This window comes from Cyclobacterium sp. L-R (assembly GCF_056859355.1).
In genome coordinates this window covers 230,685-287,042 of record NZ_JBSXOH010000073.1, presented here as the reverse complement: position 1 = coordinate 287,042, position 56,358 = coordinate 230,685, and the positions used below count along the sequence as shown (strand labels likewise).

General features: G+C 38.2%; 58 protein-coding genes (2 of these 58 running past the window's edge). 29 read left to right on the top strand and 29 right to left on the bottom strand.

Annotation, left to right across the window (positions count from 1 at the left end; genetic code table 11):
* The 9 genes from AC13EX_RS13415 to AC13EX_RS13375 all read right to left on the bottom strand — a co-directional run.
* Nucleotides 1-375 carry the 5' portion of a DinB family protein gene (locus AC13EX_RS13415; protein WP_482893065.1) on the bottom strand. It extends 138 nt beyond the left edge of the window, so the window shows 375 of its 513 coding nt (coding positions 1-375); it begins with the start codon at nt 373-375; its stop codon lies beyond the left edge, outside the window.
* Between the two features lie 96 nt (nt 376-471).
* Nucleotides 472-1,506: a hypothetical protein gene (locus AC13EX_RS13410; protein WP_482893064.1), complete on the bottom strand. Its 1,035-nt coding sequence runs from the start codon at nt 1,504-1,506 to the stop codon at nt 472-474.
* A 5-nt stretch (nt 1,507-1,511) separates the two neighbouring features.
* Complete coding sequence (locus AC13EX_RS13405; protein ID WP_482893063.1) at nt 1,512-2,597, bottom strand: BamA/TamA family outer membrane protein; 1,086 nt, start codon at nt 2,595-2,597, stop codon at nt 1,512-1,514.
* A gap of 11 nt (nt 2,598-2,608) precedes the next feature.
* Nucleotides 2,609-3,148, bottom strand: a complete 540-nt coding sequence (locus AC13EX_RS13400) for a YceI family protein (protein WP_482893062.1) — start codon at nt 3,146-3,148, stop codon at nt 2,609-2,611.
* Nucleotides 3,149-3,299: 151 nt separating this feature from the next.
* Nucleotides 3,300-4,013, bottom strand: coding sequence for a hypothetical protein (locus AC13EX_RS13395; RefSeq protein ID WP_482893061.1), 714 nt, complete (start codon nt 4,011-4,013; stop codon nt 3,300-3,302).
* A 163-nt stretch (nt 4,014-4,176) separates the two neighbouring features.
* The gene (locus AC13EX_RS13390; protein ID WP_482893060.1) at nt 4,177-4,917 is read right to left on the bottom strand and encodes a flavodoxin family protein; all 741 of its coding nucleotides are present in this window, start codon (nt 4,915-4,917) and stop codon (nt 4,177-4,179) included.
* A 143-nt stretch (nt 4,918-5,060) separates the two neighbouring features.
* Complete coding sequence (locus AC13EX_RS13385; protein WP_482893059.1) at nt 5,061-5,312, bottom strand: hypothetical protein; 252 nt, start codon at nt 5,310-5,312, stop codon at nt 5,061-5,063.
* 23 nt (nt 5,313-5,335) lie between these two features.
* On the bottom strand, nt 5,336-5,923 hold the full coding sequence (locus AC13EX_RS13380; RefSeq protein ID WP_482893058.1) for a sigma-70 family RNA polymerase sigma factor: 588 nt from the start codon (nt 5,921-5,923) through the stop codon (nt 5,336-5,338).
* Nucleotides 5,924-6,147: 224 nt separating this feature from the next.
* Nucleotides 6,148-6,567, bottom strand: a complete 420-nt coding sequence (locus AC13EX_RS13375) for an META domain-containing protein (protein WP_482893057.1) — start codon at nt 6,565-6,567, stop codon at nt 6,148-6,150.
* Nucleotides 6,568-7,309: 742 nt separating this feature from the next.
* On the opposite strand from AC13EX_RS13375, the gene AC13EX_RS13370 reads away from it, so the two are divergent.
* Complete coding sequence (locus AC13EX_RS13370; RefSeq protein ID WP_339714422.1) at nt 7,310-8,068, top strand: SDR family NAD(P)-dependent oxidoreductase; 759 nt, start codon at nt 7,310-7,312, stop codon at nt 8,066-8,068.
* Here AC13EX_RS13370 and AC13EX_RS13365 read toward each other — a convergent pair.
* From AC13EX_RS13365 to dxs, 3 genes are all read right to left on the bottom strand, one after another.
* Nucleotides 8,065-8,835 carry an alpha/beta fold hydrolase gene (locus tag AC13EX_RS13365; RefSeq protein ID WP_482893056.1) on the bottom strand — a complete coding sequence of 257 codons (771 nt, stop codon included), beginning with the start codon at nt 8,833-8,835 and terminating at the stop codon, nt 8,065-8,067. The two genes, AC13EX_RS13370 and AC13EX_RS13365, sit on opposite strands and share 4 nt — an antisense overlap.
* On the bottom strand, nt 8,828-9,982 hold the full coding sequence (locus AC13EX_RS13360; RefSeq protein WP_482893055.1) for a glycoside hydrolase family 5 protein: 1,155 nt from the start codon (nt 9,980-9,982) through the stop codon (nt 8,828-8,830). Before AC13EX_RS13360 ends, AC13EX_RS13365 begins: the two co-directional genes overlap by 8 nt.
* Nucleotides 9,983-10,090: 108 nt before the next feature.
* Nucleotides 10,091-12,016 (bottom strand): 1-deoxy-D-xylulose-5-phosphate synthase, encoded by a 1,926-nt coding sequence (gene dxs, locus AC13EX_RS13355; protein ID WP_048641400.1) that lies wholly within the window; start codon nt 12,014-12,016, stop codon nt 10,091-10,093.
* 183 nt (nt 12,017-12,199) lie between these two features.
* On the opposite strand from dxs, the gene AC13EX_RS13350 reads away from it, so the two are divergent.
* On the top strand, nt 12,200-12,955 hold the full coding sequence (locus AC13EX_RS13350) for a segregation and condensation protein A (protein ID WP_482893054.1): 756 nt from the start codon (nt 12,200-12,202) through the stop codon (nt 12,953-12,955).
* The gene (locus tag AC13EX_RS13345; RefSeq protein WP_048641402.1) at nt 12,952-14,004 is read left to right on the top strand and encodes a lysylphosphatidylglycerol synthase transmembrane domain-containing protein; all 1,053 of its coding nucleotides are present in this window, start codon (nt 12,952-12,954) and stop codon (nt 14,002-14,004) included. Before AC13EX_RS13350 ends, AC13EX_RS13345 begins: the two co-directional genes overlap by 4 nt.
* 463 nt (nt 14,005-14,467) lie before the next feature.
* On the opposite strand, the gene AC13EX_RS13340 is transcribed toward AC13EX_RS13345, so the two are convergent.
* On the bottom strand, nt 14,468-14,890 hold the full coding sequence (locus tag AC13EX_RS13340) for a nucleoside-diphosphate kinase (RefSeq protein WP_048641403.1): 423 nt from the start codon (nt 14,888-14,890) through the stop codon (nt 14,468-14,470).
* Nucleotides 14,891-15,071: 181 nt separating this feature from the next.
* Between AC13EX_RS13340 and AC13EX_RS13335 the strand changes: the two genes are divergently transcribed.
* Genes AC13EX_RS13335 through AC13EX_RS13320 form a run of 4 tightly spaced genes read left to right on the top strand, consistent with a single transcriptional unit; the run spans nt 15,072 to nt 18,202 of the window.
* Nucleotides 15,072-16,121: a DHH family phosphoesterase gene (locus AC13EX_RS13335; RefSeq protein ID WP_048641404.1), complete on the top strand. Its 1,050-nt coding sequence runs from the start codon at nt 15,072-15,074 to the stop codon at nt 16,119-16,121.
* On the top strand, nt 16,105-17,034 hold the full coding sequence (locus AC13EX_RS13330) for an FKBP-type peptidyl-prolyl cis-trans isomerase (protein ID WP_048641405.1): 930 nt from the start codon (nt 16,105-16,107) through the stop codon (nt 17,032-17,034). Before AC13EX_RS13335 ends, AC13EX_RS13330 begins: the two co-directional genes overlap by 17 nt.
* A 42-nt stretch (nt 17,035-17,076) precedes the next feature.
* A complete protein-coding gene (locus AC13EX_RS13325) occupies nt 17,077-17,622 on the top strand; it encodes an FKBP-type peptidyl-prolyl cis-trans isomerase (RefSeq protein ID WP_482893053.1) in 546 nt (181 codons plus the stop codon).
* A 19-nt stretch (nt 17,623-17,641) separates the two neighbouring features.
* Nucleotides 17,642-18,202 (top strand): FKBP-type peptidyl-prolyl cis-trans isomerase, encoded by a 561-nt coding sequence (locus AC13EX_RS13320; protein ID WP_048641407.1) that lies wholly within the window; start codon nt 17,642-17,644, stop codon nt 18,200-18,202.
* 85 nt (nt 18,203-18,287) lie between these two features.
* Here the strand turns inward: AC13EX_RS13320 and guaB are convergent, their stop codons facing one another.
* From guaB to AC13EX_RS13305, 3 genes are all read right to left on the bottom strand, one after another.
* Entirely contained in the window at nt 18,288-19,766 is a 1,479-nt protein-coding gene (gene guaB / locus AC13EX_RS13315; RefSeq protein WP_048641408.1) for an IMP dehydrogenase, read from the bottom strand.
* Between the two features lie 131 nt (nt 19,767-19,897).
* A complete protein-coding gene (locus AC13EX_RS13310) occupies nt 19,898-20,566 on the bottom strand; it encodes a hypothetical protein (RefSeq protein ID WP_482893052.1) in 669 nt (222 codons plus the stop codon).
* Nucleotides 20,563-21,768: an RsmB/NOP family class I SAM-dependent RNA methyltransferase gene (locus tag AC13EX_RS13305; protein WP_482893051.1), complete on the bottom strand. Its 1,206-nt coding sequence runs from the start codon at nt 21,766-21,768 to the stop codon at nt 20,563-20,565. Before AC13EX_RS13305 ends, AC13EX_RS13310 begins: the two co-directional genes overlap by 4 nt.
* A gap of 109 nt (nt 21,769-21,877) precedes the next feature.
* On the opposite strand from AC13EX_RS13305, the gene AC13EX_RS13300 reads away from it, so the two are divergent.
* From AC13EX_RS13300 to prmC, 3 genes are read left to right on the top strand one after another with little or no spacing between them, the layout of a single operon-like run.
* Nucleotides 21,878-22,162: a hypothetical protein gene (locus tag AC13EX_RS13300; protein ID WP_048641411.1), complete on the top strand. Its 285-nt coding sequence runs from the start codon at nt 21,878-21,880 to the stop codon at nt 22,160-22,162.
* Nucleotides 22,162-22,539, top strand: coding sequence for a magnesium citrate secondary transporter (locus AC13EX_RS13295; RefSeq protein ID WP_482893050.1), 378 nt, complete (start codon nt 22,162-22,164; stop codon nt 22,537-22,539). The genes AC13EX_RS13300 and AC13EX_RS13295 overlap by 1 nt, the downstream gene beginning before the upstream one ends.
* Nucleotides 22,536-23,396 carry a peptide chain release factor N(5)-glutamine methyltransferase gene (prmC, locus tag AC13EX_RS13290; protein WP_482893049.1) on the top strand — a complete coding sequence of 287 codons (861 nt, stop codon included), beginning with the start codon at nt 22,536-22,538 and terminating at the stop codon, nt 23,394-23,396. Before AC13EX_RS13295 ends, prmC begins: the two co-directional genes overlap by 4 nt.
* On the opposite strand, the gene AC13EX_RS13285 is transcribed toward prmC, so the two are convergent.
* Complete coding sequence (locus AC13EX_RS13285; protein WP_482893048.1) at nt 23,370-23,978, bottom strand: thiamine pyrophosphokinase; 609 nt, start codon at nt 23,976-23,978, stop codon at nt 23,370-23,372. The genes prmC and AC13EX_RS13285 overlap by 27 nt on opposite strands.
* Nucleotides 23,979-24,357: 379 nt before the next feature.
* Between AC13EX_RS13285 and AC13EX_RS13280 the strand changes: the two genes are divergently transcribed.
* Genes AC13EX_RS13280 through AC13EX_RS13270 form a run of 3 tightly spaced genes read left to right on the top strand, consistent with a single transcriptional unit; the run spans nt 24,358 to nt 27,590 of the window.
* Nucleotides 24,358-24,870: a 3-hydroxyanthranilate 3,4-dioxygenase gene (locus tag AC13EX_RS13280; protein WP_482893047.1), complete on the top strand. Its 513-nt coding sequence runs from the start codon at nt 24,358-24,360 to the stop codon at nt 24,868-24,870.
* Between the two features lie 59 nt (nt 24,871-24,929).
* A complete protein-coding gene (kynU, locus tag AC13EX_RS13275) occupies nt 24,930-26,210 on the top strand; it encodes a kynureninase (protein ID WP_482893046.1) in 1,281 nt (426 codons plus the stop codon).
* A gap of 27 nt (nt 26,211-26,237) precedes the next feature.
* Nucleotides 26,238-27,590 (top strand): FAD-dependent oxidoreductase, encoded by a 1,353-nt coding sequence (locus tag AC13EX_RS13270; RefSeq protein ID WP_048641417.1) that lies wholly within the window; start codon nt 26,238-26,240, stop codon nt 27,588-27,590.
* Nucleotides 27,591-27,656: 66 nt separating this feature from the next.
* Here the strand turns inward: AC13EX_RS13270 and AC13EX_RS13265 are convergent, their stop codons facing one another.
* Nucleotides 27,657-28,616, bottom strand: coding sequence for a 1-aminocyclopropane-1-carboxylate deaminase/D-cysteine desulfhydrase (locus AC13EX_RS13265; protein WP_482893045.1), 960 nt, complete (start codon nt 28,614-28,616; stop codon nt 27,657-27,659).
* Nucleotides 28,617-28,632: 16 nt separating this feature from the next.
* On the opposite strand from AC13EX_RS13265, the gene AC13EX_RS13260 reads away from it, so the two are divergent.
* Together AC13EX_RS13260 and AC13EX_RS13255 are read left to right on the top strand one after the other, a co-directional pair.
* Nucleotides 28,633-29,667, top strand: a complete 1,035-nt coding sequence (locus tag AC13EX_RS13260; RefSeq protein ID WP_482893044.1) for an RluA family pseudouridine synthase — start codon at nt 28,633-28,635, stop codon at nt 29,665-29,667.
* A gap of 486 nt (nt 29,668-30,153) precedes the next feature.
* Entirely contained in the window at nt 30,154-34,479 is a 4,326-nt protein-coding gene (locus tag AC13EX_RS13255) for a hypothetical protein (protein WP_482893043.1), read from the top strand.
* 162 nt (nt 34,480-34,641) lie between these two features.
* On the opposite strand, the gene AC13EX_RS13250 is transcribed toward AC13EX_RS13255, so the two are convergent.
* Complete coding sequence (locus tag AC13EX_RS13250) at nt 34,642-35,214, bottom strand: hypothetical protein (RefSeq protein WP_482893042.1); 573 nt, start codon at nt 35,212-35,214, stop codon at nt 34,642-34,644.
* Nucleotides 35,215-35,591: 377 nt separating this feature from the next.
* Here AC13EX_RS13250 and AC13EX_RS13245 point away from each other — a divergent pair, with 377 nt between their 5' ends.
* The 5 genes from AC13EX_RS13245 to AC13EX_RS13225 all read left to right on the top strand — a co-directional run bounded on the left by AC13EX_RS13245 (nt 35,592) and on the right by AC13EX_RS13225 (nt 39,909).
* A complete protein-coding gene (locus AC13EX_RS13245; RefSeq protein ID WP_482893041.1) occupies nt 35,592-36,620 on the top strand; it encodes a phenylalanine--tRNA ligase subunit alpha in 1,029 nt (342 codons plus the stop codon).
* Between the two features lie 111 nt (nt 36,621-36,731).
* Complete coding sequence (locus AC13EX_RS13240) at nt 36,732-37,571, top strand: FkbM family methyltransferase (protein WP_482893040.1); 840 nt, start codon at nt 36,732-36,734, stop codon at nt 37,569-37,571.
* Nucleotides 37,571-38,350 (top strand): glycosyltransferase family 2 protein, encoded by a 780-nt coding sequence (locus AC13EX_RS13235; protein ID WP_482893039.1) that lies wholly within the window; start codon nt 37,571-37,573, stop codon nt 38,348-38,350. Before AC13EX_RS13240 ends, AC13EX_RS13235 begins: the two co-directional genes overlap by 1 nt.
* 197 nt (nt 38,351-38,547) lie before the next feature.
* Nucleotides 38,548-38,922, top strand: a complete 375-nt coding sequence (locus AC13EX_RS13230; protein WP_482893038.1) for a hypothetical protein — start codon at nt 38,548-38,550, stop codon at nt 38,920-38,922.
* Between the two features lie 420 nt (nt 38,923-39,342).
* Nucleotides 39,343-39,909 (top strand): DUF3244 domain-containing protein, encoded by a 567-nt coding sequence (locus AC13EX_RS13225; protein ID WP_482893037.1) that lies wholly within the window; start codon nt 39,343-39,345, stop codon nt 39,907-39,909.
* 242 nt (nt 39,910-40,151) lie between these two features.
* Here AC13EX_RS13225 and AC13EX_RS13220 read toward each other — a convergent pair whose 3' ends face one another.
* The 3 genes from AC13EX_RS13220 to AC13EX_RS13210 all read right to left on the bottom strand — a co-directional run bounded on the left by AC13EX_RS13220 (nt 40,152) and on the right by AC13EX_RS13210 (nt 42,109).
* Nucleotides 40,152-40,619 carry a TlpA family protein disulfide reductase gene (locus AC13EX_RS13220; RefSeq protein WP_339714357.1) on the bottom strand — a complete coding sequence of 156 codons (468 nt, stop codon included), beginning with the start codon at nt 40,617-40,619 and terminating at the stop codon, nt 40,152-40,154.
* Nucleotides 40,620-40,645: 26 nt separating this feature from the next.
* Nucleotides 40,646-41,482, bottom strand: a complete 837-nt coding sequence (locus AC13EX_RS13215) for a sugar phosphate isomerase/epimerase family protein (protein WP_482893036.1) — start codon at nt 41,480-41,482, stop codon at nt 40,646-40,648.
* Between the two features lie 261 nt (nt 41,483-41,743).
* Nucleotides 41,744-42,109, bottom strand: coding sequence for a hypothetical protein (locus tag AC13EX_RS13210; RefSeq protein ID WP_482893035.1), 366 nt, complete (start codon nt 42,107-42,109; stop codon nt 41,744-41,746).
* Between the two features lie 216 nt (nt 42,110-42,325).
* Between AC13EX_RS13210 and AC13EX_RS13205 the strand changes: the two genes are divergently transcribed.
* The 3 genes from AC13EX_RS13205 (at nt 42,326) to AC13EX_RS13195 (ending at nt 47,240) form a co-directional block, all read left to right on the top strand.
* Complete coding sequence (locus AC13EX_RS13205; protein WP_482893032.1) at nt 42,326-44,788, top strand: bifunctional UDP-N-acetylmuramoyl-tripeptide:D-alanyl-D-alanine ligase/alanine racemase; 2,463 nt, start codon at nt 42,326-42,328, stop codon at nt 44,786-44,788.
* Between the two features lie 93 nt (nt 44,789-44,881).
* On the top strand, nt 44,882-45,532 hold the full coding sequence (locus AC13EX_RS13200) for a hypothetical protein (RefSeq protein ID WP_482893031.1): 651 nt from the start codon (nt 44,882-44,884) through the stop codon (nt 45,530-45,532).
* A gap of 7 nt (nt 45,533-45,539) precedes the next feature.
* Complete coding sequence (locus AC13EX_RS13195; protein ID WP_482893030.1) at nt 45,540-47,240, top strand: capsule assembly Wzi family protein; 1,701 nt, start codon at nt 45,540-45,542, stop codon at nt 47,238-47,240.
* A 154-nt stretch (nt 47,241-47,394) separates the two neighbouring features.
* Here AC13EX_RS13195 and AC13EX_RS13190 read toward each other — a convergent pair whose 3' ends face one another.
* Entirely contained in the window at nt 47,395-48,291 is an 897-nt protein-coding gene (locus AC13EX_RS13190) for a M28 family peptidase (RefSeq protein ID WP_482893029.1), read from the bottom strand.
* A gap of 89 nt (nt 48,292-48,380) precedes the next feature.
* Between AC13EX_RS13190 and AC13EX_RS13185 the strand changes: the two genes are divergently transcribed.
* Nucleotides 48,381-49,355: an NTPase gene (locus AC13EX_RS13185; RefSeq protein ID WP_482893028.1), complete on the top strand. Its 975-nt coding sequence runs from the start codon at nt 48,381-48,383 to the stop codon at nt 49,353-49,355.
* Between the two features lie 189 nt (nt 49,356-49,544).
* Here AC13EX_RS13185 and AC13EX_RS13180 read toward each other — a convergent pair whose 3' ends face one another.
* The 4 genes from AC13EX_RS13180 to AC13EX_RS13165 all read right to left on the bottom strand — a co-directional run bounded on the left by AC13EX_RS13180 (nt 49,545) and on the right by AC13EX_RS13165 (nt 51,492).
* Nucleotides 49,545-49,805: a DUF6952 family protein gene (locus tag AC13EX_RS13180; RefSeq protein ID WP_482893027.1), complete on the bottom strand. Its 261-nt coding sequence runs from the start codon at nt 49,803-49,805 to the stop codon at nt 49,545-49,547.
* Nucleotides 49,786-50,100 (bottom strand): thioredoxin family protein, encoded by a 315-nt coding sequence (locus AC13EX_RS13175; RefSeq protein WP_048641432.1) that lies wholly within the window; start codon nt 50,098-50,100, stop codon nt 49,786-49,788. Before AC13EX_RS13175 ends, AC13EX_RS13180 begins: the two co-directional genes overlap by 20 nt.
* 85 nt (nt 50,101-50,185) lie before the next feature.
* On the bottom strand, nt 50,186-50,755 hold the full coding sequence (gene yjjX, locus AC13EX_RS13170; protein WP_048641433.1) for an inosine/xanthosine triphosphatase: 570 nt from the start codon (nt 50,753-50,755) through the stop codon (nt 50,186-50,188).
* 29 nt (nt 50,756-50,784) lie between these two features.
* Nucleotides 50,785-51,492, bottom strand: a complete 708-nt coding sequence (locus AC13EX_RS13165) for a YebC/PmpR family DNA-binding transcriptional regulator (protein WP_048641434.1) — start codon at nt 51,490-51,492, stop codon at nt 50,785-50,787.
* A gap of 173 nt (nt 51,493-51,665) precedes the next feature.
* On the opposite strand from AC13EX_RS13165, the gene AC13EX_RS13160 reads away from it, so the two are divergent.
* The 4 genes from AC13EX_RS13160 to AC13EX_RS13145 all read left to right on the top strand — a co-directional run bounded on the left by AC13EX_RS13160 (nt 51,666) and on the right by AC13EX_RS13145 (nt 54,553).
* Nucleotides 51,666-52,988 carry an NAD(P)/FAD-dependent oxidoreductase gene (locus AC13EX_RS13160; RefSeq protein ID WP_482893026.1) on the top strand — a complete coding sequence of 441 codons (1,323 nt, stop codon included), beginning with the start codon at nt 51,666-51,668 and terminating at the stop codon, nt 52,986-52,988.
* Nucleotides 52,989-53,085: 97 nt separating this feature from the next.
* Nucleotides 53,086-53,457, top strand: a complete 372-nt coding sequence (locus AC13EX_RS13155; RefSeq protein WP_482893025.1) for a hypothetical protein — start codon at nt 53,086-53,088, stop codon at nt 53,455-53,457.
* A gap of 161 nt (nt 53,458-53,618) precedes the next feature.
* The gene (locus AC13EX_RS13150) at nt 53,619-54,230 is read left to right on the top strand and encodes a TIGR04282 family arsenosugar biosynthesis glycosyltransferase (protein WP_048641437.1); all 612 of its coding nucleotides are present in this window, start codon (nt 53,619-53,621) and stop codon (nt 54,228-54,230) included.
* A gap of 17 nt (nt 54,231-54,247) precedes the next feature.
* The gene (locus AC13EX_RS13145) at nt 54,248-54,553 is read left to right on the top strand and encodes a GyrI-like domain-containing protein (protein WP_482893024.1); all 306 of its coding nucleotides are present in this window, start codon (nt 54,248-54,250) and stop codon (nt 54,551-54,553) included.
* A gap of 18 nt (nt 54,554-54,571) precedes the next feature.
* Here AC13EX_RS13145 and AC13EX_RS13140 read toward each other — a convergent pair whose 3' ends face one another.
* Nucleotides 54,572-55,072 (bottom strand): hypothetical protein, encoded by a 501-nt coding sequence (locus AC13EX_RS13140; protein WP_482893023.1) that lies wholly within the window; start codon nt 55,070-55,072, stop codon nt 54,572-54,574.
* A gap of 194 nt (nt 55,073-55,266) precedes the next feature.
* On the opposite strand from AC13EX_RS13140, the gene AC13EX_RS13135 reads away from it, so the two are divergent.
* Complete coding sequence (locus AC13EX_RS13135) at nt 55,267-55,557, top strand: hypothetical protein (protein ID WP_482893022.1); 291 nt, start codon at nt 55,267-55,269, stop codon at nt 55,555-55,557.
* A gap of 194 nt (nt 55,558-55,751) precedes the next feature.
* On the opposite strand, the gene AC13EX_RS13130 is transcribed toward AC13EX_RS13135, so the two are convergent.
* On the bottom strand, nt 55,752-56,358 hold the 3' portion of the coding sequence (locus tag AC13EX_RS13130; RefSeq protein WP_482893021.1) for a PepSY-associated TM helix domain-containing protein. 635 nt of this gene lie beyond the right edge of the window; only the last 607 of its 1,242 coding nucleotides appear in the window; the start codon falls outside the window, past its right edge; the stop codon is at nt 55,752-55,754.

Here is a 56,358-nt window from a genome sequence, read left to right as displayed (position 1 = left end):
ATAAGCAAGTTCTCTCCGGTAAGATGATGGGATAATGCAATCATGGTCATCCTCTAGGGAAAAGTTAGCTACCAGGTCTGCTTTACCTACAACCCTTTCTTCATTCAAAAAATCGATCAATTTATTAATGGTAAGAATTGCCTGTTGGGCATCTTGCTCTATTGACTTATCTCGCTCTCTTTTGTCGTAATTAATCTGAGTAAGTTGTAGGTAAAAAGACTCACTAAGGCAAGTATAAAACTCAATGATATGACGAATATGTTGGCCTATAGAAGATCCTGATAACAACTCAGATTTATAGTTGTATTGCTGCGGGGACAAACTTTCCAATAGTAAGGAAAGTTGATTTAGATTCTGTTTACATTCAGCTTGCATGATTCTTTATTTGGGTGATATAATACTTGTTAATACTTAAAGGAAAACGTCTATCACTACAAAATCAGACGTGAGACATCAACCGTCCTGACAATTTCAGGCAATCTTTTTAATTTTTCTCCATCTATTGTAATGGTCCAAGGCTTCTTTTATTGAACCAGTAGATGAGGCTAGATGCTTATTTTCCCTGCTGATTTGATAGATAATACCCCAATGTTTCAAAAGCGTTTTAATCCCATCAAATAACTTGGCGTTGGGATCATAAATATGAGCAGGCTCCGCATTGACACCATTGATTTCCAATATTTTTATCCCTTTCCCCTGAATAAAATCCTCCATTGAAGGTGCTTTCAAGTCCACCCTCCCATAGAAAAAGGTACCCAATTGGTGACTGGTTTTGTCAAAAAACCGAATCAGTTCAGGGTTAGCAAGGTGTGATCCATCTAGAAATTTCGTTCCTCTATTATGGTTCCCTATAGGTTCAAGTAGCTTTTCTTCACCAAAAGCCAATACTTCTTCCGGATTCAAACGTCCATCTTTGAACAATCCTTTACTAACCAGTCGACCTCTTGGAATTTCATTTACCAAGTCTTTAAGGTTAGATTTACCGTCTCCAATTACCGTCAAAAAATCCTTCAGTACAATGGAGGGAATTTTTCCTGAATTTTCACTTGGCAGCCTATAATAAAACACCCCCGCTTCACAAGAACTTTGAATAAACTCCTGTAAGAGCACATCTGACTTACTTTCCTGCAGGTAAAGGCCTAGTTGTGAACCATCTCTTATTAACTTGACCGCTGTACCTCTCTCCCCTCTGTCAGGCTTTGCTATAATGGGAAAATCAATGTTTTGTGTTTCCAGTGCTTTGAGGGCTGTATCCAATGAAGCACCGGATTGAAGAAATACTGTTTTGGGTATTAAATTTTCCGGTAATTTTTTAAGTTGACGGTATTTGCTACAATTGTAAAGCCCTCCCATCTCCATATCGGGATTGGCAAGGGTGAAAAAAAAAAGCGACCTTGCCCTTAAAGAAAGTAGGAAAAAATAAAATACAACAGGCGAATAGACCAACCAAGTTGGCCAATATTCCCAGTGGGTCAATTTGATGAAGAAGTTACTCTTATAGCTCATGTTTTTCAAAATGCTTCAGCAAAATAAATATAGAAACCCTTGGAGTCAGAAGTAAAGCTGTAATCCAGCCTTACATTTGTTCTATCATTTTTGCTTATCCGAAACCTAAGGCCTCCACCAGCAGCCAGGTGTATTTGATTGAATAAATCCTCTCTTAAAGTATTGTATACTCTCCCTGCGGAGCCAAAAACTGCAAAGCCAAACCTTCCTATGACATGCTGCCGGTATTCGGTTTGCAAAACGGCCAAATGCCTATCTCTAAACCTTCCTTGGTAATACCCCCGGTGAAAGAAAGGCCCACCCAAGGTTGGCAATACCCGAAAAGGTACATCTCCATAAGACAGTTGCGCCAATAGCTGATTGGCCCAGGTAATCTTTTCAGAAATCGGCCAATAATGCCTAAAATCAAAGCTTGCCATACCAAAATTAAAAGCAGCTTCTGCGGTTTTCCCTAGTCCAATCAAAGGGGTGATTTCTATAAAACTTCCTGATGAAGGAGATAAAATATGATCCCTTCGATCCCACATTAAAGAAGGGCCAAAACTTAAATAACTGTAGCCTCCTCTTCCATTTTCTGTTACTATATCATCAAAGACAGGTTCAGTGTCTGAAAACTCAGGATGCAACCTTTGCCCTTGAAGTGCCAAGCCAAAATAAGTATTCCTTTTTATTTTTTTATAACTTTTGCTCTTTATTGATAAGGCTTTAAATTCATATAGTGCCCTAAAGTCCTCATTGGTGTCATTCCCTAAGCCATAATAGTATTCAGGGAATTTGCGGTAATCGATGCTTCCATTCAAGAAATATTGATCATCTGCCGTATATACCTGCCACGGAAGGGTAAACAAGTATTGCATATTTTGCGTGAAGGTGATAAAGAGTCGCAGATTCGACTTTCTCAAGCTGTTCCTTGCATAAAAACTGTAAAAGGCAAAACCCTCTACTGCTATCCGCGTTTCTGGCGTGAAATAAGCCAAGGGCAAGGCCTTGAAAACAGTACTGTCCTCTTTGGCCTGCCTTGCTCTCACTTCAGAAAAGGAAGCGAATAAACACAGCGTAATTAAACATGGTTTAATCCAGTTGGACACCATTTTTTTATGCTTTATTTCACAATTAAAAGATCCAAATAGACCTCATCTGACATAACCCAACTGCTTCCACCAACTTCATAATCTCTCCTATCGAGTTCACCTTTGATTGCAAATTGTATCGCTGAACCTGCTGGTGACAAGGCCACTTCTAAAGTTATAGGAAGCGTTTTGCCTTTTATGGTAAGATCCCCAAGTACTTTAAGCCCGCTCTCACCTACAGCCGTTACCTTTGTGGACTGAAACTTAATGGTTGGATATTTATCTACATGAAAATATTCCTCCTTCTTTAAATGATTGTCTCTTTTGTTAATTCCAGTGTCAATGGAATTTGTTTGAATTTCAGCGCTAAAGCTGCTTTTTTCAGGCTGAGACTTATTGTATTCCACCGTGGTTTTAAAGGACTTGAAAGTTCCCTCCACATTTAATCCTAGATTTCTAATATTGAATTTGATATAGGACTCTTCTAACTTATTCTCTGTATTGGAGACATTGTTTACCAGATCTGGAGACATTACCCAATAAAACAAAAGGACTAAAATGGAAGCTTTCATGATGTTTAAATTTGTAACCCGTATTTTTCAATAAAATTTCCCAATCCAATTGGGAAGTGTTGGAATCTCCAAACAGCTATGAAGTGACTGATTTCAGGGTGATTTCAGCAAGCAATTGATTGTCTATTGAATAGTTTGGGTTTGATGAAATTTACTTAAAAGGATTATAAGAAACAGCTACGAAAAACAACATGGCTTTATTCCTGAATCTGTCATTTTCATAGCTCAAGTTTTGTTCCGTCGTGTATTCCGAAAACGTCAAATCCGCCCCAGCCCTCAGCCATGTTTTTGTGGACACCGCATAAGCCACATAAAACTCCGATTTGAGTTGGCCAAGATCATTGTCGCCTCCCAATAGGGCGTTAAAGGAAGTTGGGCTAGCTGAAAGGCTCTGAGGAAATTGCCCCGTATTTTCGGAACTGATAAACATGGCATCTTTTTCACCCCCAAAGCCAAGTCCCAAGGCATCGATATTAAAACCAGCCTTGAATTTTGGATGAAACTGGTATTGGATATTAATCATGGCATTTAAGGCCATGGTATTGGCTTTACTCATAGACAGCGTGTCAATTGTAGCATCATCACCAGTCAGGTCAGCTGGGGCAGTGATATAATCGAGCTCCTTACCACTGAATCCTGAAAAACGAATACCATAACCCAACCTTAATTTTTTAGAAGAAAACAACCCATAGTTTTTATTCCATGAGAGGGAATAGCTTGTTTGACTGTTTTCTCCAAAGCCTACTGCCAAATCAAAACTTTGGTCTGTTTTAGGAATAGGCGTTTGCTGAGCATGCACACAGGTGATTGCTAAAAAAAAGGTGGCTATAAATAAGTAAAATTTTAGTAAATGTAGATTTCCCATAACGATTGTATTTAATATTCTTAATTAATTTTACGGCCTTTAAATAACTCAAATGATGAAGGCCTTTAACCCGAAATATGCAATAGACATTCTATTACATAATCCGGGTTTAACGGTTTGAATAATTCTATTTTCCTCCCATAGGGAAGGAATTCCTATATGTTTACCTGTATTCAGGATTAGGATGGTCTTTATTTTCTCGGTTATCCCACTTGTCCCTTTGGTTGCCATAGGCAGGAATACCGTTTTTAAGCATATTGGCCATATGCATTAAATTCCAAGTCATAAATGTGGTGTTGCGGTTGGTGAAGTCATTTTCTATTCCTCCAGAATTTTTGTCCAAATAAGAAGGACCTGGCCCTGCCTCACCTATCCATCCAGCATCAGCCTGAGGAGAAATTACATAACCAAGGTGTTGCAGACTGTACAAAAGATTCATGGCGCAATGTTTGATTCCATCTTCATTTCCAGTAATCAGACAACCTCCGGTTTTTCCATAATAATTATATTGCCCCTGCTTGTTCATTTCTCCTGAAAACCCATACAATCTTTCTATTACAAGCGTGGCTATAGAAGATTTCTCTCCCAACCAAATGGGACTTCCTATCACTAAAATATCTGCCGCCATTACTTTTTCCTGAATTGCAGGCCAATCGTCCCTATCCCAGCCATGTTCCTTCATGTCAGGATATACACCAAAAGCAATCTGATGATCTACAGGACGAATTATATCAGTAGAAATACCATTTGCTCGCATAATGGCATCACTCATTTTTATCAAGCCCTCCGTGTGAGATGTCTCGGGGGATTTTTTAAGGGTACAATTTAGAAAGACCGCCTTTAATGCTGAAAAATCATAAGGGTTCTCTTTATTCAAGCTCTTCTGAAAAGTACTAAGTTCCATAACTAGGTCTATTTGGTTAGTAATTTGATTGAAATTTAATATTCAGAGAAAAAAGAAATAGGCATTACCCTTCTCATCAATTGAATTTCAGTGATCTAACCAAATAGACGTGGATAAGTTAATGGCCTGACAAAAAAATTAAATTATTTACGATTTATTTTTTGCAGAATATCTGATTTGATTTTTGGAGGTAGCGTTTTGGAGAGCGCACCTTCCTTGACCCATTTCTCCAAGGCCTTGTTCATGGTTTTACTTTGACTCTCATATGCACTGCAAACCTTACAAAGTTTTAAATGCACCCCAAGTCTTAGCTTTTGTGTAAAAGTCAGCGGACTGACCATCTGCTTTTCTATTAAGAAAGTAGCTTCCTTACATGAAAGAAGCAATTGACTCATTATTTTCTCCAACACCATCCCTATTAATTATTTTTTACAAACCAGTTGACTTCCAAACATTTCTTTAGAAGTAACTTGCCTCTGTGTAATACTTGCCAATAATTAGACTCCGTGATTTCTAGTTCCTGACAGATCTCCACGGATTCTTTTTGTAGAAGGTATTTTGAAAGAATTGCTAGGCGCCATTTGTTAGGGAGATCTTCAATACAGATCTCCATAACCCTATTAAAAGCCGGATCGTCAAGCAAATGGCTTTCCTTTGTCCAGGCTTCTTCCAAACCATTGGCCTTCCAGTTGTCTGCACCATTAAAAAATGAATCGGTAAATTGAGAGGCAGTATCATCCTGATTGTTTTGTATCTTGGATAACTTCCGGTAATGATCAATAATTTTATTGTTTAAAATTTTTAATAACCATGTTTTGGGACTGCTTCTACCTTCAAATTTCTCATAATTTTTAACCGCCGCCATAAATACCTCCTGAACCAAGTCTTCAGCGGTTTCATTACTACTGGTTTTATGATATGCCCAGCTATAGAGGTAATCGCTGAATGAATGAACCCATTCACTGATGACTTTTTGCTTGGACTGGGAATTTGTCTTTTCTTCCATGGTGACAAATGATTCAGGTATAATAGAGGGGTTTCCAACAGTTCCACTTATGCAATGATTATTCATCCACAGTACAGCAGGTAACTAATAGAACTCTATCATTACTGATGTTTTCAGATATAAAATTTTATTTGGGTGAATACTCGTTGACATGAACAAACCTATTACCAATTTTAACTAAAAAATACTTGTTCTTGTTTCAGAACATTTCTCAATAGGCAAATTTAATTTTCAGGAATAAAACTCAATAGTTCACTAGCCCCATCCATTAAAACCAGTTTATCTTTAACTACTTTAAAATTCTTCACCATGGAAAGGGCTTTTAAAAAATCGCTTTCTCCAGTGCCGGGACATGCCTTTTTAGTCATGGCTCCAGGATTCAAGGATAAACTCTTTCCTTCAAGGGTAAAATCTCCTGAAAAATTATTACAGCCTGTAAAACCGCTAAGTTTGCCACCATCCATAAAACTCAATAAAGGAACAGCATCAGCAAACTTCCCTACATCAAGGGATTTACCCATCATGCCAGCTAGTTTCCATTTATTCCCCATAAGCAAACTAAGCGGATTGAAATTGTTTAGCGAACTACAAGCAGTAAAACTAAAGAGTAAAATAAAAGTAAATAAAATTTTAAACTGTCTCATATTCATTAGCGTTTTGAGTTTTACAATAATAATTTAGACATTAATAGAAGGTATATCAAATAATTAACCTATTAAATTCAACAGGAGAAATGTAATTTACCCTATTAAACTTATTCTTTTTCTCCTTACTCAAACTTAAAAAAAGTCGGAGTACTGGATTATGGGCTTATCACGGTAACCCGGAGAGAGTTATATTAGTTTAAAATAGCGAAATTTTTAACGAGAAAAAGGTAAAAAAAGCTTCTTTTTCAACCTATCCGGCTTAGACCAAATTGTAAAAGCTCAAGCTTTCGCACTTTAGAATTTTAATTCCAGATCATAAATATTACAAAATTTCTCCTTCTTATAAAGCTAAAATCAGGCCTTACAATTTATTTTATTAAAAAGCAAAACCTGCCAAACGTATAGGAGATGATTTATAAAGCCTAACAGTTAAACCCGGATTATGTAATAGGATTTCTCCGCCCTGACAAGGTCAGGGGTGATGCTTGTCCCGTGTTTACGGGAAGTGTTGCAATCGCAAGAAAATCAGGCTGTTTGGAGATTTTAACATAGCACCGCTTTGGTGAAATTGAAAACAGCAACGAAGTGGCTGATTTTGAAGCGATTTCAGCACCTAATAGATTGTCTATTGCATATTTCGGGTTAAAGCGGATATCTTTTAATATTAATCCCAACAATGCAAAGTATTTGGCGACACTTTCTTAATTTTAGAAGCGCAAAAACCCCAAAAATTATTTCAATGACTGAATCAAGATATAATAACAGAGTAGCAGTAATTACCGGAGCTGCAGACGGAATTGGTAAAGGTATAGCCAAAAAACTGGCAGATGAAGGAGCAAGTATAGCACTTTGGGACTTCAATGAGGAAAAACTACTGGCCTTAGAAAAGGAATGGCAAAAGGATGGATTGCCAGTCAAAGCGTTCGTTGTAGATATTTCCGATGAGACTGCAGTTCAGGAAGCCTATAAGGAATCAGTAGACCATTTTGGTAAACTTGACATTTTGGTCAATTCCGCTGGAATAGTAGGGCCCACACAAATAAAAATTACAGATTATTCTACAGAGGATTTTGATAAAATTTGCAATGTAAATTTAAAAGGTTCTTTTCTAACTGCTAAGTACGCCCTTAAGTACATGGAAAAAGCGCAATACGGTAGAATTCTACTTATTGCCTCTATCGCTGGTAAAGAAGGAAACCCTAATATGGTAGGTTATTCCACTACTAAAGCAGGCGTAATTGGACTTGTCAAAGCACTTGGTAAAGAGTATGCCACTTCAGGAATTACAGTGAATGGACTGGCTCCGGCTGTTATTCTAACGGCAATGAACAAGGATACTGATCCTGCACAATTGGAATATATGGCATCCAAAATTCCTATGCAACGTCTGGGTACTGTGGATGAGGCAGCCTCCATTGCAAGTTGGATCCTATCCGAGGAAGCAAGCTTCAATACAGGATTTATATTTGACTTATCCGGCGGTAGAGCTACCTATTAATTAGGTAGGCTTTCCATAAAGGTGAGGATAGCTTTTTGTGTTTTTTGGGCCTGTTCATACATCCCCATGTGTCCGCAATTTGTCAATTGATAAAATTGATCTACTGCTTGCTTATGGCTGAGGCTATCTATTATCGGTACAGCGGTATCCTCATTTCCACAAATCATCAAAGTAGGCTTTTGAAATTCTGAAAGCGTCTTCATGTGGTCTTTACGGTTCCTCATGGCTTGCAGATAAGCTATGATACTTGTCATTGGTAACTGGCTGGCATAGTGAATTAGGGAGGCAATGGCCTCCCTACAGCTTCCCCTGTTTTCTTTGCGAAATAGTAAAGGCAATGAGGATTGAATAAAGGTACTCACTCCATGCTTATTAATAAATTCTATTGTTTTAACACGATTGAACTTTTTCTCATCACTATCTGGATAAGCTGTAGAATGAAACAATCCCAAACCACTCAGATCAAGTTTATTGAGACAGGCCATTTCTAGTGCCAAATAGCCCCCCAAAGAATGCCCTATTAATACAGCATCTCCTATATTATTGGCCAACATCCAATCGGCAAGAACTATGCCTATTTCCTTAATGGTAAACTGGTCAGAAACTGCTGGACTATCTCCAAATCCAGGTAAATCCGGACACCACACTTCACAGATTTCAGATAGAGGCTCTGCGAAGTTTTTCCACATTTCTTTTGTTTCACAAAAGCCAGGTAGCAAAACCAGTGCTTTGCCAGATCCTTCCTTCCAATAGGATATATCAGGCATTTTTCATCAAAAGGTTTAACAGTTTTCTATCTAATTTCTCTCCATACCAATCCTCATAGGCAATGTCTGTTCTTCCAGAGTTGAGCACTCCGAAAGTCCCTGAAAATTCCCACAATCCAAACCCAATCCCATTCTCCTCCAATATATCTAAAATATCACCAAACCAGGCTAAAAAGACCTCATGCGGGGTTTTATTATAACAGCCCAACTCACCACAATGCACCCCTACTCCTTGCTCTAGCAAGGCTATCCAAGGGGCATAATGTTTTTCCAGATCCTCTTTTTGATACATCCGTTCATTGTGCATTCCTGGCCAGCTAGGAGTAGGCAGGCTATCCGGATCCTTAAACACCCATGAAGCTTTATGATGTGAAATATGCATGGGGAAATAACCTCTACAACTCTGATGCAAATCAAGATCTGCAAATTCAGGAATGGCTGTACCGCCTCCGCCATTGCCATCAGCGATGACCAATCTTTTATTGTTTATCCCCTTGATGGTTTTTAAGGCTACTTCGGCTACTTTTCTGTATTCAGCAATGGGAACAGCCCCTCCAGGGGAGTGTTGGTCGTTTGGGTCCAGCCTTTTAAAAGGCTCATTGACCAAATCAAAACTCAATTTTTTAGAAGAGATATTTTTATACCGCTTGGACCACATTTCCCAATGGGCACAAAAAGCATCTAAGGCTTCTTGGTCTTCCCATAAATTGTAGGGCTCTTTAAAACCTGCATTGATACAGAAGCCTGGCGCCCTATGTAAATTCAAACTCACATGTAAATTTTGATTGTGGCAGTTGGTTAATATTTCGTCAATTTCATCGAGCACCCTGTTATTAAATTGTAGCACCTCATCGGGCCGTATGGGTTTGCTTCGGTCAAAATCCAGATAACTGGGATAGGAAATAGGAATTCGGACAAAATCAAAACCCCAATCCGACATGTACTTATAATAATCAGGTTTTGTTTTGCGCCCATTTTCAGGATCAGGATTAAAAAAATCCAATAAATTGAATCCTCTCCATTTGGGAAGTTTGTTTTTTTTCTTTTTGAGCGATGGACTAAAAGAAGTCTGATTCAAAGAAAGGGCCATGGATGCTGCCGTAGCTTTCTTTAAAAAGTCCCTTCTTGGAATTAAAATTTCGGACATTAGAGTAGCGGATTAAGTTACCAAACCTACCAAACAATACAGTTATCCAATTTAAAAAAATAATTGAGGAAATCGGCCCGATTTCCTCAATAAAAAGAAGGGATATTATTAAATTTTAATTTTATCAGCAACATTTAGGTTCATCATATCCTTAACAGTCTGAAGGATACCAGAAGGATCGAATCCACATTCATGATGCAGTTCCATTTGCTCTCCATGCTCAATTACCTCATCAGGAATCCCCAATCGTTTTACCTTAGCTTGGTAGTCATGATCCATCATCCACTCCAGAACAGCACTTCCAAATCCGCCCATCAGGCAACCATCTTCAACGGTAATGACTTTGTCAAATTTACCAAAGACTTCATGCAGTAAAGATTCGTCAAGAGGTTTGACAAATCGCATGTCATAATGCGCTACACTAAGACCTAGTTCTTTAAATTTGTCTTTGTTTTCAAGGGCATAATTGCCAATGTGTCCAATACTCAAAATGGCAATGTCTTTACCTTCTGTGATTATTCTGCCTTGTCCTGTAGGTATTTTTCTTAATGGTTTTCTCCAATCAGGCATTACACCTTGACCTCTTGGATACCTAATGGCATAAGGGGCATTGTGCTCAGCACCAGAATACATCATATTTCTCAACTCCTCCTCATTCATAGGCGCACTTACTACAAGATTGGGCACACAACGAAGGTAGGCCAAATCATAAGCCCCATGATGAGTTGGTCCATCAGCTCCGGCAAATCCAGCACGGTCTAAACAAAAAACCACTGGAAGATCTTGCAAACAGACATCATGAATCACTTGATCATAAGCCCTTTGCATAAAGGTACTGTATATGTTACAAAAAGGCACCAATCCCTGAGTCGCTAAACCCGCAGAGAAAGTAACAGCATGTTGTTCTGCAATTCCTACATCAAAGGACCTATCAGGAAATGCCTTCATCATTATATTCATTGAAGATCCTGAAGGCATAGCCGGAGTCACTCCAACGATTTTTTTATCTTTTTCCGCCAGCTCTACAAGGGTATGCCCAAAAACATCCTGGTACTTTGGTGCTTGAGGGCTGGTAGGTATTTTCTTAGCTATCTCTCCGGTAATTTTATCAAATTTGCCAGGTGCATGCCATTTGGTTTGGTCTTTTTCTGCAGGGGCATATCCTTTTCCTTTTACTGTTATACAGTGTAGGATTTTTGGCCCAGGAATGTCTTTAAGATCATTGAGCACCTCTACGAGATGATTTACATCATGGCCGTCAACAGGACCAAAATACCGTAGATTTAAAGATTCAAATAGATTGCTTTGCTTTAGCAAGGCAGACTTGATGGCTCCTTCAACTTTGGAAACCACATCCTGAGCACTAAAGCCAAATTTGCTGATTTTACCGAGTAAATTCCAAACCTCATCTTTAACCTTATTATAGGTATGCGAGGTAGTGATGTCTGTAAGGTAATCTTTCAATGCACCCACATTTGGATCTATGGACATGCAATTGTCATTGAGAATAATTATCAGATTGCTATCAGAAACCCCAGCGTGATTCATTGCTTCAAAGGCCATACCACCTGTCATGGCGCCATCACCTATTACAGCAACATGCTGTCTATGGGTTTCGCCTTTATACTTTGATGCCATGGCCATTCCAAGAGCTGCGGAAATAGAAGTACTCGAATGTCCAACCCCAAAAGCATCAAAGGGACTTTCTTTTCTTTTGGGAAATCCAGACAAACCTTTGTAAAGCCTGTTGGTATGAAAATCATTTCTTCGGCCAGTTAGGATTTTATGTCCATAGGCTTGATGACCCACATCCCAGATCAATTGATCGTCAGGTGTATTAAGCACATAATGCAAAGCTACAGTAAGTTCTACAACGCCTAAACCAGCCCCAAAATGACCTCCATAAACAGAAACATGGTCAATGATGAATTGTCTCAATTCATCACAGATTTGAACCAAACGGTCTTTACTGAGGTTTTTAAGGTCTTCCGGTTGATGGATTCCTCTGAGTAATTCTCCAGGTTCTATTTGCATATGCTAATCATCTTTGTAAAAATCTATAACCTTTCCAAAGGTTATAATGTTTAATATTACCAATAATTATTCAGGCCTCCATGCCTTTATGGAAATTATTGACTTGCCTATTGATTTAACGAGATATGTGATATCTTTGAACACAATAAGAAATACAAAAATAACAAAAAATAATCTTATCCAGTGAGTTTCGAAATCAAATTACCTTTATTCGAAGGGCCATTTGACCTAATGCTGTTTTTCATAGAACGTGATGAACTGGATATTTATGATATTCCCATTTCAAAAATTACCAATGACTTCTTGGATTATATCCATCACTTGGAAAAAATGGAAATAGAAGTAGCAAGTGAATTTATCCTTTTCGCTGCTACTCTTATGAAAGTCAAATCCAAAATGCTTCTCCCTAGACCTGAATTTAATGAAGATGGCGAAGAGATAGATCCAAGGGAAGATTTGATAAAGCATTTATTGGAATATAAAAAGTACAAATCAGTCGTGGGTGAACTTGCCAATATGGAAGGTGAAAGGATGTCCAAGTTCGCCAGAGGAAATGTTGTGGAAGAGCTTCGGCAAATCAATCAAATAGATCAAGTAGATGCCGAACTTCAAGACCTTGACCTTTACCGATTGTTAAAGGTATACCAAAAGGTATTAACTAAATATGCTCACACCAAGGATGACACAAAACATACTGTGATCCAATATCCATATTCTATAGAACAACAAAAATCATTGGTTTTAGACCGGCTGGATGAAAATCCCAAAATTCCCTTCTCAGACTTTATCGTCTTAAATCCCGACAAAATTTTTATTATTTATACTTTTTTAGCCATTTTGGAGCTCCTTCAGCTTGCCTTGGTCACAATAAAAATCGGGGAAGGATTTAATAACTTTTGGGTAGAACGATTAGAAGCTATACCTGTAGAAAACTTATGAAATTAGACAATAGGGAGATTTTTAAAACCTTAAACCCAAATAAGGTTTGGGTTCCTGTGTTGATAGGAATCGGAATAGTATTTGCAATGTTTTACATGGACCCAACAGTAAATGCGCAAACATTAAAAGGGGTTTTTGACGCTTCTTTATGGTCGATTTTTGTTGCCGTAATTTTTATTTTTCTACGAGATGCGGGCTATGTATTCAGAATCCGGGAAGTAACGAATAAACACCTTAGTTGGTCCAGGGCCATCTATGTGATCATTTTATGGGAATTTGCTTCTGCCGTCACCCCTTCCATTGTGGGTGGTACTGCTGTGGCTGTATTTATATTGAACAAAGAAGGAATACCATTAGGAAAAGCATTAGCATTTACCATGCTCACAGCCATTATGGATAATTTGTTTTTCGTAATAGGGGCACCCATCATACTGTATCTGGCACAGGGCTATATTTTCCCTGAAAGCAGAATGCTCGAGATGAGGTTAGGCTCCAGCCTGGAGTACCTTTTTTGGGGAAGTTATTCCTTGTACACCATCTATTCCGTACTAATGGCCTTGGCATTGTTTTACCGTCCCAGGGTTTTCAAATGGATAATGCTTAGATTATTCTCCATCAAATGGTTAAGAAAATGGAAATACCAAGCCAATAATTATGGGGATCAGATCATCGAAGCGAGTAAGGAGCTCAAGGGCAAAAACACCAGGTATTGGCTTATCATCATCCTTACCACCGTGTTCATTTGGTCTTCAAGGTACTTGATGCTCAACGCTCTGATATCCGCATTTGAAACCCTTTCATTGTTTGAACATGTAGTAATTTTTGCAAGACAGATTATCATGTGGATTGTAATGATGATCAGTCCTACCCCTGGTAGTAGCGGAACGGCTGAGTTTTTCTTCACGCAATTTTTCAATGAATTCCTAACTGGTTATACTTTTGTAACCAGTATTCTTTGGAGGTTATTTTCTTATTATCCTTACTTGCTCCTTGGTGCTATATTTCTACCAAAATGGGTTAGACAGGTTTTCTTTAAGAGAAAAAAATAATGAAATGATTTTAAGATGTTGTTGCGGTATATAGGCAACAATATCTTAAAATCGTATTAGTAGGTTTTTATTGGACCATATACTTATTTACTAAAATAAGTTGGTCGGCAGTTTGCACAAAGATTCATCAAAGCTTTTTAATGTACCAGATTTCAATCCTGATCAATTGTCTATTTCCACTTTCAGGGCAAACAAAATAAAAATTTCCTCATAATTATTTAATCCGATTTACAGCTTCAATAATGCAGGGTGTAAAACAAAAATTATGCGTATTGGAAAGGATAAAAGGGTCAATATATAGTACCTGCTTTTTGCTTTGAATTTGCCTTTATTCAGGTTTGTGGATAATAATTAGGCCTTTCCTCTAAAAAATACAGGCCTTTTCAAATAAATAAAAAAAAGAAATGTTAAAATATCCTAAATTTTTCTATCCCTCTCAAATTTGAGAGGGATAGAAAAATGATTAATCAATTCTTTCGAAAGCGTTAAAAAAGAAGCCTCCTTCAATTTGAGCATTCTCATCTGAGTCGGAACCATGCACAGCATTTGCTTCGATAGATGTAGCATATAATTTTCTAATGGTACCCTCTTCTGCATCAGCAGGGTTGGTCGCACCTATTAGTTTTCTGAAATCTACAATTGCATTTTCCTTTTCAAGGATTGCCGCAATAATAGGTCCTGAAGACATATACTTGCATAAATCAGCGTAAAAAGGCCTTTCTTGATGAACTTTGTAAAACTCCCCAGCAAGCTTAGCATCAAGCCTGGTTGTTTTCAATGCAATAATTTTGAAACCTGCCTCTTCGATCATTTTTAAGATTGCTCCTGAATTGCCTGCACCGAAGGCATCAGGCTTGATCATGGTGAACGTTCTATTGGTAGCCATAAAATTTTATTAGGATTATTAGTTATGGTTGTAAAATTAATCCTTTTAAGTTAAAGTCCGAAAGTTAAAAGGAGATAATAAATAAAGTCTATATTTCGATAAAATTGGAATTGGGAATTTCAGAAAATTATATGGAACTTTGTCATCTGTGTTTTTTAAATACGGTACTCAATTATTACACATGCAGAATATAGATCTATTTAAAGAACAGATTTCTTCAGCTTCGTCCAAAAAGATCATCATCACCACCCATCATAAACCTGACGCAGATGCTCTTGGATCTTCATTAGCATTAGCTGGCTATTTATTAAAGAAAGGTCATCAGGTAAATGTGATAACTCCTTCTGATTATCCTGTATTCCTTCATTGGATGAAAGGAAATGATGAGGTAATAAATTATGAAGATCCTGGACAGGTTGAAAAAGCTGAGAAATTGATTAACGAGGCAGAGATTATTTTCTGCCTGGACTTCTCTTGTCTTAGCAGACTTCAGACAATGGAAGAAGTGGTTCGTCAATCTAAAGCTTTTAAAGTCAATATTGACCACCACCAAGAGCCTGAGGACTTCGCTGACTTCAGTTTTTGTAGTACTGATGCGGCAGCCACTTGCGAGTTATTGTATGACTTGATGGTAAAAGTGGGTGACAGAAATCTGATTGACAAGGATATCGCAGAATGCCTATATTCTGGAATAATGACAGATACAGGTGGTTTCAGACATCCTAATACCACTAAAAATGTTCATCTGGTAACGGCTGAGTTAATAGACCTTGGAGCTGATAACTCCAAGATTGCTCGGCTTATTTATGATACTTATTCAGTTAATAGACTGAAATTCTTAGGTTTTGCGCTTACGCGGAGGTTGACTATTTTACCTGAGCTCAACACTGCCTTTTTTGCTGTAAGCAAGAAAGACCTGAGGAAATATCAATCTCAAACTGGAGACACCGAGGGGCTTGTAAATTATGCACTTTCTTTGGATGGAATTAAAATTGCAGCCTTATTTACAGAGAGAAAAGATGGGGTTAAAATCTCCTTTCGCTCTGCAGAGGATGTATCAGTGAACAAGTTTGCTGCAAAATACTTCAGTGGAGGAGGCCATAAAAATGCCTCGGGAGGAATCTCTCAAGCACCTTTGGAAGAAACCATTGAAAGGTTTAAAGAATTAGTAAAAGAAAACAAACAAATCTTATTTAATCAATTAGAATTAGTCGATGAAAAAAATCAATAATTTAGTTTTTGGTGCCCTAGCTTTGGCATCCAGCTCGCTATTGTATTCTTGTGAGAAGACAGAAACAACTTCTGACGGAATAGAGTACCGTTATGTAACACAAGGAGACAAAGAAACCAAAGATGGCGAATTTGTCGTTTACCACTTTACAGCCAAAACTGGTAGCGATTCCTTGTTCATCTCCAGTTATGACCAACCAATGCCTCCTTATTTGCAGCATATAGATACTGCAACAGCCAGAACAGGTGTTGATGAGATTTTCCTAAACTTGAACAATGGCGATAGTATCGTCATTACTTCTACTGCTGAAAAAATATTTACTCCTGAAGGTGTGCCTCCATTTTTAAAAAATGATGAGACGGTTACCATCCATATCGGTGTTATAAACGTTCTTGAAGAAGAAGTTTTTCAAGATTACTTCAATGACCTTGCTGCTGAAGGGCAGAAAAAGCAAGCTGAAGAAGCCAAAGTTCAATTGGCAGAGGACATTAAATCTATCGAAAGCTATATTTCTGAAAATAATTTAAAGGCAGACAAGACAGAATCAGGTGTTTATTACGTCATAGAGAAAGAGGGTTCTGGTGCACAGATAGAACAGGGTGACGAAATCTCTGTAAACTATACCGGTTATGTGCTTGACGGTACTGTATTTGACACCAGTATCGAAAGCAAAGCCAAAGAAGCAGGAACTTTCACCGAAGGTAGACCTTACGAACCATTTACATTCAGTGTAGGCCAAGGAATGGTTATTCCTGGTTGGGATGAAGGCCTTCAATTGTTAAAAAAGGGTTCTAAAGCAAAATTATTGATTCCTTCTCCACTGGCCTATGGGCCTAGCCAAAGAGGAGCTGTAATTGTGGCCAACTCTATTTTGATTTTTGACGTTGAAGTAACAGACGTAGTTAAGCAATAATATTTGGGGGTCTGCCAAGTAACAATAATATAAATACCTACCATGAAAAAAAGTATGAAATTTTGGGCATTGTTGCCCCTATTGGCCTTTTTGGGTTCCTGTATCTCTGATGAAGAGAACTTGGATGTGATTTATGAGCAAGATCTCAAAAAGATTGAAACTTATATCCAAAACTTCCCTGACGAATACATGAAGAAGGAAACCCTTGAAGGAACAGGTATTGTACTATTGTTTACTGAGGTAGTAGAAGAGGGTCAAGTGGCTGTGGCAGGAGATACACTTGCAGTGGATTATACTGGAATGTTATTGGACGGTACTGTATTTGATACTTCTATTGAGCAAACTGCCAGAGACAACAATCTCTTCAATGAAAGCCGGGATTATGAGCCTTACAAGGTCATTCTAGGAGTATCCAGTGTTATCAGTGGATGGCATGGTGCACTTTCTCTTATGAAAGAAGGTGAAAAAGCCACTGCCCTGATACCTTCAGCCTATGGCTATGGAAACCAGTCTGCAGGCTCTATTCCTGCAAATTCCGTTTTGGTATTTGAATTAGACCTGACCGAAAATCGGCCATACCAGCCTTAATCATTTGAATAATTAAAGGATGAGTTTTAGACAAATAATTATTGTTTTTTTCGTGGCGGCCCTAGGATTTTCCTGTGACGATCAACTTAGCGGTTTTGGGTATCCAACCTATGACAATGAAGGTAATCTGGCCATTGACAGGGAAAAAATAGATGAGTACTTAAAAACTGCCGACTACGATAGCCTTTACAGGATACATGATCCATCTGGAGTGGTAATCATAGTGGAAGAGGAAGGCACTGGGTCCAGACCTGTTTCAGGAAATGTTATCTATACCAATTACACAGGTTATTTGTTAGATGGAACTGTTTTCGACTCTAATTTGGAAGATGTGGCTACCGCCAATGACATCTACGATGAAAATAGAAAATATGACATCTTCAACTTTTATCTAGGCTTAAGCTCTTCTCAAGGAGGGGCTATTCAGGGATTTACCCTTGGTTTCCAAAGATTGAGAAGTGGATCTAAAGCTACCATCATTATCCCTTCGCCTTATGCGTATCAGGATAGCGAAAGTGTAGAAAGAGTCCCTGCCAATTCGGTATTGGTTTTTGATGTAGAATTTCTAGGCATGGATTAAGCCTAATCTGAAAATAAAGTAAAAGCCAGCGAAATAATTTTCGCTGGCTTTTTTTATTGCCGAAAATCAAAGAAAGACCTTATAACTACATTTTAGCACTGTAATTTGGAGCTTCTCTAGTTATGCTTATATCATGAGGATGTGATTCTCTCACACCAGCAGTAGTTATTTTTACAAATTTACCTTTCTCTCTAAGGTCATCTATGGTGCCTGTTCCACAATAGCCCATACCTGCTTGCAAGCCTCCAACCAACTGATAAAGTACTTCAGAAACCAAGCCTTTAAAAGCAACTCTACCTACAATTCCTTCTGGAACCAATTTCTTAACATTCTCTTCTGCATCTTGGAAATAGCGGTCTTTAGACCCAGATTCCATGGCTTCAAGGGAACCCATTCCACGATAGGATTTGAATTTCCTTCCTTCAAAAATAATGATCTCGCCAGGAGCTTCCTCAGTACCAGCTAAAATAGATCCAATCATAACAGATCCAGCACCTGCAGCCAAGGCTTTCACTACATCTCCCGAATACCTAATACCACCATCTGCTATCACTGGCACATTCCTTCCTTTTAAAGCATTGGAACATTCCATAACGGCTGACAACTGAGGCATACCAACACCTGCAATTACCCGTGTTGTACAAATACTACCCGGGCCTACGCCAACTTTTACAGCATCAGCACCCGCATCAGCCAAAGCAGTTGCGGCTTCAGCAGTAGCTATATTACCTACAATTACTTCCAGACTTGGAAAAGCTGCTTTAATTTTAGTACAGGTTTCAATTACTCCTTTAGAATGACCATGAGCAGTATCTATACTTACTACATCCACTCCTGCATTTACCAATGCATCTACACGCTCTTCAATATCTCCGGTTACACCTACAGCAGCTCCTACGCGTAAACGACCAAACTGATCCTTGCAGGCATGTGGCTTGTCTCTGCGTTTAAGAATATCCTTATAGGTAATCAAGCCTGTAAGCTTGTATTCCTCATCTACAATAGGAAGTTTCTCAATTTTGTATTCCTGTAGCACTTCTTCCGCCTCTTCAAGACTAATTCCTGCCTTGGCAGTAATTAGATTCTCCATGGTCATGATTTCCTTGATAGGTCGATTTAAGTCCTTGATAAACCTAAGATCTCTATTGGTAATGATCCCTTTAAGAAATCTGTTCTCATCCACAACAGGAATTCCACCAATATTGTATTCACTCATGATGGCTTCCGCATCCTTTACTTTAGCATCAATATCTAATGTAATGGGATCAAGTATCATCCCACTTTGGGATCTTTTTACCTTGCGAACCTGAGCTGCCTGCTTTTCGATAGACATGTTTTTGTGGATGAATCCCAGCCCGCCTTCTAAGGCAATGGCAATGGCTAATTCAGCCTCTGTAACGGTGTCCATAGCAGCAGAAACCAATGGAATTTCCAATCGGATGTTCTTGGTAAGTTGCGTAGAGGTGTTTGTGTCGCGGGGAAGTACTTCGGAATATCCCGGTACTAAAAGCACGTCATCGTAGGTTAGTGCTTCAAAGAGAAATTTATCTGTGTTTGGATTCATGGCAAATGGTTAGTAACCCTATTTGCCCGTCAAAGATACAATGTTTTTAATATGCGGATCAACACTTTGCTGAAAAAAAAGTTAAAATAATTAAAAATGTTTCCTCTAAAAGAAATAATCTTTGGAGCCCTCTATAATTCTATGGCTAATATTTTCGTTGACAATGCCTTACTTATGGCTAGCATTCCTTGATCATTTGGATGGGAAGCCACCGCATTATCTTCAAATTGGCCTATAGCCATATTCGCCGGATTTCTACCGAAAGCAGAAATATCAACGAACTCCCAATGGTTTTGACTTGCAACATGGCGCAACTGTTCATTAACATTAGGGCTTGGCCAAAAAGTAGTGGCAATTATAAATTTAGTGTTTGTCGTACCAAGGTAAAAAGCAAAATCTTGAATGGACTCAGCTAGATTCCAATTCGAAAGCTCCGCATCTATATTGTTTTCCCCTAACCTTATAATAATTACATCCGCCACAAACTCCCTAAGGTGACTGTATTGTTCAAAATCAATCGTTTCAAATTGCCTTTCAAAGGGATACACATTCTCCCTTATCATTTCCAAATCTGGAAAATAACTTTGAAGATTGTCCTTCAACAAGGAAAAATAATCCTGATCAGCTTCACTAGCAGCCATCCCCCAGTTGCCGTTCCTCCCGATTGAAGGGTCTGGCGGATGGATGGTTATACTATTACCAATAACCAATATTTTATTGATGGAAATTGATCTGTCCTTCTCCTCCTTACAGGACAATAAAACTATAGCTAAACCTATGCCTAGAACCAATGGTCTCATGCCATTTCTGCGAAATTTTTCTTTCTGATTTTCGCAATATAAAAACCATCAAATCCACTTTCATGAGAAAGCACCTGGGTCTCTTCTATCAACTCAAAATTTTGTCCATTCTCACTTGCAAGGAAAGCCTCCACCTGCTTGTTATTTTCTGATGGGAGAATACTGCATGTTGCATAAACCATGATCCCTCCTGGCTTAAGCATAGAAGGGTATTGAGACAAGATCTCTTTTTGAAGCACTTGCACCTTGCCAATGGATTCTTCACTTAGTTTCCATTTTGTATCAGGATTTCTTTTCAAAACCCCTAAACCAGAACAAGGAACGTCTAAAAGCAACCTGTCTGCGCTTTCATGGAGACGTTTGATTGTTTTGTTACTTTCTATAGGTTTTATTTCCAAGATAGAAATTCCTGCCCTTCTGGCCCTTAGTTTGGCATTTTGCAACTTCCAACCTTCGGTGTCCATTGCCAATATTCTACCTTTATTTTCCATCAATGCAGCTAAGTGCAAAGCTTTACCACCAGCACCAGCACAAGCATCAATTACCCGCATTCCTGGCTCAACTTCCAAAGCAGCAGCTACCATCTGTGAAGATGCATCCTGGACTTCAAATAACCCCTCTTTAAAAAGTGGCGTCCTAAAAACATTTTTACGTTTTAACAACACCAATGCATCGGGATATTCCCTAGGAATATATGCCTTGACGTCCAGTTCTTCCAGTTTAACTTTCAGATCAGTCCTGGCAGTTTTCAATGTATTCGCACGCAAAACCACCTGGGCTTGCTCATTGAGACTGTTTATTTCTTCATCCCACTTATCTCCCAACTGAGAAGAACCCATTTCCTCCATCCAGTCAGGAATAGATTGTAAAATGGCCCTTTCGGAAATTTTACTTCTATAGTGCCTTATTTTCTCACCATTAATACCTTTAAATTCTCTCCAGTCAGGCAAAGTCCTGTCTTGTAAAACCCAATAAGTACCAAACCATTGGTAATAATCATTCGAAGGACTCAGTTTTTCTATCAACCTTTTCCAGCGAACAATCTCATAGACACTTTCAGCAATAAATGCCCTGTCCCTTGCACCCCACTTAGGGTTTGATCTTAAAACTTTCTCGATTACTTTATCAGCATAGCGATTATTGTCAAATATTTCCTCCAATGCTTTGACAACTGCATTGACTGTATTTGGAAAGAGCTTCATATAGGCATTTTTAATTAAGCTACAAATATAGAGAAATATGTACGGGGAATATTACTATGAGCTATAAGACCTGTTGGCTTAGATTGTAAATTTTGGTATTTTTGCCAACATGGGAGAAAAAAAATGCCCAAATTGTGGCAAATGGTCCGAGTGGAATCAAAATTTAAGCGATACTTGTGAGCATTGTGGTGAAATTCTGGCGAAAACCGACCTGGCTTTTGAAGAAAAAAGGGCTGCTCAAAAAAAAATCAACGAAGAACAATGGGTCTTCTTCATTAAGGAGGATGACAGCGATTTTGTAAAAAAATCAAAAAAGGTGGGCAATTTCTTCTATAGCCTCTACATCACCATAATCACAATTATCGCCTGGTTAATCGCAGCTTTGCCCGGGTAATGTCAATAATCCGAAATCCCTATTTCTGGGCCCCATGTATACTGTTCTGGGCCAACCAATACCTCGAAAAGATTCAAGGCCTGTTTTTGCCATTTTTACACAGCTATCTGGATGATCTATTGGCAATTCCTGTAGTCCTTGGCATTACCTTACAGGTTTTTAGATGGATATATGCAAAGAACAAACAAATGGTTTTTTGTAGAAAACAAGTTATCATAGGCCTGCTGTATTTTGGTTTTTTATTTGAAGGCCTTTTGCCTGCATGGTCTTCCACTTATGTCCGCGATCCTTTTGACTTGGTCTGCTATGGTATTGGGGCCATCTATTTTTGGTTTTTTATTAATGACAGAGGGAGAGAGAAATTAGTAACCCAATGAATTTACGAACACTTTACAAGCATTACGTCAGTGAATTGACCTCCATTTACCCTGACTCAGAAGCAAAAACCTTGGTCATGTGGATTTTTGAATCTCATTTATCTGTGAGTAGAAAAGATATACTGAACAATAGCCCTATCGGCATTATCCCTGAGTCATTAGAAAAAGCGTTTACCAGATTGATCGCAGGAGAACCCATACAATATGTTTTAGGTGAAGCTCCATTCTATGGAAGATTCTTTCATGTGGCTCCCGGAGTATTGATTCCCCGAAATGAAACAGAAGAATTGGTACAACTCATCGTACAAAAACACAAGGGAAAGGTAAAAATTCTTGACCTTGGTACCGGATCGGGCTGTATAGCCATTACCCTTGCTCTGGAATGTGCCAAGGCTGAAGTTACGGCCATTGACATAAGTGGTGACGCGCTTGCGATTGCAAAGCATAACGCGGAGACCTTAAATGCAAAGCTTAATTTCGTGAAAAAAGACATTCTCCAAGCTGATTTGCAACTGGGAACATTTGACCTTATTGTAAGTAATCCACCGTATGTTTTGGAAAGGGAACGCTCTCTGATGCAGAAAAATGTTTTGGAACATGAGCCACAGTTGGCTTTGTTTGTGCCAGATAGTGACCCCTTAAGGTTTTATAAAGCCATTGCTAAACATGCCCGAGAAAACTTGAAGTCCAATGGTTACCTGTATTTTGAAATCAACGAAGCCTTTGGAGCAGAAGTGGTCGAACAAATGAAATTAGAAGGCTTTTCAGACATACAAATTTACCAAGACATCAATGGCAAGGACAGGATCGTTTATGGTAAAAAAACGGAATTAGACAAAAGTACCAAGCCAGAATAACTCATTGCTACTGAAGGTTTGCAAGCCTTCTTCAACTTCTAAAAAGGTGGCATAGGTGATAGGAAAAACATCAGCACCTGAACTAGATTGGTGTTCTACAAACTGCCCTTCTCTTCCATGCACCTGAATGGAACAGTTTGGCAACCATTTCTTAATTTTACCATTTTTTGCCGGAAAGTACCTGATCCCACTATTAAAAAACACAATGTCCATTTCAAGCATATAAGGATTAAGTTGCTCTGAATCTAAAGGGTCAAAGGAAAGAATATTTACAGCTTTGTGATTTTTTAGTAGAAGGTATTTCAAGCCTGCGGTTAAAAATGACTCCTTTTCCACTGTAATATAAAATATAGGGTATTGTTCTTCAAGCAAAATGGCATTGTCATCCTGAAACTCCTTATCAGCAATTATCCCATCAATTTTGATTCCTAGGGACATTATTTTATGCACATTTTGTTGGGTTACCAATACCAAAGGCACCCACTCCAGTAAAGAAGGAAGTAAGTCTGTAGCTGCAATTTCATCAGTCAATACAAGAAGTGCGGGTTCTTGTTGGTCTTTTACAAAATGGTGGGATGACATAAAGCTTGAGAAATAATGATTATTGATTCCTTTTGATAAAATTAAAAGGTTCTTAGTTAAAAAAGCATATTTAAACCCGAAATATGCAATAGACATTCTATTACATAATCCGGGTTAAAACATAATTTATTCCTTGGCATGCATAAGGGGAGCAAGTTATGGAATACGGATTTAATAATTATGGTCTAAAAGAATTATATCAAAATCATGCTTAAAAACCGTATTTGAAGTCATTTTCACCTATTTTTCAATGCTCTGGCCTTTATAGTTAAATAATAGCATTTTTTTTATAATTTTGGACTTCTGCCCTTTGTTTGTCTTTCACCCGGATAAAAGTATCAACAGACAAAGAGGCTGTATCATTAACTTAATTCAGACTATGGCCATTTCTCAACCAATCAACTTCACCAAATGGATCGATGATCACCGTCATTTATTAAAGCCGCCAATAGGGAACAAGCAAATGTACCTTAAGAATGATGATTTTATTGTCATGGTGGTAGGTGGACCAAATTCTAGAAAAGACTACCACTACAATGAAGGTGAAGAGTTTTTCTATCAGGTAGAAGGCGACATTACGCTGAAGATAGTGGAAGATGGTGAAATGAAAGACATTTCAATTAAAGAGGGAGAAGTTTTCTTACTGCCTCCTAAGGTACCACATAGTCCAAGAAGACCTGCGGATACCATAGGGCTAGTGATAGAAAGGTATAGAAAACCTGGAGAAAAGGATGGTTTCTTGTGGTTTTGTGAAAATTGTGACCATAAACTCTATGAGGAATACGCCACCATTACTGATATAGTCAATCAACTTCCGCCAATCATGGATAGATTCTGGGCCAACCCTGAAAATACCAAATGTAAAAAGTGCGGAACAGTGATGCATAAATAAACTTACTACCTTCATCTGAATTTAGAATCATCAGGTGCACTCACTCTATCCATTCCCCTATGGACAATATTGAATTTAGCTTGACCCCTGAATTTGCACATAAAATGGATCAGGATGATCCATTGCGCGATTTTAGAAACAAGTTTTATATTCCAGAAAAAAATGGCAAACAAGTCATCTATTTTTGTGGAAACTCCCTTGGTTTACAGCCCCGCTCAGTAAGTGATTATCTGTCGAAAGACTTAGAAAAATGGGCGAAAAAGGGAGTAGATGGACATTTTGAAGGAGATGTCCCCTGGATAGATGCTAGAAAACCATCCAAAGCCCAATTGGCCAACTTGCTCGGAGCAAGTGAGTTGGAAGTCGTGGCCATGAACAGTCTCAGTGTAAACCTACACTTGCTGATGGTATCCTTTTATAGGCCTAAAGGCAAAAAATACAAAATTCTAACTGAGGCTGGTGCTTTCCCTTCTGACCAGTACATCTTAGAATCTCAGGTCAAATACCATGGTTTCTCTCCAGACAAGGCCATCATTGAAGCGAAACCAAGACCTAATGAACATGTACTCCGTACGGAAGATATTCTGGAGCTAATTCGCAGTCACAAAGATGATCTGGCCTTAATCATGTTCTCTGGAGTACAATATTATACTGGCCAGCTATTCGACATGAATGCGATAAGCAAGGAAGCCAAAGCAAATAACATAATAGTCGGTTTTGATCTTGCCCATGCCGTAGGCAATATACCTCTACAATTGCATGATTGGGGAGTAGATTTTGCCACTTGGTGCAGCTACAAATACCTCAATTCTGGACCTGGAAACGTTTCAGGGATATTTGTCCACCAGAAACACAGTAACGATAATCAGTTACCCAGATTCGCCGGATGGTGGGGACATAACGAAGAAGAACGTTTCAAAATGGAAAAAGGATTCAAACATATGCAGGGTGCAGATGGTTGGTTAGTAAGTAATGACAATGTATTGGGATTAGCAGCCCATCAAGCCTCTCTGGATCTGTTTGCTAAGGCAGGAATAGAGAATTTAAGAAGAAAAAGTCAACTATTGACTTCATACCTGGAATTTGCAATTCGTGAAACGATAAGCGATACAAATTCGTTAGAAATTATAACTCCCTTAAAACCAACAGATAGAGGGTGCCAACTCTCTTTATTGATCCAACATAAAGGAAAGCGTGTTTTTGATTTCTGGATTGAAAAGGATGTGGTAGCCGATTGGAGAAATCCAAATGTAATTAGGTTGGCACCAACACCCATGTACAATAGTTTTCAGGATGTTTATGAATTTAGTCAAATTCTCAAAAACTCCCTGAACGATTGAACCCTAAGTATTAAACCTATTTAAATAATGAAAGAGAAAATAGACCTATTGGGTGCGGGACTCATTGGATCCCTGCTCGCGATATACCTCAAAAAAAGAGGATTGGATGTAGACATTTACGAAAAACGCCAGGACTGGCGAAAAATAAAAAAGTATGGAGAAGGCCGGTCCATCAACATGGCCTTAAGTTACAGGGGATGGAAAGCCCTCGAAAAAGCTGGCATTAAAGACAAAGTAATGCCTTATACTTTACCTATGTCCGGAAGAAGAATCCATGATGAACATGGTAGTACTTATTTCCAACCTTATGGTAAGGAAAATCAAGCCATCTATTCCATAAGTCGAAACGCATTCAATGCAATTCTTCTGGACGAAGCAGAAGCATTGGGGGCAAATATTTACTTTAACCACAAGGTGGAGAGGGTTAATGTTTCTAAAAGAGAAGTGGAATTCTGTCTGGAAAATGGAGAAGAGAAGCACATGGTCTCCGATATATTGATAGGTTCTGACGGCTCATTTTCTGCCCTTAGAAATGCCTTTCAAAGCCAACTGAGATTTAATTTTTACCAAAAATTCATTTCTCATGGTTACAAAGAACTCCATATTCCTCCAACACCTTCTGGGGAGTTTGCCTTAGATCCTAAAGCCCTTCATATCTGGCCAAGAGGAAAATTCATGCTCATTGCTTTGCCAAATCTGGACAAGTCTTTTACCTGTACCTTGTTTTTGCCTTTCGAGGGTTACAAAGTAAGTTTTGAGAACATCTATGATGACCAGGATGTGGTCCAAATCTTCAAAACTTACTTCAATGATGCTTTTGACCTGATGCCAAACTTACTGGCTGATTTCAAAAACAACCCTACCTCTGCACTTATCAATACTGAGTGCTACCCTTGGACAGAAAACAATGCATTACTAATAGGTGATGCAGCTCATGCGATGGTTCCGTTTTACGGGCAAGGAATGAACTGTGGTTTTGAAGACTGTTATATCCTCGATAATTTAATAGAGAAATATGGTACCTCTTCCTGGGATTTAGTATTTGAAAAATTTCAGAAACAAAGGAAACCAGACACAGATGCCATCTGCCAACTGGCCATGGATAATTTTGTGGAGATGAGTGACGATATAGCAGATCCCAAATTTTTGATAAGAAAAAAAATAGAGGCCAAGCTTCACCAATTGTATCCTAATGAATGGCAGCCTTTATACAGTATGGTTACCTTTTCAGACATGCGCTATTCTGAAGCCTACGCCATAGGTAAGCTTCAAGAAAAAATCATGGACGATGTAATGAAGGATCCCAATGTTACAAAAAATTGGAACAACCTGGACTATGAAGCTATTTTAGCCAAAGTCGAAACATCAGGAGCTGTTTAACCCGAAATGTGCAATAGCGCTTTCATAAAGTGATATAGTCACTACGAAACCTATTGCACATTTGCCTTATAGCTTTATGCCAAGTCTTTGTGCAAAGCCACGGACACCCTGCAATCCACCTGTGTGTATAGCCAGTATTTTACTGCCATTGGGAAAGTAGTCTTTCTGAATCAAGTCAAAGAGGCCAAACATCATCTTTCCCGTGTAAACAGGATCAAGTGGTAGATTTGAATTTTGCTTCAGTTCTTTTATAAACTGTATCAATTCGGGCTTGTGTTTGGCATATCCACCAAAGTGGTAGGCAGTTTGAATGTCGTAGGTGCATTTGGGGTCGATTTTATGCTTTTGAAGCAAATCATCAATTTCAGAATTGATAAACTGCCCTTTCAAGGCAGAAAAGCCTATCAGCTTTTGACTCGGTAAAGCACTTGCCAAAAGCCCGGCAAAGGTTCCGCCTGTACCTATTGGAGCGGTGACATAGTCCATACTTAAATCCTGATCGTTAAGGATTTCTTTGGTTCCTTTAATAGCAAGGGCATTGGTTCCGCCTTCAGGAATTAGATAAAAATCTCCAAACCTGAGCCTTAAGCGCTCAAGTAGGGTAGGACTGTCTTTTTCTCTGTATTCGGATCTACTCATAGGATGTAGAGCCATCCCCTGATTTTGAGCATCCGTTAAGGTTGGATTAAGAGGTGCAATGAGCTCTCCTCTGATCATACCTATTGAATTCAACCCATTGCTTGTGGCCGCATTTGCTGTCGCATGAATATGATTGGAATAGGCTCCACCAAAGGTTAAAACCTTATCATGGCCGAGTTCTTTCGCAGCCTGAAGATTATAATGTAGTTTGTAAAATTTATTACCTTGAACCACTGGATGAAGAAGATCCAGCCTTTTTACTGTGACTTCTATTTGTCTTTCAGTAAATAAAGGACACAAGATCTTTTGATAGATAGCTGGTTTTTTAAGGGCCAAAATAAAATAATTCAATGATTTAAGGTCAAAACTCTTATAGTTTTTGATCAAATCCTAATTTTGTACCATGACAGAGATCACAAATGAAGAATTACCTGAGGAGGACAGCTTTTTTGACCACCACGAACTGAGTGTTGATCCCGGGCAAAGACCCATTAGGATTGATAAATTCATCACTGACAAGCTGGCTTATGCCACCAGAAACAAGGTTCAACAAAGCATTGTTTCAGGAATCGTAAAAGTCAACGGGGAAGTAGTGAAGGCCAATTACAAGACCAAAGCTGGTGATGTGATTACTTTTGCTATGGAAAAAAGCCGCAAAGAGACGGATGTTATAGCCGAGGAAATTCCGTTGGATATTAGGTATGAGGATGACCATCTGATGGTAGTGTACAAACCTGCAGGGATGGTGGTGCATCCGGCACATGGAAACTGGACAGGTACACTTGTCAATGCACTGGCTTTTTATTTTAACAACTTACCGGAGCTTCCTGGAAATTCAGGTCGGCCAGGTTTGGTACATCGAATTGATAAGGACACAAGTGGCCTATTGGTTATTGCCAAATCTGAAAAAGCAATGAGCCATCTAGCCAAACAATTTTTCGACCACTCCATCGCCAGAACATATGTTGCCTTGGTTTGGGGAGAACCTGAAGAAGATGAAGGAACCATAGACGTACCCATAGGCCGAGGTATAAAAGACAGAAAAGTAATGCAAGCCTATCCTGATGGTGAAGCAGGTAAATCAGCAATTACCCACTGGAAAGTAATCAAAAGGCTTCGTTATGTCACCTTGTTGAGCTGCGTACTTGAGACCGGTAGAACGCATCAGATTAGAGCGCATATGAAATACATTGGCCACCCACTATTTAACGATGCAGTTTATGGCGGAGACCAAATCAGAAAAGGCACACAATACTCAAAGTACAAAGCCTACATTCAAAATTGTTTTCAAATATTACCGAGACAAGCACTTCATGCAAAATCTCTTGGTTTCATACATCCAATTACCGAGGAAGAAATATATTTTGAAGCAGAAATGCCACAGGATATGTTAAGTGTTATTGAGAAGTGGGAAAATTACGTAAAGTTCGAAAAATAGCGATTATTGAATTTCTAATCACTCTAATAATTCAGGATACTAAATTTCCATATTTATTTTAAACAGCACCCATTTTTATCATTATTATAAAATTTTAATATTTTTAATGAAAATATTTTCTTAACCTCGATGTTTTATTACATTTGTTACATCAATATAAAATTTTGTTGTCCACTTTGGATTCAATCTTTATTTGATAACGTTCTAAAACACTGTAGGGTGTTGAAATTGGCAGACATGCCCTCCTGTCTCGGGGGTGAGGAATCCGGTTTATCCGGCGTATTGGACAAAGCACACATCGAGCTCAATGTGTTGCCTAACAACCTCGTGGAGGTTCGAATCCTTCCCCTACAGCATCGATACTAAAGCCGATGAATATACGTTAATATATATTCATCGGCTTTTTCATTTTCCGACGTTCAAATTTTTCTTTTCCCATTCTTTCTTAAGTAATATCCCCTTTATTTTGTATTCTTGAACTGAAAAATGAGTGGAGAACAAATAGATATCAAAAAATCTGGAAAAAAGAGAAAACGATTTCTTAAAATTTTTTCAGTTCTTACCCTGGTAATCGTTTCAATTCAACTAATGCTTTTTTTTGGAGCCGATTGGCTCTTTAGAGAATATATAAAACAGCAAGTTGAAAAGGTTTCCAAGGGCAAATACCTGGTAGAGTTTGAAAGGGTCTACCTTTCGCTGTTTCAGCGTGGCATTTTTGTTGAAAATTTCCAACTTCTTCCAGTCAATCCTGCCATTTTCGATGCCGAAAAAATCCCCTATTATAAAATCTCAGTTGATCAACTAGATATTTTAGGACTAAATTTCAATCGTGATGAAGGTGTATTATCCGCTCAGGAACTAAGATTAACAGCCCCAATAGTACAGTCAAAACAACGTATTGGGCTTGTTGAAAATGAAAAAAACAGCCCTTTAAAACAGCTTGAAATTGAAATAAAAAAATCACTGAATGGTTCTTTAAAAGAAATTATAATCGATGATTTTTACATCGATCAAGCCAACCTATTGATCGAAAATTTTATTAGCCAAAAATCCATTTCGGCTGCCAATACCAATTTGTATCTCAAAAACATTCACTTAAAAGGAGATGATAAAGCAGACATCCCTTTTGGAATTGAAGGTTTTCGTCTGGACTTTGATGATTTTGAGGTTTTGCTAGCAGATAGTATTCACAAAGTCACCGCCAAAACCGTGGCTGTTTCCTCTTTGGAAAAACAAATTCTAGCCAATAAGGTAAAAGTCTCTCCAAACTTGGAAAAAACTGCCGATGTATATTATGAAATTCTCCTTGAAAAGCTTGCCCTTGCTGACGCAGACATCATGGAAATGTTTCAGACATCGAAAGTAGCTATAGGTGATTTAGCTCTTGATGCCCCTCACTTCACCCTTTACACGGATAGAAATGCCATGGACGAGGAAGTTAGAGACACTGACTTGTATGGCTTGGTTAAGGATTTACTGGAATCAATTACCATCAAATCCCTTACCATAGGAAATGGACAGTTTTTACAGAGGGGAGTTTTAAACCCAAATAAAAACAGGATAGAAGCTGATGACATCCAATTCTCTATGGAAGATGTTTATCTGGGGTCAGACGAGGAGTTGAAAAAAGACAATTTTTTATATGCCAAAAATGCCACTTTAAAAATTGACAGAGCAAGAATTGCTTTGGCAGATGAAATACATTGGGTATCAGGACACAAAATATACCTTTCTACCTTTGATGATAGGGTAAAAATCAATGAAATAGAACTCAAACCTGAGGTAAATGAGGATAGTCTTTCAAATGCCTCATTGTTTGAAATAAAAGTACCCTTATTGGAATTCGCAAATGCCAATTTGAGAAAAGTATACAATGAAAACATCATTGATATTGGTGAATTATTGATCAATTCTCCCGATGTAGTGATCAAGGATATTTTAGGGAACTCTTCTGAAACAGACAAACCAACACAAATGACCGATTTGCAGGAGCTTACCAAAGGTTTCTTCAAAGCCGTATATGTTCAAAAACTTGAAGTAGAGAGTGGAAGCCTGGTTTTGGACAATCACCTTAGGATCAGACAAGACAGCTTAGCATTTGGTAAGATAAATTTTCTTTTAGAAAATTTTCAGTTGGACGATAAGCACATGTCAGACACCTCAGCGAGAATTTTTCTTGCGGACAACCTTAGGCTTGAAATCGACGATTATGCACTTAAGTTATCGGATAACTTACACCTGTTTGTTGCCGATAAAATCCTTATTGATACCAAAAAGAATTTATTGCATGTTGATGGGTTTAAATTAAAACCATTCTCTCCAGAGGCAGTACTACCTTTATTGGATAAATATGGCAGGACCACCGTTTTGGATATTGAAATCCCCGAATTTTCTGCCACAGGAGTAGACATTAATCAAGCCTATTTCCAGGAAAAGCTATATATCAATCACATTGATATACCAAGTCCAATAATTCATTGGACCAAGTACATTACAAAGGACAAACGAAAACAAGAAAAATTAGAGCGGGGTGACATACTCGAACTAGTAACCAATTATTTCAAAGTAATCAGTGTAGATTCTCTAAGCACCGACAATGGTACTTTCAACTATGAAAATTTTGCCAACGAGCGCTTTAGGTCCTTTGCCGAAAATGACATTTCTATTAAGATCAGGAACTTTTACCTGGATGAAAATATAGATCCCTCAGCCAACCGCACTTTTTTTTCAGACGAAGTGGATGTTAACCTAAACAATTACCTGTTCAATATTGCCAATGGCAAATACAGTATAGTTGCAGGAAGAATAGGTTTCAACTCTGCCAAAGAAGAAATCAACACCTTCAATGTAAAACTAATGCCGAATAAGGACTTGAAAGCAAAGGTCAGTATTGAGGCCAGTTTTCCCGACCTGAGTTTTAGTGGTGTTGATCTTGAGGCTTTTCTATTTGATAACACCCTTGCACTTACGAAGCTAAGGTTTTCTGATGCTGAGGTCAATTTATCAATAAACAGAAATTTCAATAAGGGCAAAGTGGAACCTGGTTCTGTCAAAAAGAAAAGCCGAAACCTACCAAAAACAATTGATGTCATAAAGATTGACTCCATATTGGCTACCAATGGCTCTTTCAATGTGGCCAACTACCAGGAAGGAAATGACCTCGAACTTATTAATACTGGAATAAACATTGCAATCGCTGATTTCCTTCTAGATTCCACTATGCTATCTCAAGGAGACATAGCGAGTTTTTTCTCTACCATGGCCTTGGAGGTAGATGATTTTTCACTGGCTTTAAAAGACAGTATTCATACCGTTACCTTTTCTAAAATTGAGCTGGACTCAAGAGAAGAGGAAATATTAATTGAGAATGTCAACGTGGTACCTAAGGATTTACCTGAAAACCTGAAAGGCCCTATAATTAACGCCCATATTCCAAAGGTCACGATTAACACCCGTTCCCTTACTAGTTTTCAAAAGACCGGAATTTTGGATGTTTCTCTGTTACAGCTCACAGACCCTGAAGTCAGCCTGTACCTCAACAAGGAAGAGCCTGCCATAATATTGCCCCCTAAAGAAGAAAAAGAAATAACCAGAAAAATACTGGAAAGTATATTGATCAGAAACTTTAAACTCAAAGGAGGAAGTTTTGCATTAAAAGACAAGACTGACACCACAAAGCAAAGGGCGTTCAACAATCTCCGCTTAATACTAAGTGAGCTCAATTTTGACTTTACTCAAAAACAGACTTTTAGTTCTGATTTCTTCTTTAATGAAGATTTTCGGTTTGAATTTAAAGATTATGTTTTAAATCTGCCGGACAGCCTAAACCAGGTAAGAATTGGTAAATTAATGGTGTCCACTGACAAACTCGTGTTAGACAATGTCCACTTTTTACCTAGAGTAGGAAGGTTTTCCTATGCCAGGATAAAAGGAAAACAAACGGATGCCATGGAATTGCACGTTCCCCGAATAGTTATTGAAGGGCTTGATCTGAAAAAATTCATCGCTGAAGAAAAGCTAGAGGCTGTCACCATGAGGCTTGAAAGGCCAAAATTGGAGGTCTTTAGAGACAAACGGATAGAAGAAGACACCACGGTAATCAAAATGATGCCTCAACAACTGATGGAGTTGTCTTCACAGGTGATCGAGATGGACACCCTGATTATTGAAGACGGCTTGTTGAGGTACAGGGAATTTCCTATAAAAGGAATGGTGCCGGGTAGAATCACTTTTGATCAGTTCAATGCGAAAATGTACCCATTTAGGTTAGGGGAATTTGGGGAAAATAGGGGTAGCCCTAAAGTTGAAGCCACTTTTAGATTAAACCAATCAGCAGCCCTGAAGGCTTCATTAACCATGAGTTTTATAGACCCTTACCCAATAGCCGTAGATGCAAGTGTTGGACCTTTCGAACTTTCTGCCATTAACTCAATTTTAGCCACAAATGCATTTGTGACCGTAAAAAGAGGGTCGATTAAAGAAGGGAATTGGCATTTAGTTGCAGATAAGAACCACGCCATTGGTGAGATGGTTTTAAAATACAACAACTTAAAAGTTCAACTTCTTGACGAAAGGACCTTACAGGGAGCGGGAGGAAGAAAAGGAATTTTAACCTTCGTAATAAATGCCTTGGCATTACGTAAAAACAATCCCCGCCCACTTTTCAATAGACTAGTACCTTCTACTATTTATGTAGAAAGAGTACCCCATAAGTTTGTCTTCAACTATATGTGGAAGGCCACCTTCTCAGGTTTAATGGGTAGTTCAGGCCTAATGCAACCCAAAATCCCCAAAAAAGAGGAGGAAGAATAGAAGAAAAATTTTGCCTCATACAAAATCAACGAAAAACTAAAAGGACTGAGGCACATTAGAATTGTAAGGCAATCCCTCGTACAAAACTACATTCCACAAAAACCAAAAGAGCCCCAGTACTGACCGAGGCTCCTTTGTAATCATTGTATACTAATTCATTTATCAAAAAGAATAGGCCAGACCTGCCCGTAACCAATAGCTTGTATATTGACTTCTGAACCTTATTCCATAGGCAACGGCAGGCACCAACTGCAAATTATCAGTCAAGAAAACCCTGGCTTTAAGCTGCAGCCTTGGTGCATGCGTCACAAGATTACCAATCTCTCTGAAAGTAACACCTTGACTGGTTAATTCACCTAAAAGTTCGTGGGTTGCATGTCGCAAATAAGCCAATTCACCTGATAGGATTACCTTTTCAGACTGGTGGAAATCATAGCCCAAGCCAAATGTAAAGGTGGACATATTAAAGTAATCCATTTCTTCAGGTTCCAAAAAAAAGCCATTACCTTTCCCTTCGAAATTAAATTTTCCAAAGGATATATCTCCATAAAATCGATCATTGATGTACCGTGAATAGCCAATTTCAAATCCTTTTGATGATAGATTCCCACCTGTAAACCTATCAGCTTCAATAAAAGAATAACCTAAATAAATGGTATTTTTGGTATTTGTCTGAGCATCGCTAGTACGCACAAACAGAAAGACTGTTAACGCTAATAATAATAGATGTTTCATTGTGTAATTAATTTTCTTCTAGTGTAAAATGGCTCTTATACTGTTAAACCTCCTGATAACAAACACAAATAAACTAATAATTTAGCCCAAAAAAATGTTTATGACTTTCAGACAAAAAATACAGAGGAATGAGGTTTTGCAGACAACTATTGGAAAAAATAAGAGCGCTTAAAGAAGCTACATCATATAATAAGCTCTCCCAAAATATACTGTAAAAAGAATTTTATTATATATAATAGCAATAAAGGTTTTAAAAGGGTAGTAACAAATCGGCATTGTACAGTCCACGCAAAATCAAATAACCTTTACTCTTTTAAAAGATAGGTCGCCTCAAAAAATTATTTTAGATTTGTGTTCTTACAAAGATCGATCCCCACATGCAAAGTGAAAAAATAAACCAGATTAAAGCCGAAATAGCATCAGCAACAGCTACAAATGCAGAAGAACTAGAAGCTTATAGGATGCGGTTTATAAGTAAAAAGAGCGTTATAGGTGCCCTTTTTGCTGAAATGAGAAACATTCCAAATGAACAGAAAAAAGCATTTGGCCAGGAAGTCAATGAAGTAAAAAACTTGGCTGAAGAAAAATTTAAGGAATTGATCGCTCAATCTGAAAGTGGTAGCCAAAAAAGTGCAAGTCTTGATCAAGACCTTACATTGCCTCCTACTGTTTGGCCTGTTGGTGGAATCCACCCGCTCACAGCTGTGCGACAACGCATAGTCACCATCTTTGAGCGAATTGGCTTCAACCTTTCTGAAGGACCTGAAATTGAGGACGATTGGCACAACTTTACAGCATTGAATTTCCCTGAAAATCATCCAGCACGTGAAATGCAGGATACCTTTTTCATAGAGAAAAACCCTGATATTGCTTTAAGGACACATACCTCCTCTGTTCAGGTACGCGTAATGGAAAATGAAGCACCTCCAATTCGTACACTTTCTCCAGGAAGGGTATTTAGAAACGAAGCTATATCCGCCAGGGCCCATTGTATTTTTCATCAAGTAGAAGGTCTCTATGTAGATGAAAATGTTAGCTTTGCCGATTTGAAGCAGACACTTTTCCACTTTGCAAAAGAGATGTTTGGAAAAAACACACAAGTACGTTTCAGACCTTCCTTCTTTCCTTTCACCGAACCAAGTGCAGAAATTGACATCTCCTGTCAACTCTGCAATGGAAAAGGTTGCAATATTTGCAAAGGCAGTGGTTGGGTAGAAATTGGAGGTTCGGGTATGGTGGACCCCAATGTGCTTAAAAATTGTGGAATTGACCCTGAAAAATACACCGGATTTGCTTTTGGTATGGGCATAGAAAGAATTGCCATGCTTAAATATCAAATCAATGACCTAAGGTTATTTACAGAAAATGACATCCGCTTTCTCAGTCAATTTAGAGGCTTACTATAAATTATACTTGAAACATTGATCAGTACCTGCTAAAAATGAATTACCAGGTACTGATCAACTAATAAAATACGCTCTATTTGCAAAGCACCCAAAAATTAATAACTTTGATTGATGCACAAAAAACTATCATTAATTTCCTTAAAACGGAAATTGCAGGGAAATTGGAAAGCATTTCGCTTCAATTTAAGTGCGTCTAACAATCCTGCTTTTATTGGGTTTTACAAGTATCTATACAAGCCTAAAGAAGGAAGCCTAAGTGAATTTTTAAGTCTATATTCAGGTACAAAAAAAGATGGTTTCACTGTAATACAGATAGGTGCCAATGATGGCATAACCCATGATCCTATACATAAGTTTATAAAAAGAGACAATTGGTCAGGGGTATTGCTCGAACCTCTTCCAGGTGTTTACCATCAATTCCTTAAGAAAATTTACGCCAAAAATAAGGGCATAAAGACAATCTGCGCAGCCATCGGAGAAGAAGATGGTGTTCAGGAAATCTATAAAATTGGTTTTTCTAACATGCGCTGGGCTACCGGCCTTACTTCATTTTCCAAAGACAAAGTGCTAAAAGCCTTTGAAGATGGAATAGTGGCCTCCAATTGCAGGAAATTTGGTATTGAAATCCCAAAAGATAAAAGCAAATGGGTGGCACATGAAAATGTGCAGGTCATTTCTCCTAAAAGTCTTATAAATAAGTACAAGCTAGAACAAATAGACTTATTGCAAATCGATGCGGAAGGTTATGACTTGGAAGTTATTCGCATTTTTGACATCGCACAAACAAAACCTAAAGCGATTATCTTTGAAAATGTGGGATTAAACGAAAAGGACTACGAGGCCTGCTTACATCTATTAAAAGAGAACCAATATTCCACTCGGAAATTTGGTCCTAATACCTTGGCACTGAAATCACCAATTGATAGTACCTTCCAAAAATTCTTTAACTGATGAAAAAGGCATTGGTATCCATTGTCATTCCTTGTTACAATCAGGGAGCTTATCTTGAAGAAACCGTACAATCCGTATTGTCCTCCACCTATAGACCAATACAGATAATAATTGTTAATGATGGATCCAGTGATAACTCTTTGCAAATTGCCCAAAAGCTAAGCGAAAAACACAAAGAAATATCTGTACTGGACCAGCCCAACTCAGGAGTGGCCAAAGCTCGAAACAGAGGGATCAAGGCTGCTTTAGGCAATTACATTTTACCCTTGGATGGTGATGACCTTATCTCTCCAGAATACTTGGAAAAAGCTGTGGAAACATTGGAACAGCAAGCAGAGGTAAAAGTAGTCTATTGCCAAGCTGTAAAATTCAACTCAACTTTACAAAAGCCATGGAAACTAAAGTCATTTAGCCGCAACAAACTAGCTAGAGACAACATGATTTTTGTGGCCGCACTTTTTAGAAAATCAGATTTTTTAGCCATTGGTGGGTTTTCTGAAGACATGACCATGGGGCGTGAGGATTGGGAATTTTGGATCAAAATGTTAAAATATGGAGGCGAAGTCATTCAACTTCCATTTATTGGTTTCTATTATAGGCTAACCCCACAGAGCAAAAGAAAGAAAACAGGCACCAACCAAAAGAAGAGAGAACGAATAGCATATTTAAATGCCCATCACCTGCCTTTCTTTGAACGTGAATTAAATGGTCCGCTTAGGTTTCAACGTACTTGGTCTAAACCTTACAATACCTTATTAAAGTGGCTTGGTAAGCTTTAGCAAAGGCAATACATTACTAAAGGCCCACCCATGCCTAGATCAAACCAGGGCGCACAAAACAGAACAAACGATTCTTTTGACAAATCACTAAAAAACGAATCAATAAATCAGAAAAACACAAGACCATAATTTTGACATAGTATTTTTTGGTTTCAAGGGAAATAATCCTATATTCATACTCGTAATAATTCCCTAGTATGAAAGAAAAAATCAATTTTAGTCTGCACAGTTTAAGCCTCGTTTTAGTTATTTGTCTTCTCGCTTGGTATTTCATTAGCACCGGAGTTACTGCCTCTACCGCATTCACCTACATGATCTTTGTCTTGATCGTCGTTGAAATCAGTAGCTTGGTATTAATTAGCGGCATTTATCCTGAAAGCCACACCTCCTTTAAAATTGGTATTATCGCTTCTCTATTTATACTCTTGGGTATCAAAATTATGATACCTTCGTTTTTTGTCCCAATATCTGTAGCCCTAATTTCCGTTAACTTTATTTATAATTTTTACTCCAACAACAAAAGAAGGAAAGGTGCATTTAGAAGGAGAAAAAACAAAACTGCTCGGTTTTAGCCGTTATAATTATTTTCTCTGCATTGCTATAAGCGGGAATACAAAGAAAATCAGTTGTAAGCAAAGCTAAATCTTCACTAGAAAATGACCGTTTTCTAAACATCAACTGTCCACTACCGAACATCAAACAAGATTCATTGATCAGGTTTACAGCTACTTAAATATATTTTTTAAAAATATCTGGATGAATATTTTTTCCGACTTCCCCCTCAATTTTTAAAAATTCCGACCGATACAATAGCAAATCACTGTACGATTGTCCGAATTTGAAACACTTTTACTTTAGAAAGGGCTTTAAAAAGTGTTTCATCCACAGGTAAAAAAATTTATCCCTCAGTCCTATCGGCCGACTAACATTGAGTTGGTACGCGCTTGGTATCAAGTATTGAAAAAGAAATCAACTTTAAACTGTACCAAGTCATGAAAACAATAACAACTCTAATGCTCGTATTCGGTTTATCTTTCTCAAGCTTCGCAATTGATAAAGGTTTAATGGAGGTTTCCTCTGTTGAAATCCAGGAACAAAGGTTTACTATTAATTTAGCCGAGGCCATAGGCCAAGTAAGGATTAGCATTTATGATCCGAATGGAAACATCATTAACAGAACCTTTTTTAAAGTAAGTGGTCCACAGCGTATCCCTTTTAATTTAAGCCAAGTACCTGAAGGCCATTACAAAGTAATGCTAGAAACCAAGGATGAATCACGAAACTTCGATATTGCAAGTTATCGAAAAGTAGAAAAGAAAGTAATGGCCTATGCAAAAGCAATTGATGAAAACTCATTTAACCTAAGAGTTCTAGGTATAACAGAACCCAACACTAAAGTAACCATTTACAGCGACAACCATAAGGTTCTCCTAAAGGATGAGATTACAGAAATAGGAGGTTTTTCAAAAGACTACCACCTAAAGTACTTAAAATTAAGTAAAATTTACCTCAAGGTGGAGAACGCAGAAGGAAAATCCAAGTTCCTGTATTTCAATTGATAAGAGCCTTAAGCTAGAAGGGTTTATCCTTGAACACACAGAAAAGTCCTCAAACAGCCTAATTTACAACCGTTTGCAGAAACCCTTTAATAAAGTCAAAGGCTGTAATTTACGTCCCGTCTCGGAAGCCGAGATAAAAGTCTCCTTAATAAAGACAGGGAGACTTTTTTTAGTTTCTGAGGTAAAGTCATTAAGGAATCACTTGTGTAAAATGAAACCTTAATGACCGAATCAATTATTTCTTATTGATACTTTTCTATTAGGCCCTCTAGTTCTTCCTGACTCAATTGGCCTGTATGAAAATGCCTATCGCCGTTTGCAGATACAAACAAGGTAGCCGGAATGGCTCCTGACCAATCCTTTTTCAGCTTGCGTTTCCAATCCTTTTGTTCTTTTTCACTGAGCAACCATACGGTTGTCTTTATCTCATTTTTTTCTAAAAATGCCTGCACCCTATCCCGCCTCCGATCATCATCAAGTGACACAAATACCAAGCTAGTTCCTTCAGAATTATTAACTGTAGATTCAAAATAGGGCATTTCATGTATGCATGGCAAACACCAAGTGGCCCAAAAGTTATAAATTCTCAGATCTTCGGAAGGGGTTTCAATTTTGTTCCTGAAGTCTTCAAAATCGATGGTAATCATTGGGTCTGTTTCCACAAAACTCAAACCTAAAAAGAGAAACAAAACCTTAAATTTTAACAACATAGATAGTCAACTTTATACAATTAACATTAATTATTTAATGTCTGATTAATATAATAAATAGATTGAGGAATTTGAGCCACCGACTTGGCCGATTCGTCTTCAATGATTAGATAAGCTGTCCCTCCTTTTTTCGCCTGCTCAATAATTTCCTTTATGCCAACATCTCCTGTACCAAGCACCACATTTGAAGCATCGTCTCCTGTACCATCCGTTGTACCTTTAGTACCATTTTTTCGGTCTTTCAAGTGCAATAGCGGGAATTTTTCGGGATGCGCTTTCAATATGGCCAATGGATCAGCTCCACCCATTTTTACCCAAAAAACATCCATTTCGAATTTAAAATCAGTTGCATTGTCCAACATATAATCAAACAATGTGCCGTTGCCATAAGGCTTGAATTCATAACCATGAGGATGATAACAAAAGGTAATCCCTGCTGCTTTAGCCAATTTACCAAATCTGTTAAATACCTCAACTGCTTCTTTGGCATTTTGCTCTGTAAATTCTCCTGTATGGGGTATCCAAAAAGTTACAATATACTTAGAACCAAAGCTTTTTGCTTTTTCAATTACTGCCTCGGGGTCGGTGCCTATCTCCTCATAGGAACCACCTACACTTATCATTTGAAGTTCATACTTGGCCAACAATGCCTTGTATTTCTTATCACTCAAACCATAAGTAGTTCCACCTTCAATATAGCGCACGCCCCATTGTTGAATAATCTCATGGTATTTTTCAACATCAAGCTTCATTTGTTCTCTTAGGCTATAAAGCTGTAAACCTATCTCTTGTGCTTTTAAAGTGGCAACAAATGAAAAATTGACCACCAGGATTAAGAGGTATAAAATGCATGTTTTTTTCATCGGGCTTATCGTTTTAAGTAAAATAACGAAATCCCAGCATACAAACAAAAAAAATAAATCTTAAGACATTAATTTTAACCCGAATTATGTAATAGGATTCGTAAGGAGTGTTGCAATCGCAAGAAAATCAGTTGTTTGGAGATTTTAGCATAGCACCGCTATGGTGAAATTGAAAACAGCAACGAAGTGGCTGATTTTAAAGCAATTTCAGCACATAATAGCATGGCTATTGCCTATTTCGGGTTTAAGAGAAAATTTAAACTATTCTTCCTTAAAACTATCCAAAACATACAAAAAAATATTTAAAGAAAGCGTGGATACATCTTCAGATACAGGTGCCTTTTGGGGCATAGTGGACTCCTTCTCACGAAGCAAAACTTCTTCTTTACCCTTCTTATGCTTCTTATTCGCAACATTTGAATAACCGATAAATCTATTTTTTTTCTGTGCAGAATTTTCATCTGTACTGATATCAGTTTTAGCCAATTGCGTATTTTGCTGAACAAAATTGTAAACGTTACCGTAATTATCCTGAGAAAAAGTATTATGAGATACTAAACCGAAAAACAAAAACCCAAGGATAAAAGGTATATTTAAAAGGGTCCGAATATTCTTTTGCAATCTCATGGTTTTATTAATTATAATTTTCCGTATTAGGATTAATAAGTGTTTGTAAATCAATGTTACATAAATTTTTAATCTTTTACAAATGCTTTCAGAAAGAATTATTCTACTTTTCAATACCGATAAAGTAATTTTACTATAATTTATACTTAGGAATAATAGCTATGGATATTAGTTTTAAATTTGCTTAAACACCAAAAGCTTAACCTAGTCTTACCAATGATGCAAGCCATCAACTTTCTCCAGTTCGCTTCTAAATTGACCAAAGGTTCGGATGACATTATCCTATTGGATGTTGTCATTGACACAAGAAAAATTCAATCCGGCAGCAAAATGCTTTTCTTAGCCTTGAATGGCTCCAGGTATTCTGGTTGGGAATTTGCAGAGGATGCCTATTCCAAAGGGGTTAGGAATTTTATCCTACCGGAAGATTGTCCTGATCCTATTTTGAAAAGCCTTGAGCAGGCAAATATTTTATTGTCCCCTTCCCCCTTGAGAGAACTTCAAAAATTGGCCCAACTGAATAGAGAAAATTTTGCTGGCCCGGTAATCGGAATAACTGGGAGTAATGGTAAAACCATCGTTAAGGAATGGCTTGCTCAGGTATTATCTTCCAAATACCACGTATGGAAAAGCCCCAAAAGCTACAATAGCCAGATTGGTGTTGCTCTTTCTTCCTTAGGAATTAGCCAACAACATCAGGTTGCCGTACTAGAGGCTGGAATTTCTGCCCCAAATGAAATGAATGCCTTGGCGCAAATCATTCAGCCTCAATTGGGAATATTCACCAATATTGGAAGTGCACATGATGAATATTTCCTTGATTCGTCAGCCAAGATAAGGGAAAAATGCTTGCTCTTTAAAAATGTCAAATACTTGATTTATAGGAAAGACCAAAGTCTTCTAAGTCAATATTTGGAGAAAAACTTTGATCCATCCGTATTGGTCAGTTGGTCCGATGAGCCTGGGGGAGATTATGTTTTATCCGTTAAACCTCATAACAACGGATCCAAAATTTTCCTGATAGGAAATGATTTTCAAACCCATACGTTCATCACACCTTTCAAAGACCAAGCTTCCCTTGAAAATGTCAGACATGTCATCACAGCTGCCCTTAGCTTGGGAATGAAGCCGGATGTAATACAACAAGGCCTCGGGCTGCTTTTAGCTGTAGACATGAGGCTAACCCTAAAGTCAGGCATAAATGGCTGTAAGTTGATTGATGACAGCTACAACAATGATTTAGCCGGATTGGAAATAGCTCTTGAATTCATGAGCCAGCAAATCACTACTACTGCGCGAAAGATCCTGATTTTGTCGGAAATGCAACAGGTAGGAAATGAAACGGCTGTTTTTCAAAAAATCGCTTGGCTTCTAGAGCACTATGAAATTGATCTATTTATTGGTGTAGGAAAGGGATACCTTGGCTTTCAATCCTTATTTACTCCTGAAAGTATATTTTATGATTCCACACAAGTACTTTTAAAATCCCTAGACACTTTATCACTTTCCAATGACCTCATCCTTATAAAGGGGGCTAGAGCATTTAAATTTGAAAATATTGTTCAAAAGTTAGAAGCACTAGCTCATGAAACCATTTTAGAAATCAATTTAAACGCCCTTAGACATAACTTTATCCACTATCGCCAAAAACTTAAATCTGGCACCAAAATGATGGTCATGGTCAAAGCTTTCGCTTACGGTGGTGGAGCTGCAGAAATCGGAAATTACCTACAGGAAATTGGAGCCGATTATTTATCGGTGGCCTATACCGATGAGGGGGTATTCCTTAGAAACAATGGAATCACCTTACCTATTATGGTAATGAACCCAGGGAGTTATCACTTGGACTTACTATTGGATAAGGCCCTTGAACCGGTGGTTTACAACCTTGATCAATTGAAATCCTTGGCAGATGGACTAAAGAACATTACGGGCATGTTATCGGTTCACTTGGAATTGGATACCGGCATGCGTAGACTCGGCATGTCTGAAAATGATCTTGATGAGGCCATCAAAATTCTTCAACAGGCTGAAAATTTAAAAATTTCAGGAATCTTCACTCATTTGGCTGGTGCTGATGAAGCCGTACACGAAAGTTTTAGCTTACAGCAGCTGGCTTCATTTGAGCGATCTAGCAGTAAAATAATCCAAGAGACGGGTTGTCAACCCATTCGACATTGCCTGAACTCCGCAGGAATTATCCGTTATCCTAAATATTCCTTCGACATGGTCCGTTTAGGAATTGGGCTCTATGGCATTGAAGTCAATCAACTAGAACAAGACAAATTACAGCCGGCTATGACGCTTAAAACGGTGGTGTCTCAGGTAAAAAAGCTTAAAAAAGGAGAGACAATTGGCTATGGAAGAAAAGGAGAAATGGCGAATGAAGGAGAAGTAGCTACCCTGGCCATAGGTTATGCGGACGGATACGACAGGCGATTTAGCAATGGCAAGGCAAAAGTTTTAATTAAAGGACAAATGGCGCCAATTATTGGCAATATTTGCATGGACATGTGCATGGTAGACGTTACTGGCCTCCAGGTTACGGAAGGCGATGTGGCCATACTTTTCGGTGACAAACCATCGATTATCGAACTTGCTGCTAATATTGGCACTATTCCTTATGAGCTGCTAACTGGAATAGGGCCAAGAGTAAAGCGACAATACATATTGGATTGAGGCAAATGCCAAATTCATGTTAAACTGATCTTAATTTGGATAATATTTTGTTTATTTGTCATTTATATTGATGGTGCTTGTACCCTGTAGTTAATGAACCATATCTCACTGAAATCAATCTTTCTGTTTTTTCTTGTGTTGTCTAGCTTTTCTTGTGAAAATGTGCTCGAAGAAGAAATCGTAATCTATAAAAACGATTTCTCCACAGCAGATCTTAATTCAATAGAAAACGGTAGACTATTTGTTCTCAATGGAGACACCGTCTTAGGCTATTACAATGATGAGGAAGTTTTATTGAACCTGGCCTCTTTGCCTAAGCACAACACTATCAAGGTCACCATAGATCTTCTTCTTCATGACAGTTGGGATGGGAATCCTGAGAATGTGGGCGGACCGGATTACTGGTATTTGGAATTGGATGGGCAATCAGTTCTCCATACAACATTTTCGAATTCTCCTTGCGAATCCACCTACTGTCTCTACCAGTCTTACCCAGCCAATTACCCTAGATTTAACGAACCAAAAACCGAAGCTTTAAGAACAGATTTGCCGGGAAGGTGCCAGTATAAAAATTCTAATGGCTGGACAAGTCTCTACAGAATCACTAAAATAATCAGCCATAAGAGCAATCAACTCTCCATCACCTTAGGAGACGACCTTAAACAAGAAAATACGCCTGAACCGATTTGTGATGAAAGTTGGTCTGTATCTAGCATCCAGGTTAGCACCTTGACAATAAATTGAATCCGGCATGAGCAAAAAGCACCCTTTTTATTTACAAATTACCTTTTGGGCATGTTTTATTTGTTTGACTTCCCAAACAAAGGTTCTGTCGCAAAGCATAGGATTGAATTATCCGATCTATGATGATTATATGCGAAGGCAGCAGCTACTAGGCAACATTTCAGCGGAAAGCAGCTTTATGATTCGTCCCCTCTACCCTACCGAAGCATTTAATAAAAGCAACCCATTCGCTTTGGAAGAGAACAAGGAAGCTCCAGATTTAAATTCAGCGGATATTAAAAAGTCCAAATTCGTGACCTTACCAGCCATGCTCAAAAGCAGGTACAATAGTAAGCTCCCTTTTGGCATTAATGACGGTCAGATGATTCCAAACAAAGGAACCCAATTCAATGCTAGTGTGGGTTTTTATTTTGAACATGGGCCACTAACCATTCAATTCCAACCGGAAGTTTTGCATGCTGAAAACCAAGATTTCACAGGTTTCCCCCTTGAACATTGGGGAAGCACATGGTTACAGTATTTTGAATGGATCAATACCTCCGATATTCCTGAAAGATTTGATCAGGGTCCGGTCACCAAACTGTCTTTAGGACAATCCAGTATACGTTACAACTATAAGGACTATTCTATAGGTATTTCTAACGAAAACCTTTGGTGGGGACCGGGAAGAAAGGCTTCTTTGCTCATGAGTAACAATGCACCAGGCTTTCTACACCTTACTTTAAATACACGAAAACCTGTTAAAACAATTTTGGGTAATTTTGAGGGACAGATAATTGCAGGCCAACTTAGGTCTTCAGGAGTAGATCCCGTCAATTCCGATTACATCTATACAAACACCCCACTTTACGTGGTCAAAAGACCTGACGAGGACTGGCGTTACCTATCAGGGCTTGCCCTTACCTACCAACCTAAATGGCTCCCAGGTTTATTTTTAGGCTTTAGCAGTGTTTCTCAAATGTATCATACAGACCTGAGTCAATTTGCTGATTACCTACCTGTATTTAATGGCGAAAAAGGCCCTGAGAGTATAAGCAAACCCAATGTAGACAAAAGGAATCAGCTTAGTTCAGGATATTTCAGGTGGATAGACACAAATGGTCATTTTGAGTTTTATGGAGAGTATGGCAGCAATGGTAATAGTCGAAGCTTGAATGACTTCCTAATTAACCCAGACAAAAACAGGGCTTTTCTTTTTGGATTTACAAATTTAATCCCTCTAAAAAAGGACGACGAATTCCTGCAAATGGGCATGGAAATCACACAAACAGGTCAAACGGTTAGAGAAGAAATTCTCGCTAGAAATAGCTGGTATACCCACCCTTACGTAAGACATGGGTATACCCATAAAGGACAGGTTTTAGGTTTTGGTTATGGCCCAGGTAGCAATACCATTTCGATTGAAATGGCCTGGGTAAAAAAATACAATCGCCTCGGGTTTGAGTTTGAATACATCAATCACAATAACGATTTCTATTACAAACGTTTTGAATCAATTAAGGACTTACGTAGAAAATACGTAGACATAGTACCTGCACTGATTGGAGAATGGAGATTTGATAATGTTTTATTGTCAGCCAATTTCAAATACCTCACCTCATTAAACTATAAGTGGTACTTGGAAAATGACCCTGAAGATTATTTTATTCCAGGACTGGACAAAACTAGCTTTGTGGGAAATATTGGTATTACCTATCTCATGAAATAAGCCTCTTGTCTACTTTTTTTGGTTAAAGCCGGATTAGGTAATAGAATGTCTATTTCATATTTCGGGTTAAATCATAGTACGCATGCTCCTTGACTTTACATGGTAAACACTTAGCCTGTATACTTTTATCGAAGCCTATAGACAAATTTTAGCCTCACTCTATGCTGGCATCAATTTCTAAGATGCTGTTTAAAATGAGCTCACAAGCTTCTAGAAAAAAAGGTTGATGGATATTTTCAAATAAATCTGAAGGTTGGTGATAATCCTCGTGATCATCCACTCCAAAATAAATAAAGGGGATGCCTTTTTTATGGAAAGGGCCATGATCGGAAGCATTGGTCCAGTCAAGCTGCCCTTTCTCTCCATCATTCCCTAAAACCAACTGAATGGGCGAGCGCTTGCCCACCTTTTCAAGATAAGGTATAAATTGTGGGTAAAACCTGGTACCCACAGCATACAGCGTATTGTTTTCACTTCGGCTGATCATGTCCATATTTACTACCAATTTAATCTGCTTTAAAGGAAAGGGGAAGTCTTGCAGTAAAGCTTTAGCACCTACTAGGCCCATTTCCTCAGCATCAGTAACAGCAAAGAGTATAGAATGCAAAGGTCTGTTCTCCATAAAATAAGCGGCCATATTCAACAAGGCGGCGGTTCCTGAGGCATTGTCATCTGCCCCATTGTAAATTTTGTCCCCTTTTTTTCCCAAATGGTCATAATGAGCCATTAAAAGAATTATTTTGGACGACTCCGTGCCTGGTATAAAACCGATAAGGTTACTACCCTCATCCAGACTTTCATCATCTCCTTCTAAAGCGAAGCTTTGCGTGTACATGGGGTATTGACTGGTCAGTTTAAGTGCTTCAAATCGTTCAATAATATGGGCAGCAGCCAATTTATTCCCCTCTGTATTTGTAGCTCTTCCTTCCAATTGATCTGATGAAAGGTACCTTATGTCCTCCATCAAGGTTTGCTTGTCAATTTTTTGGGCCTTTGACAAGAGTGGTAAATAACAAAAAAGTAATAAAATTAAGTAGGTAATCGTTTTCATAACGAAAGATTTTACAATGGCTTGTGTATATTCGTGAAAATACTAAACTTTCAGATGTGGATTTGACTTTGTTTATAAAATATATTTCTTTGACAGGGCTGATATGTTTTTTTTCGCTAGCAGGCTTTGCCCAACCAACACCTGTCGGTCAATTTTTAGATGGTAAATCGGTTGTTCTGGTTTCCGCTGCTACTTCCGCAACACCTCCGGTCAATTGGCAAGGTCTGGCAGAAGAAATTCACCCTGCATTTGTGGCAGCTGGGGGAGATCCGGTAGCCTACTATGAACTGGAAGAAGTCATTTTATCTGATGCCATTAAAAACGCATATGCCAATCACTTTATAACAAGGCAAATCAAAAACATCGTTTTACTTATCAGAAAAGAAGATGGTCGTATGTTTTGTCATATATTTCCCTTCTCAGGCAATGGTAACATTATCGCGCCTGGTAATAATTGGTCCGCAAATGCTAACAATAAGGATCAACTCAAAGAACAAATCCAAGCTATAGGTGCAAACAAAAGAAGTGAGAATTTCTTAGTAATAGATGTTCCTGAATACCCTGCCATACCAGGACTGGAGAGCAACTCCAATAATAGTGGTTATATTCAAGCGGCCCCTTTAAACCTTGATGTTTTCAAAATGGGGATTTTACTGACTGGTGCCGCCGGGAATGAGAGCTATCTCAACACTTTCCGCCAGGACATTTATGGTAAGGAAGAAAACCAAGTATTGGCAGAGCAAAAGGCACAGAGAGAAGGTCTCGAACAAATCTTCAAAGCGGAATACCCTTATCAAACCGAATTCCTAACCACTGCCAAATCGAACCAACAATTAATCAGCGAAAAAGTCCAGTTTATCCTCATGAAACAAGAAGGTAGAGAAGCTGATCTGATGAGGAGTATGGGAGTCCCCTTGGAAGCTAGCCAAAACCCAGAAAGAATTGTAGTAAAATATTACATCCGTTTCTTAGTAAGGAATGAATTGTACATAGGAGAAAAATGGGATGCTTCACCGGATTGGAGACAAGCTCTGAAAAGCTTTTTGAATCAAATTACTCCTTAAACCAAAAAAATAGGCCGCTTTCTATTCATTGATAAAATCACTTTCTGAACAATGACATCACCTTGCCTAATGTACCTCAGGTAAAAAGGCAATAAAAAGAGGCAGATCCAAAGGACCTACCTCCACATTTAGATGTAGCAGATTTCATTTAGGGTGATAAACAACTTCTCTACTTATCCAATTAAAAATTTATTTATCAATGGAGCCCATTACCCTTTTTAAAAAGGCATTCATGGCTTCCTTTTTTTCCATTCCCTCCTCCTTGATCATTTTTTGAACTTCTAGGGAGCCATACAAGTTTGAAAGCAATTCTCCCATAACGTCCAATTCCTCATCCTTCAAAGTACTTATCTCCGTCATTGATTCAAGGAGTTCAATGGTTTCTACCACCCAGTCCTCATCATTCTCTTCAATAAAACCCAGTACATGCTTAATTATCGGCAACCTCATTGATCAATGTTTTTAAAGCGTCTTCTTTATTTGTCTGTATTTGATTTACGAGTGTTCCTCCATTAAAGACCGCAAAAGTCGGCAAGTTGTTCACTTCGGCTAATTTTCTGGATTCCGGTAGCTTCTCTGCATCCACATATAAAAAGGTAATCCCATCGTATTCTTTACTTAACCTTTTCATTTTGGGTTTCATAATTCTACAGTTGCCACACCAAGTAGCACCATATTGAACCACTACCTTTTCATTGTCTTTAATGACTTGTCCTAAATTATCTGATTCTAATTCTTGTAGCATAAAACTTTTGGTTTAATTATAAATCAAAGATAGATACTATTAATAATAAAATCCAATTGATAATATCTATGAGTCATTGCGTTTATTAATAGAACTCCTTTTTAAGGAAGGGAATAAGGGCCAATGACAAGGCCTGCTGATAATAATCTGCCCTACTGATAACCCCATTAGTAAGGATGCCTACGGCTCCTCCATTTTCTTTGGAGTTTCTTTGCCTAAACAATTTGTCATCTGCTTCTCCCAGTTCCATTCCTTCGCTTACCATTTTATTTATGGCTTCTGGAAGAAAAAAAGACGCGGTCTTGGCTTTCCCTATAGTATTCTCATTATTCAGTATAACCATCCATGCAAAAGCAACCATTTGCTCTCCAACATGATCAACTCCTCCTTCTATACCCACCCAAAAATCCGCTTCTGGAAAAGCATTTTTGGAGGCAAAGGCCCGGTTATAGGCCCCCGTATAAGTTTCTACATCCCCCATTGGCTGAGCACTAACTTTAGAGTCAACATTCAGACCCTGAACAATAAAACTATCATCAAATATATTAGAGAAAGCATTTTCAGAACTCTTAATTTTCACAGGATTTTTACTGCCTACAATTACTAATTTCTGTCTTTTTTGTTCCTGTAAATTTCTTCTTTTCGGGAATGCCATTATGTGAATTAAATTTGAAAATACCTGGTTTAGGACATGTTGTGGTAAACGTGGTTTACATCATCGTCCTCTTCTATCCGCTCTATCATTTTGTTGATGTCGGCTTCTTGTTCACTAGTGAGTTCGGTAGTAGACATTGGAAAGCGTTGCATTTCTGCACTTATGACCTCTACTCCTTTGTCTTCAAGTGCTTTTTGCATGTTACCAAAATCCTCAAAGGCAGTATAGACAAAGATCTCACCTTCATTCTCATCAATATCTTCCAAACCAAAATCAATCAATTCCAATTCCAGTTCTTCCAAATCATAATCAGCTTTTAAAAATCGGAATACAGCTTTGTGTTCAAACATAAAGCTTACAGAACCAGTGGTGCCCAAAGAGCCTCCAGCTTTGGAAAAATAATGTCTCACATTGGCTACAGTTCTGTTGATATTGTCAGTTGAGGTTTCAACGATTACAGCTATGCCATGGGGACCATATCCCTCGTAGACAACTTCTTCGTAATCTTTTTCATCCTTATTACTAGCCCTCGCGATAGCAGCTTCTATCCTATCCTTAGGCATTGATGCGCCCTTGGCATTCTGTATAACTGTCTTTAATTTTGTGTTATTAGATGGGTCAGGTCCGCCAGCCTTTACAGCCATAACGATTTCCTTGCCCAAGCGTGTAAACACTTTGGACATTTGATTCCATCTTTTGAATTTTCTTTCTTTTCTAAATTCAAATGCTCTTCCCATAAGTTTTTATTTTTCCGGTTTGTAAAAATAAATAAATTTTTCGATAGGACTAACATACCATCAAAACTAAGCATGAGTATTCCAATTTTAAGGTTTTGGGTAATTGTTGAACTATGGCCCACGATATACGTTTTATTTCTAGGTAATACAACCTCATTTAAAAGTTTTTAGTAATGGACCAAGCTCTTCCAAACCTTCCCGAATTATCTCTTCCCAGAATTGTAGTCATAGGTGCAGGATTTGCTGGCCTCAAATTGGCCAGGGAATTAAAAAACAAGGACTACCAAGTGATATTATTGGACAAGAACAACTATCACCAATTTCAACCCCTATTCTATCAGGTAGCCACTGCAGGTCTGGAACCAAGTGCCATCTCCTTTCCTTTAAGGAAGGTTTTTCACAATACACCAAATGTAACCTTCCGAATGGCGGAAGCACAAAGAATCGAGCAAAGTAAAAATCGCCTTTATACTGACATTGGCTATATTGATTATGATTACCTGATTCTGGCCATGGGAGCAGACACCAATTACTTTGGAATGAAAAATATAATGGACAACAGCGTTCCCATGAAGTCTGTTTCTGAAGCTTTGTTTATACGAAACAAAATCATTTCAAACTATGAAAGGGCCATCAACATCGCTGATATTGAAAAGAGAAAAGCATTGATGAATGTAGTGATAGTAGGCGGTGGACCAACAGGGGTTGAGTTAGCAGGTGCGATGGCTGAGCTTAGAAACAAAGTTTTCCCAAAGGACTATCCACAGCTTAACTTTGAAAACATGAAGGTCGTTTTGATAGAAGCAGGGCCTTCTCTTCTAGCAGGCATGTCATCATCTTCAGGGCAGAAAGCTAAAGAGTACCTGGAAAGCCTTAAAGTAAACGTCATGCTTCAAACTGCGGTGGAAGATTATGATGGTCTAAATGTTATTATCAAAGGTGAATCAGGTATTCAAACAAACACCTTGCTTTGGGCGGCAGGAATAAAGCCCAATGGCATTGAAGGTATTTTGGACGTTCAAAAGTTCAAGAATGGCCGCCTACTTGTAGATGAATACAACCTCGTGAAAGATACGAGCAACATATATGCCCTTGGGGACCTTTGTTTACAACAACTGCCCGATTACCCTAAAGGACACCCACAGGTAGCCCAAGTAGCCATTCAGCAAGCGGATAACTTGGCAAAAAACTTTCTGTCCAAACTAAAAGACAAACCATCAAAAGCCTTTAAGTACAAAGACCTTGGCAGTATGGCTACGGTAGGAAGAAAGCTTGCTGTGGTTGATTTACCTTTTATGAAACTCCAAGGTGTACTTGCTTGGCTTATTTGGTTATTTGTTCACCTAATGGCCATCCTTGGTGTAAAAAACAGGATATTTATCTTCCTTGATTGGTCTTGGAACTACCTGGCTTTCGATCCTTCATTAAGGTTACTTATCAGACCTACCTACGTGAAACCCAAAGACAGAGAAGAGTTAGTAGAAGATAAAAATTAAGGCGTTTAATATTTTTAACATTCCTTAACACCTGAACATTAAACCTGTACAGTTACTTCTGGTCTAACAGCTATACAAACCAAAAACGGTAACAAATATGAAAAAGGTAATAATGATTTGTGCACTGGTAGTAGCTACCGTGGTGCACGTACAAGCACAAAGACAAGGCGATAGAGAAATTAATCCAGAGAAAATGGCCGAAAGGATGACCCAAAGGATGGATGAGAAACTAAACCTTACTGAAGAGCAGGAAAAACAAATCAACGCTTTATTTCTTGAGCATGCCAATAGTCGAAAAGAATCTCAAAAAGAAAATAGAGAAGAAATGAAGGCGGCAAGGGAAGCACACCAGCAAAAACTGGAAGCCATCCTTACCCCTGAGCAGAAAGAAAAATGGGAAGCTGAACAAAAAGAAGGAAGGTCCCAAATGCGTAAAAAAAGAGGAGGAAGGCAAGAAGGAGGTGAGTAATTTCCCTTTAAAGGATAGAATACCGGAGTTTAATCCTCCTTTGCAATAAACGAAGCCAAGGCACTACCTGCAATACCCGATAGTTATTATTGGTTATTAACGGAAAACATGCCTTGGCTTTTTTATGCCTTCTCCTATTTTCCTGTAATTTTGAAGCATCTATGAAACAGGCCATTATTGTATTTCAAAAATTTCCTGCGCCAGGAAAAGTAAAAACTCGCCTTGCGGCTACTATCGGCAATGATAAAGCAGTTTATATTTATACCTATTTGTTAAACTACACGCATCAATTGTTGACAACAATACCAGCAGATACCTTGGTATTTCATGAAGGGACTATCAATAAAACCGAATATCCTGGCAACAATTATTATTTTTTTCCTCAGGAAGGAAATAACCTGGGAGATAAAATGTACAATGCCTTTTCTAAAGCTTTCGAAGAAAATTACGATCAGGTTTTAATTATTGGAACTGATTGTCTGGAGCTTAAGAATAGTCATATTGAGGAAGCTTTAAGCAGTTTGGACAAGAATGATTTGGTCTTAGGACCAGCCAAAGATGGAGGCTACTACCTGATAGGACTAAATAAAAACGATCCCCGCTTGTTTGAAAACATCCAATGGAGTACAGAATCAGTATTTGCGGAAACAATGAATATTGCCAAGATGCTTCAACTTAAAGTACATCTTTTAGAAAGGTTAAATGATATCGATGAGTATTCGGACCTCAGTGAGCAACTCAAAAAGCTTATTTCAATCAAAGATCCCAATTAGGAGGGCTACCACAACCAATGCAACCGAAAATAGTAAATATCAAAGACAAACATCTGCTAGGCATAAGTTTCCGTATGAGTGTGAATAACAATAAAACTCCTGAGCTTTGGAAAAAGTTTATGAACATCCTACACACAATCTCGAGTAACAAACCACAGGAGTTCATCGCATTACAAGTTTACGAAGCCTCCTACTTTTCTTCCGCCTTTGATCCTTCAAAGAAATTTGACCAATGGGATTGTATGGAGGTAGAAAATGGCAAAGAAATACACCAAGAGCTAACGGTCAGGGCGGAGAAATCCTATTACATAATCCGGGTTTAATGGATCTATCGGCTTAAATTAAAACAGAGTAATCAAATTATATTCTTTTCGATTATAGCTGGTAACAGGAATACAAATACTCGATAATAAAGGACTACAAATTTTGGTGATTTCCAAAATTTGCCTGCTACTTTTAAATGCTAAACTTACAGTTGTATTTTCTACAACATCTAATTCTGAAAGACCTTCAATATCTTCATAAAGCTCCTCCCCTAAGTTAAAAAGCCTGCCTTCTTCATTCAATACCAACTCATTCCCTTCCAAAACATAATTCCCCATCAAATAAATGGAATAACCCAAAATTTGATTGGTTTCAGGGGCTTTAAAAGTTATGCTTCTATAATACTTTCCGTCTAAATCAAACACATAGGTATCTACTTTGTTCAAGTCCTGATTTTCAAGATAAAAATAGTTTTCCCAATTGCCATAAAGGTTTTGGGCTTCGATGACCTCCTCCTCTACACAGCTTATCCATAAGAAGAATAATGGTAGAATGAGAAAAATGTGGTACTTTTTCATAATATATGAGTTTCTTTCTTAGTTTAAGACGCACTTCTTGTTCATTTCGTCTCAGAATAAAATAAAAGCTTAATTGTGAATAAAATGCTTCAACTAAGTTTTTTCATTTTCGGAGCTACCTTTCAATTCAAATTAAATTTCTTACATTCAAACATTGACAAAAGCTTTTTGCTAGGGCCTATTCGCTAAAAAACATGACTTTTCTATACATTGTATATGTTCTATTTGTAATTCATGTAATTGTTGGATTCAAGATTTATTTTAAAGTTTCTGCGCTTTTAAAGAAACACAAATTGTCCATTAACAAACAAAGCATTTCCCTGCGCTACTCTGTAAAAGAGTTGTCCCAACTCATAGACCAAAACGACTCCGAAGAGGTGAATCTTAAAATCAATCAATTAATCCGCTGGACCAAGCTCAATTATTGGCTGGGCAGGATTTCCTTTCTGCTTTTTGTTGGAATTGCTTACTATCTTTTTTTCTAGAAGAAGGGACAAAAACCATAACCCAAAAAATAAAAAATGCAGGCATTACTATATGCCTGCATTTATCAATTCTTAACTAACCGTTATTAGAAATCTTTTTTTCTACTTAAAACTTCATTTAAGTCAATTAAAGCAAAAGGTACTATTTCAATTGAGTGTATAAATACGAAATAACCAGCCTATCCTACAATTCATCAAACGGTTGCTGTTGTTCTCTTGTTTTTTTTCTTTGGTTTCTTCATCTTATTGATCCATATCAGGGTTCCGGTCACAGGCAGACTGGTTGCAATCAAACAAGAAATAAAATAGAGTAACTTCGAGAAAGAACCATACACATCCCCTAAATGCAGGGCCTTAATTGAGCCAGAAACCCTTTCATTAAATGGTTTCTCTTTAAAAATATCAGCCTCAATCACCTCGGCACTTGCCACATCAAGGACCAGCTTATCCGATGCAGCAGGAGCAAAGAAGCCTGCTCTTTTCTTGCTAATATTAATCTTTGAAGCCCCGTCCTTTGGTAGGCTTACAGTGTATTCACCTACATAATCCAAGGTTTGGTCAACACTGTACAAATAATCTTCAAGTGGCAACATTTCTATTTTAACTTGGTCTTTATCTGCTCCCTTTTTCCCCTCACCAGCACTAGGCCCAGGCGCTCTCACACTACGCTCCTTATAGGTTCCCAAAGATTTCTGCAAGGCTTCCCGGTACCAAGGAAAGGAAAAGAATGGTCCGGTAACCCCCATTAGAAAAAGTATAATCGCAGAATAAAAGGCAAGTGAGTTATGAAGGTCATGGTTT

What these genes read in the sequence shown, in the direction of transcription:
- AC13EX_RS13410 (WP_482893064.1), bottom strand. Translation starts at nt 1,506, where the DNA reads ATGAGCTATAAGAGTAACTTCTTCATCAAATTGACCCACTGGGAATAT.
- AC13EX_RS13230 (WP_482893038.1), top strand. Translation starts at nt 38,548, where the DNA reads ATGAAAGAAAAAATCAATTTTAGTCTGCACAGTTTAAGCCTCGTTTTA.
- kynU (WP_482893046.1), top strand. Translation starts at nt 24,930, where the DNA reads ATGGACAATATTGAATTTAGCTTGACCCCTGAATTTGCACATAAAATG.
- AC13EX_RS13160 (WP_482893026.1), top strand. Translation starts at nt 51,666, where the DNA reads ATGGACCAAGCTCTTCCAAACCTTCCCGAATTATCTCTTCCCAGAATT.
- AC13EX_RS13345 (WP_048641402.1), top strand. Translation starts at nt 12,952, where the DNA reads ATGAAATTAGACAATAGGGAGATTTTTAAAACCTTAAACCCAAATAAG.
- AC13EX_RS13195 (WP_482893030.1), top strand. Translation starts at nt 45,540, where the DNA reads ATGAGCAAAAAGCACCCTTTTTATTTACAAATTACCTTTTGGGCATGT.
- AC13EX_RS13340 (WP_048641403.1), bottom strand. Translation starts at nt 14,890, where the DNA reads ATGGCTACCAATAGAACGTTCACCATGATCAAGCCTGATGCCTTCGGT.
- AC13EX_RS13295 (WP_482893050.1), top strand. Translation starts at nt 22,162, where the DNA reads ATGTCAATAATCCGAAATCCCTATTTCTGGGCCCCATGTATACTGTTC.
- yjjX (WP_048641433.1), bottom strand. Translation starts at nt 50,755, where the DNA reads ATGGCATTCCCGAAAAGAAGAAATTTACAGGAACAAAAAAGACAGAAA.
- AC13EX_RS13270 (WP_048641417.1), top strand. Translation starts at nt 26,238, where the DNA reads ATGAAAGAGAAAATAGACCTATTGGGTGCGGGACTCATTGGATCCCTG.
- AC13EX_RS13325 (WP_482893053.1), top strand. Translation starts at nt 17,077, where the DNA reads ATGAAAAAAAGTATGAAATTTTGGGCATTGTTGCCCCTATTGGCCTTT.
- AC13EX_RS13220 (WP_339714357.1), bottom strand. Translation starts at nt 40,619, where the DNA reads ATGTTGTTAAAATTTAAGGTTTTGTTTCTCTTTTTAGGTTTGAGTTTT.
- AC13EX_RS13390 (WP_482893060.1), bottom strand. Translation starts at nt 4,917, where the DNA reads ATGGAACTTAGTACTTTTCAGAAGAGCTTGAATAAAGAGAACCCTTAT.
- AC13EX_RS13305 (WP_482893051.1), bottom strand. Translation starts at nt 21,768, where the DNA reads ATGAAGCTCTTTCCAAATACAGTCAATGCAGTTGTCAAAGCATTGGAG.
- AC13EX_RS13300 (WP_048641411.1), top strand. Translation starts at nt 21,878, where the DNA reads ATGGGAGAAAAAAAATGCCCAAATTGTGGCAAATGGTCCGAGTGGAAT.
- AC13EX_RS13205 (WP_482893032.1), top strand. Translation starts at nt 42,326, where the DNA reads ATGATGCAAGCCATCAACTTTCTCCAGTTCGCTTCTAAATTGACCAAA.
- AC13EX_RS13140 (WP_482893023.1), bottom strand. Translation starts at nt 55,072, where the DNA reads ATGAAAAAGTACCACATTTTTCTCATTCTACCATTATTCTTCTTATGG.
- AC13EX_RS13285 (WP_482893048.1), bottom strand. Translation starts at nt 23,978, where the DNA reads ATGTCATCCCACCATTTTGTAAAAGACCAACAAGAACCCGCACTTCTT.
- AC13EX_RS13235 (WP_482893039.1), top strand. Translation starts at nt 37,571, where the DNA reads ATGAAAAAGGCATTGGTATCCATTGTCATTCCTTGTTACAATCAGGGA.
- AC13EX_RS13335 (WP_048641404.1), top strand. Translation starts at nt 15,072, where the DNA reads ATGCAGAATATAGATCTATTTAAAGAACAGATTTCTTCAGCTTCGTCC.
- AC13EX_RS13200 (WP_482893031.1), top strand. Translation starts at nt 44,882, where the DNA reads ATGAACCATATCTCACTGAAATCAATCTTTCTGTTTTTTCTTGTGTTG.
- AC13EX_RS13180 (WP_482893027.1), bottom strand. Translation starts at nt 49,805, where the DNA reads ATGAGGTTGCCGATAATTAAGCATGTACTGGGTTTTATTGAAGAGAAT.
- AC13EX_RS13260 (WP_482893044.1), top strand. Translation starts at nt 28,633, where the DNA reads ATGACAGAGATCACAAATGAAGAATTACCTGAGGAGGACAGCTTTTTT.
- AC13EX_RS13210 (WP_482893035.1), bottom strand. Translation starts at nt 42,109, where the DNA reads ATGAGATTGCAAAAGAATATTCGGACCCTTTTAAATATACCTTTTATC.
- AC13EX_RS13165 (WP_048641434.1), bottom strand. Translation starts at nt 51,492, where the DNA reads ATGGGAAGAGCATTTGAATTTAGAAAAGAAAGAAAATTCAAAAGATGG.
- AC13EX_RS13255 (WP_482893043.1), top strand. Translation starts at nt 30,154, where the DNA reads ATGAGTGGAGAACAAATAGATATCAAAAAATCTGGAAAAAAGAGAAAA.
- AC13EX_RS13175 (WP_048641432.1), bottom strand. Translation starts at nt 50,100, where the DNA reads ATGCTACAAGAATTAGAATCAGATAATTTAGGACAAGTCATTAAAGAC.
- AC13EX_RS13150 (WP_048641437.1), top strand. Translation starts at nt 53,619, where the DNA reads ATGAAACAGGCCATTATTGTATTTCAAAAATTTCCTGCGCCAGGAAAA.
- AC13EX_RS13365 (WP_482893056.1), bottom strand. Translation starts at nt 8,835, where the DNA reads ATGCCTGATATATCCTATTGGAAGGAAGGATCTGGCAAAGCACTGGTT.
- AC13EX_RS13135 (WP_482893022.1), top strand. Translation starts at nt 55,267, where the DNA reads ATGACTTTTCTATACATTGTATATGTTCTATTTGTAATTCATGTAATT.
- prmC (WP_482893049.1), top strand. Translation starts at nt 22,536, where the DNA reads ATGAATTTACGAACACTTTACAAGCATTACGTCAGTGAATTGACCTCC.
- AC13EX_RS13385 (WP_482893059.1), bottom strand. Translation starts at nt 5,312, where the DNA reads ATGAGTCAATTGCTTCTTTCATGTAAGGAAGCTACTTTCTTAATAGAA.
- AC13EX_RS13320 (WP_048641407.1), top strand. Translation starts at nt 17,642, where the DNA reads ATGAGTTTTAGACAAATAATTATTGTTTTTTTCGTGGCGGCCCTAGGA.
- AC13EX_RS13370 (WP_339714422.1), top strand. Translation starts at nt 7,310, where the DNA reads ATGACTGAATCAAGATATAATAACAGAGTAGCAGTAATTACCGGAGCT.
- AC13EX_RS13250 (WP_482893042.1), bottom strand. Translation starts at nt 35,214, where the DNA reads ATGAAACATCTATTATTATTAGCGTTAACAGTCTTTCTGTTTGTGCGT.
- AC13EX_RS13245 (WP_482893041.1), top strand. Translation starts at nt 35,592, where the DNA reads ATGCAAAGTGAAAAAATAAACCAGATTAAAGCCGAAATAGCATCAGCA.
- guaB (WP_048641408.1), bottom strand. Translation starts at nt 19,766, where the DNA reads ATGAATCCAAACACAGATAAATTTCTCTTTGAAGCACTAACCTACGAT.
- AC13EX_RS13360 (WP_482893055.1), bottom strand. Translation starts at nt 9,982, where the DNA reads ATGTCCGAAATTTTAATTCCAAGAAGGGACTTTTTAAAGAAAGCTACG.
- AC13EX_RS13215 (WP_482893036.1), bottom strand. Translation starts at nt 41,482, where the DNA reads ATGAAAAAAACATGCATTTTATACCTCTTAATCCTGGTGGTCAATTTT.
- AC13EX_RS13145 (WP_482893024.1), top strand. Translation starts at nt 54,248, where the DNA reads ATGCAACCGAAAATAGTAAATATCAAAGACAAACATCTGCTAGGCATA.
- AC13EX_RS13190 (WP_482893029.1), bottom strand. Translation starts at nt 48,291, where the DNA reads ATGAAAACGATTACCTACTTAATTTTATTACTTTTTTGTTATTTACCA.
- AC13EX_RS13240 (WP_482893040.1), top strand. Translation starts at nt 36,732, where the DNA reads ATGCACAAAAAACTATCATTAATTTCCTTAAAACGGAAATTGCAGGGA.
- AC13EX_RS13380 (WP_482893058.1), bottom strand. Translation starts at nt 5,923, where the DNA reads ATGGAAGAAAAGACAAATTCCCAGTCCAAGCAAAAAGTCATCAGTGAA.
- AC13EX_RS13225 (WP_482893037.1), top strand. Translation starts at nt 39,343, where the DNA reads ATGAAAACAATAACAACTCTAATGCTCGTATTCGGTTTATCTTTCTCA.
- AC13EX_RS13155 (WP_482893025.1), top strand. Translation starts at nt 53,086, where the DNA reads ATGAAAAAGGTAATAATGATTTGTGCACTGGTAGTAGCTACCGTGGTG.
- AC13EX_RS13395 (WP_482893061.1), bottom strand. Translation starts at nt 4,013, where the DNA reads ATGGGAAATCTACATTTACTAAAATTTTACTTATTTATAGCCACCTTT.
- AC13EX_RS13400 (WP_482893062.1), bottom strand. Translation starts at nt 3,148, where the DNA reads ATGAAAGCTTCCATTTTAGTCCTTTTGTTTTATTGGGTAATGTCTCCA.
- AC13EX_RS13280 (WP_482893047.1), top strand. Translation starts at nt 24,358, where the DNA reads ATGGCCATTTCTCAACCAATCAACTTCACCAAATGGATCGATGATCAC.
- AC13EX_RS13330 (WP_048641405.1), top strand. Translation starts at nt 16,105, where the DNA reads ATGAAAAAAATCAATAATTTAGTTTTTGGTGCCCTAGCTTTGGCATCC.
- AC13EX_RS13405 (WP_482893063.1), bottom strand. Translation starts at nt 2,597, where the DNA reads ATGGTGTCCAACTGGATTAAACCATGTTTAATTACGCTGTGTTTATTC.
- AC13EX_RS13375 (WP_482893057.1), bottom strand. Translation starts at nt 6,567, where the DNA reads ATGAGACAGTTTAAAATTTTATTTACTTTTATTTTACTCTTTAGTTTT.
- AC13EX_RS13310 (WP_482893052.1), bottom strand. Translation starts at nt 20,566, where the DNA reads ATGAGACCATTGGTTCTAGGCATAGGTTTAGCTATAGTTTTATTGTCC.
- dxs (WP_048641400.1), bottom strand. Translation starts at nt 12,016, where the DNA reads ATGCAAATAGAACCTGGAGAATTACTCAGAGGAATCCATCAACCGGAA.